48 protein-coding genes and 4 tRNA genes (1 of these 52 running past the window's edge) are annotated in these 57671 nt (G+C 31.9%); 24 read left to right on the top strand and 28 right to left on the bottom strand.

Annotated features, from left to right (window positions below; translation table 11 throughout):
* The 3 genes from C8N27_RS16025 to C8N27_RS15490 all read left to right on the top strand — a co-directional run.
* The coding region (locus C8N27_RS16025; RefSeq protein WP_208639328.1) for a beta strand repeat-containing protein at positions 1 to 1866 on the top strand (1866 nt) is incomplete at its 5' end.
* Positions 1867 to 1879: 13 nt separating this feature from the next.
* The gene (locus C8N27_RS15485) at positions 1880 to 3109 is read left to right on the top strand and encodes a T9SS type B sorting domain-containing protein (RefSeq protein WP_167444771.1); all 1230 of its coding nucleotides are present in this window, start codon (positions 1880 to 1882) and stop codon (positions 3107 to 3109) included.
* Positions 3110 to 3113: 4 nt separating this feature from the next.
* On the top strand, positions 3114 to 4037 hold the full coding sequence (locus C8N27_RS15490; RefSeq protein ID WP_208639329.1) for a PorP/SprF family type IX secretion system membrane protein: 924 nt from the start codon (positions 3114 to 3116) through the stop codon (positions 4035 to 4037).
* Positions 4038 to 4088: 51 nt separating this feature from the next.
* On the opposite strand, the gene C8N27_RS16030 is transcribed toward C8N27_RS15490, so the two are convergent.
* Entirely contained in the window at positions 4089 to 4256 is a 168-nt protein-coding gene (locus tag C8N27_RS16030) for a hypothetical protein (RefSeq protein WP_167444772.1), read from the bottom strand.
* Between the two features lie 326 nt (positions 4257 to 4582).
* Here C8N27_RS16030 and C8N27_RS15495 point away from each other — a divergent pair, with 326 nt between their 5' ends.
* From C8N27_RS15495 to C8N27_RS15515, 5 genes are all read left to right on the top strand, one after another.
* On the top strand, positions 4583 to 4942 hold the full coding sequence (locus C8N27_RS15495; RefSeq protein WP_099213891.1) for a hypothetical protein: 360 nt from the start codon (positions 4583 to 4585) through the stop codon (positions 4940 to 4942).
* On the top strand, positions 4899 to 5336 hold the full coding sequence (locus C8N27_RS15500) for a hypothetical protein (RefSeq protein ID WP_141554016.1): 438 nt from the start codon (positions 4899 to 4901) through the stop codon (positions 5334 to 5336). Before C8N27_RS15495 ends, C8N27_RS15500 begins: the two co-directional genes overlap by 44 nt.
* A 110-nt stretch (positions 5337 to 5446) precedes the next feature.
* Positions 5447 to 9130 carry a hypothetical protein gene (locus C8N27_RS15505; protein WP_121148689.1) on the top strand — a complete coding sequence of 1228 codons (3684 nt, stop codon included), beginning with the start codon at positions 5447 to 5449 and terminating at the stop codon, positions 9128 to 9130.
* 3 nt (positions 9131 to 9133) lie between these two features.
* Complete coding sequence (locus C8N27_RS15510; protein ID WP_099213888.1) at positions 9134 to 10477, top strand: exonuclease/endonuclease/phosphatase family protein; 1344 nt, start codon at positions 9134 to 9136, stop codon at positions 10475 to 10477.
* A gap of 19 nt (positions 10478 to 10496) precedes the next feature.
* Positions 10497 to 21278 (top strand): LysM peptidoglycan-binding domain-containing protein, encoded by a 10782-nt coding sequence (locus C8N27_RS15515; protein ID WP_121148691.1) that lies wholly within the window; start codon positions 10497 to 10499, stop codon positions 21276 to 21278.
* A 933-nt stretch (positions 21279 to 22211) separates the two neighbouring features.
* Here C8N27_RS15515 and C8N27_RS15520 read toward each other — a convergent pair.
* Together C8N27_RS15520 and C8N27_RS15525 are read right to left on the bottom strand one after the other, a co-directional pair.
* Entirely contained in the window at positions 22212 to 22487 is a 276-nt protein-coding gene (locus tag C8N27_RS15520) for a hypothetical protein (RefSeq protein WP_099213875.1), read from the bottom strand.
* A gap of 426 nt (positions 22488 to 22913) precedes the next feature.
* A complete protein-coding gene (locus C8N27_RS15525; RefSeq protein WP_099213874.1) occupies positions 22914 to 23270 on the bottom strand; it encodes a winged helix-turn-helix transcriptional regulator in 357 nt (118 codons plus the stop codon).
* A gap of 111 nt (positions 23271 to 23381) precedes the next feature.
* Between C8N27_RS15525 and C8N27_RS15530 the strand changes: the two genes are divergently transcribed.
* From C8N27_RS15530 to ygiD, 3 genes are all read left to right on the top strand, one after another.
* Complete coding sequence (locus C8N27_RS15530; protein ID WP_121148693.1) at positions 23382 to 23894, top strand: NAD(P)H-dependent oxidoreductase; 513 nt, start codon at positions 23382 to 23384, stop codon at positions 23892 to 23894.
* A 16-nt stretch (positions 23895 to 23910) separates the two neighbouring features.
* A complete protein-coding gene (locus tag C8N27_RS15535) occupies positions 23911 to 24486 on the top strand; it encodes a YceI family protein (RefSeq protein WP_121148695.1) in 576 nt (191 codons plus the stop codon).
* 135 nt (positions 24487 to 24621) lie between these two features.
* On the top strand, positions 24622 to 25452 hold the full coding sequence (gene ygiD / locus C8N27_RS15540; protein WP_121148756.1) for a 4,5-DOPA-extradiol-dioxygenase: 831 nt from the start codon (positions 24622 to 24624) through the stop codon (positions 25450 to 25452).
* A gap of 55 nt (positions 25453 to 25507) precedes the next feature.
* Here the strand turns inward: ygiD and C8N27_RS15545 are convergent, their stop codons facing one another.
* From C8N27_RS15545 to C8N27_RS15570, 6 genes are all read right to left on the bottom strand, one after another.
* The gene (locus C8N27_RS15545; protein WP_121148697.1) at positions 25508 to 27727 is read right to left on the bottom strand and encodes a nitric-oxide reductase large subunit; all 2220 of its coding nucleotides are present in this window, start codon (positions 27725 to 27727) and stop codon (positions 25508 to 25510) included.
* 2 nt (positions 27728 to 27729) lie between these two features.
* A complete protein-coding gene (ric, locus tag C8N27_RS15550; RefSeq protein ID WP_121148699.1) occupies positions 27730 to 28452 on the bottom strand; it encodes an iron-sulfur cluster repair di-iron protein in 723 nt (240 codons plus the stop codon).
* A 65-nt stretch (positions 28453 to 28517) separates the two neighbouring features.
* Entirely contained in the window at positions 28518 to 29006 is a 489-nt protein-coding gene (locus C8N27_RS15555; protein WP_317125082.1) for an RrF2 family transcriptional regulator, read from the bottom strand.
* Positions 29007 to 29074: 68 nt separating this feature from the next.
* Positions 29075 to 29500 (bottom strand): DUF2147 domain-containing protein, encoded by a 426-nt coding sequence (locus tag C8N27_RS15560; RefSeq protein ID WP_237270749.1) that lies wholly within the window; start codon positions 29498 to 29500, stop codon positions 29075 to 29077.
* A 45-nt stretch (positions 29501 to 29545) separates the two neighbouring features.
* Positions 29546 to 30073 (bottom strand): KdsC family phosphatase, encoded by a 528-nt coding sequence (locus tag C8N27_RS15565; protein WP_121148703.1) that lies wholly within the window; start codon positions 30071 to 30073, stop codon positions 29546 to 29548.
* Positions 30057 to 30815: a Rossmann-like and DUF2520 domain-containing protein gene (locus C8N27_RS15570; RefSeq protein WP_121148705.1), complete on the bottom strand. Its 759-nt coding sequence runs from the start codon at positions 30813 to 30815 to the stop codon at positions 30057 to 30059. The genes C8N27_RS15565 and C8N27_RS15570 overlap by 17 nt, the downstream gene beginning before the upstream one ends.
* A gap of 152 nt (positions 30816 to 30967) precedes the next feature.
* Here C8N27_RS15570 and C8N27_RS15575 point away from each other — a divergent pair, with 152 nt between their 5' ends.
* The 4 genes from C8N27_RS15575 (at position 30968) to C8N27_RS15590 (ending at position 34458) form a co-directional block, all read left to right on the top strand.
* The gene (locus tag C8N27_RS15575) at positions 30968 to 32377 is read left to right on the top strand and encodes an MATE family efflux transporter (protein WP_121148707.1); all 1410 of its coding nucleotides are present in this window, start codon (positions 30968 to 30970) and stop codon (positions 32375 to 32377) included.
* Between the two features lie 75 nt (positions 32378 to 32452).
* Complete coding sequence (locus tag C8N27_RS15580; RefSeq protein WP_121148709.1) at positions 32453 to 33610, top strand: trans-sulfuration enzyme family protein; 1158 nt, start codon at positions 32453 to 32455, stop codon at positions 33608 to 33610.
* Entirely contained in the window at positions 33611 to 34327 is a 717-nt protein-coding gene (gene bshB1 / locus C8N27_RS15585) for a bacillithiol biosynthesis deacetylase BshB1 (protein ID WP_099213864.1), read from the top strand.
* A gap of 55 nt (positions 34328 to 34382) precedes the next feature.
* Positions 34383 to 34458 (top strand) — tRNA-His (locus C8N27_RS15590).
* Positions 34459 to 34539: 81 nt separating this feature from the next.
* On the opposite strand, the gene C8N27_RS15595 is transcribed toward C8N27_RS15590, so the two are convergent.
* On the bottom strand, positions 34540 to 35451 hold the full coding sequence (locus C8N27_RS15595) for a lysophospholipid acyltransferase family protein (protein WP_121148711.1): 912 nt from the start codon (positions 35449 to 35451) through the stop codon (positions 34540 to 34542).
* 89 nt (positions 35452 to 35540) lie between these two features.
* Here C8N27_RS15595 and C8N27_RS15600 point away from each other — a divergent pair, with 89 nt between their 5' ends.
* Complete coding sequence (locus C8N27_RS15600) at positions 35541 to 36188, top strand: rhomboid family intramembrane serine protease (RefSeq protein ID WP_099213862.1); 648 nt, start codon at positions 35541 to 35543, stop codon at positions 36186 to 36188.
* Positions 36189 to 36219: 31 nt separating this feature from the next.
* Here C8N27_RS15600 and C8N27_RS15605 read toward each other — a convergent pair.
* Both C8N27_RS15605 and C8N27_RS15610 read right to left on the bottom strand, forming a co-directional pair.
* Positions 36220 to 36292 (bottom strand) — tRNA-Gly (locus C8N27_RS15605).
* Positions 36293 to 36333: 41 nt separating this feature from the next.
* A tRNA-Gly gene (locus tag C8N27_RS15610) sits at positions 36334 to 36406 on the bottom strand.
* Positions 36407 to 36918: 512 nt separating this feature from the next.
* Here C8N27_RS15610 and C8N27_RS15615 point away from each other — a divergent pair.
* Positions 36919 to 37113 carry a cold-shock protein gene (locus C8N27_RS15615; RefSeq protein WP_121148713.1) on the top strand — a complete coding sequence of 65 codons (195 nt, stop codon included), beginning with the start codon at positions 36919 to 36921 and terminating at the stop codon, positions 37111 to 37113.
* A gap of 226 nt (positions 37114 to 37339) precedes the next feature.
* Here the strand turns inward: C8N27_RS15615 and C8N27_RS15620 are convergent, their stop codons facing one another.
* From C8N27_RS15620 to C8N27_RS15630, 3 genes are all read right to left on the bottom strand, one after another.
* Positions 37340 to 37546 carry a hypothetical protein gene (locus C8N27_RS15620; RefSeq protein ID WP_121148715.1) on the bottom strand — a complete coding sequence of 69 codons (207 nt, stop codon included), beginning with the start codon at positions 37544 to 37546 and terminating at the stop codon, positions 37340 to 37342.
* A gap of 782 nt (positions 37547 to 38328) precedes the next feature.
* Complete coding sequence (locus C8N27_RS16035; RefSeq protein WP_167444774.1) at positions 38329 to 38484, bottom strand: hypothetical protein; 156 nt, start codon at positions 38482 to 38484, stop codon at positions 38329 to 38331.
* 112 nt (positions 38485 to 38596) lie between these two features.
* The gene (locus C8N27_RS15630) at positions 38597 to 39043 is read right to left on the bottom strand and encodes a GNAT family N-acetyltransferase (protein WP_099213859.1); all 447 of its coding nucleotides are present in this window, start codon (positions 39041 to 39043) and stop codon (positions 38597 to 38599) included.
* A gap of 29 nt (positions 39044 to 39072) precedes the next feature.
* Between C8N27_RS15630 and C8N27_RS15635 the strand changes: the two genes are divergently transcribed.
* Together C8N27_RS15635 and C8N27_RS15640 are read left to right on the top strand one after the other, a co-directional pair.
* The gene (locus C8N27_RS15635; protein WP_121148719.1) at positions 39073 to 39507 is read left to right on the top strand and encodes a GNAT family N-acetyltransferase; all 435 of its coding nucleotides are present in this window, start codon (positions 39073 to 39075) and stop codon (positions 39505 to 39507) included.
* Positions 39508 to 39551: 44 nt separating this feature from the next.
* A complete protein-coding gene (locus tag C8N27_RS15640) occupies positions 39552 to 40430 on the top strand; it encodes an MBL fold metallo-hydrolase (RefSeq protein WP_121148721.1) in 879 nt (292 codons plus the stop codon).
* 34 nt (positions 40431 to 40464) lie between these two features.
* On the opposite strand, the gene C8N27_RS15645 is transcribed toward C8N27_RS15640, so the two are convergent.
* Positions 40465 to 40538, bottom strand: a tRNA-Met gene (locus C8N27_RS15645).
* A 104-nt stretch (positions 40539 to 40642) separates the two neighbouring features.
* Between C8N27_RS15645 and C8N27_RS15650 the strand changes: the two genes are divergently transcribed.
* Together C8N27_RS15650 and C8N27_RS15655 are read left to right on the top strand one after the other, a co-directional pair.
* Complete coding sequence (locus C8N27_RS15650) at positions 40643 to 41026, top strand: START-like domain-containing protein (protein WP_099213856.1); 384 nt, start codon at positions 40643 to 40645, stop codon at positions 41024 to 41026.
* 105 nt (positions 41027 to 41131) lie between these two features.
* Positions 41132 to 41962 (top strand): aminotransferase class IV, encoded by an 831-nt coding sequence (locus tag C8N27_RS15655; protein WP_121148723.1) that lies wholly within the window; start codon positions 41132 to 41134, stop codon positions 41960 to 41962.
* A 2-nt stretch (positions 41963 to 41964) separates the two neighbouring features.
* On the opposite strand, the gene C8N27_RS15660 is transcribed toward C8N27_RS15655, so the two are convergent.
* The 6 genes from C8N27_RS15660 to uvrA form a co-directional block, all read right to left on the bottom strand.
* Positions 41965 to 42522 (bottom strand): YqgE/AlgH family protein, encoded by a 558-nt coding sequence (locus tag C8N27_RS15660; RefSeq protein ID WP_099213854.1) that lies wholly within the window; start codon positions 42520 to 42522, stop codon positions 41965 to 41967.
* Between the two features lie 95 nt (positions 42523 to 42617).
* Entirely contained in the window at positions 42618 to 43367 is a 750-nt protein-coding gene (locus tag C8N27_RS15665; RefSeq protein ID WP_121148725.1) for a LytR/AlgR family response regulator transcription factor, read from the bottom strand.
* Between the two features lie 3 nt (positions 43368 to 43370).
* Entirely contained in the window at positions 43371 to 45437 is a 2067-nt protein-coding gene (locus C8N27_RS15670) for a sensor histidine kinase (protein ID WP_167444775.1), read from the bottom strand.
* 110 nt (positions 45438 to 45547) lie between these two features.
* Positions 45548 to 46642, bottom strand: coding sequence for a hypothetical protein (locus C8N27_RS15675; protein WP_121148729.1), 1095 nt, complete (start codon positions 46640 to 46642; stop codon positions 45548 to 45550).
* 32 nt (positions 46643 to 46674) lie between these two features.
* Positions 46675 to 46890 carry a hypothetical protein gene (locus C8N27_RS15680; RefSeq protein WP_099213850.1) on the bottom strand — a complete coding sequence of 72 codons (216 nt, stop codon included), beginning with the start codon at positions 46888 to 46890 and terminating at the stop codon, positions 46675 to 46677.
* Positions 46891 to 47049: 159 nt separating this feature from the next.
* Positions 47050 to 49842, bottom strand: coding sequence for an excinuclease ABC subunit UvrA (gene uvrA, locus C8N27_RS15685; protein ID WP_121148760.1), 2793 nt, complete (start codon positions 49840 to 49842; stop codon positions 47050 to 47052).
* Positions 49843 to 50076: 234 nt separating this feature from the next.
* Here uvrA and C8N27_RS15690 point away from each other — a divergent pair, with 234 nt between their 5' ends.
* Positions 50077 to 50658: an RNA polymerase sigma factor gene (locus C8N27_RS15690; RefSeq protein ID WP_176550516.1), complete on the top strand. Its 582-nt coding sequence runs from the start codon at positions 50077 to 50079 to the stop codon at positions 50656 to 50658.
* Between the two features lie 241 nt (positions 50659 to 50899).
* Here C8N27_RS15690 and C8N27_RS15695 read toward each other — a convergent pair whose 3' ends face one another.
* Complete coding sequence (locus C8N27_RS15695; RefSeq protein ID WP_121148731.1) at positions 50900 to 51556, bottom strand: endonuclease III domain-containing protein; 657 nt, start codon at positions 51554 to 51556, stop codon at positions 50900 to 50902.
* Positions 51557 to 51665: 109 nt separating this feature from the next.
* Between C8N27_RS15695 and bcp the strand changes: the two genes are divergently transcribed.
* Positions 51666 to 52118, top strand: a complete 453-nt coding sequence (gene bcp, locus C8N27_RS15700) for a thioredoxin-dependent thiol peroxidase (RefSeq protein ID WP_121148762.1) — start codon at positions 51666 to 51668, stop codon at positions 52116 to 52118.
* A gap of 35 nt (positions 52119 to 52153) precedes the next feature.
* Here bcp and C8N27_RS15705 read toward each other — a convergent pair whose 3' ends face one another.
* From C8N27_RS15705 to C8N27_RS15725, 5 genes are read right to left on the bottom strand one after another with little or no spacing between them, the layout of a single operon-like run.
* On the bottom strand, positions 52154 to 53125 hold the full coding sequence (locus tag C8N27_RS15705) for a sterol desaturase family protein (protein WP_099213846.1): 972 nt from the start codon (positions 53123 to 53125) through the stop codon (positions 52154 to 52156).
* Between the two features lie 54 nt (positions 53126 to 53179).
* Entirely contained in the window at positions 53180 to 53818 is a 639-nt protein-coding gene (locus C8N27_RS15710; RefSeq protein WP_099213845.1) for an alpha/beta hydrolase, read from the bottom strand.
* A 3-nt stretch (positions 53819 to 53821) separates the two neighbouring features.
* Positions 53822 to 54148, bottom strand: coding sequence for a hypothetical protein (locus C8N27_RS15715; protein WP_099213844.1), 327 nt, complete (start codon positions 54146 to 54148; stop codon positions 53822 to 53824).
* Between the two features lie 4 nt (positions 54149 to 54152).
* The gene (locus C8N27_RS15720) at positions 54153 to 55412 is read right to left on the bottom strand and encodes a dihydroorotase (protein ID WP_121148734.1); all 1260 of its coding nucleotides are present in this window, start codon (positions 55410 to 55412) and stop codon (positions 54153 to 54155) included.
* Positions 55409 to 57343 carry a BatA domain-containing protein gene (locus tag C8N27_RS15725; RefSeq protein ID WP_121148736.1) on the bottom strand — a complete coding sequence of 645 codons (1935 nt, stop codon included), beginning with the start codon at positions 57341 to 57343 and terminating at the stop codon, positions 55409 to 55411. Before C8N27_RS15725 ends, C8N27_RS15720 begins: the two co-directional genes overlap by 4 nt.
* A 121-nt stretch (positions 57344 to 57464) precedes the next feature.
* On the opposite strand from C8N27_RS15725, the gene C8N27_RS15730 reads away from it, so the two are divergent.
* Positions 57465 to 57671: the beginning of a class I SAM-dependent methyltransferase gene (locus tag C8N27_RS15730; RefSeq protein ID WP_051435818.1), read on the top strand. 459 nt of this gene lie beyond the right edge of the window; 207 of the gene's 666 nt are visible here — the first part of the coding sequence; it begins with the start codon at positions 57465 to 57467; its stop codon lies off the right edge, out of view.

The raw sequence follows: 57671 nt of genomic DNA on the forward strand, positions 1-57671 counted from the left end.
GATGGAGTAGACGGAAAATCTGCGTATCAAACATGGTTAGATGCTGGAAACACCGGAACCGAAGCAGACTTTATTACTTCCTTAAAAGGAGACACTGGAGCGACAGGAGCTAACGGAGCTGATGGAGTAGACGGAAAATCTGCGTATCAAACATGGTTGGATGCTGGAAATACCGGAACCGAAGCAGACTTTATCACTTCTTTAAAAGGAGACACCGGAGCGACAGGAGCTAACGGGGCAGATGGAGTTGATGGAGTAGACGGAAAATCTGCGTATCAAACATGGTTAGATGCTGGAAACACCGGAACCGAAGCAGACTTTATTACTTCCTTAAAAGGAGACACTGGAGCGACAGGAGCTAACGGAGCTGATGGAGTAGACGGAAAATCTGCGTATCAAACATGGTTGGATGCTGGAAATACCGGAACCGAAGCAGACTTTATCACTTCTTTAAAAGGAGACACCGGAGCGACAGGAGCTAACGGGGCAGATGGAGTTGATGGAGTAGACGGAAAATCAGCATATCAAACATGGTTAGATGCTGGAAACACCGGAACCGAAGCAGACTTTATTACTTCCTTAAAAGGAGACACCGGAGCGACAGGAGCTAACGGAGCTGATGGAGTAGACGGAAAATCTGCGTATCAAACATGGTTGGATGCTGGAAACACCGGAACCGAAGCCGATTTTATCACTTCTTTAAAAGGAGATACCGGAGCAACAGGAGCTAACGGAGCTGATGGAGTAGATGGAAAATCAGCATATCAAACATGGTTAGATGCCGGAAATACTGGAACCGAAGCAGACTTTATCACTTCTTTAAAAGGAGACACTGGAGCAACAGGAGCTAACGGGGCAGATGGAGTAGACGGAAAATCAGCATATCAAACATGGTTGGATGCAGGAAATACTGGAACCGAAGCAGACTTTATCACTTCTTTAAAAGGAGATACAGGGGCAACAGGAGCAAACGGAGCAGATGGAGTAGACGGAAAATCAGCATATCAAACATGGTTGGATGCCGGAAATACAGGAACCGAAGCCGATTTTATCACTTCTTTAAAAGGAGACACCGGAGCAACAGGAGCTAACGGAGCTGATGGAGTAGACGGAAAATCTGCGTATCAAACATGGTTGGATGCTGGAAATACCGGAACCGAAGCAGACTTTATCACTTCTTTAAAAGGAGATACTGGAGCAGCGGGACAAGATACTACTTTGTCTGGAACAGGAGATCCTAATGGAGCTGTTACAGGCGTTGCAGGTCAAGTTTATACCGATACAGCTTCAGGAATATTATATAAAACTAGTGATGGAACAACATGGAGTGTAGTAGATTCAGATACACAAGATTTAAGTTTAAGCGGCAATACAATTAGTTTAGTAGATGGAGGGTCTGTTGATATAGGAGCTTCTACCTTAGCGGATAATGTTGCTGGGAATAATGTTTTAGCGACCACTAACGAAACAGACATTACAACAATTAATGCTACTTTAACTAGGTTGAATAATATAAGAATTGTTAAAAATCCAACTTCAGGCACAACCATAGACAATACAGATGGTACAGTAATAATTGAACAAACTGGATTGATAAGTTTAGGCTTAGGTGCTGATATAACAATACCGACCCCTAACAGTAGTAATTTAGGAAATAAGTTAGTAATTGTAAATAAAGCAGGTAACGGAACTTTACTTGGTCTTTCGGTAGCATTAAACTTAAATATTACAGGTGGAGGTACTATAAAAGGATCAGGGTTAATTACAGGATTGTCTACTTTAGGAACTAATTCTTCTATAACAATACAATGTGGTTTTGATGGAACAGACTATTTTTGGTATAAAATTGATGGTACCGCTTTATAATAAGTTGATAATTATGAAAGAAAAGATATTCTCATCAATAATAATGTGTTTGGTTATAGCTGTTAAAGCCCAAACAACAAGCATTGGTCCCCTTTATATTTCTGAAAATACATTAGTAAGCGTTCATGAAGATTTATTAATAAAAGAATATGGAGCAATAACAAACGATGGTGACTTGTATGTATTTAAAAACTTCACAAATAATGGAAAATTCAAGTTTTCTAATAATAAAGTAACAGGTTATACAAGTTTTGTAGGTAATAATGAACAGACTATAACAGGTGAAGGAACATCTAGTTTTATGTTTGTTGAGTTTGATAATGAGTCAACAAGTTTAGCTTTTAGTTTAGATAAGGAAATAGAGATTGTAGGAACTACATTTTTTGAAAATGGAATTTTAAAAGCAGAAGAAAAAGGTATAGTAACTTATTTAAATGGAGCTACAAGTACTGGTATTAGTAATAAAAGTTATGTGAATAATAAAGCTCAAAAAAAAGGAAATGAAAGTTTTACTTTTCCTGTTGGAGACTATAAATCGCAAACTTTTGTTCCTAGGGTTGTAACTATATCACCTCCTTCAGATCCAGACACAAATTTTTATGTCTGTTTTAATTGGGAAAAGGCAAATATTGATTTCGACAAAAAAGAAGAAGATGTTGGTTTAATAAATATGAATGAGTTCTGGGAAATTCAAAATAAATCTAATGAAGAATTTGTGGAGTTAACTTTAACATGGAGTAGTGTAACGACACCAGAAATTTTTTATTCAGACCCAAGTAAACTAATGATAGTACGATGGAATGGTGAAGAGTGGGTTAAAGAAAGAGAAAATGTATACATAGACACTCATAGTAAAAGTATAACAGCAAAAGTTTCAGGATATGGTATTTTTACATTAGCATGTGAAAGAAAAAGAGGAACTATTGATCCTGTTATAGACTTTTCTGCCTCAAATTCTTTTTCTCCAGATGGTGATGGTGTTAATGATGAATTTGTAATACCAGGTTTGTCAGAAGCATATCCTAAATTTAAAATAAAAATATATAATAGGTATGGTAATGTAGTCTATGACTATAGTAATAATAATGAGTTGAATCCAACTTGGTGGGATGGAAAGTCGCATGGTAGATTAACATTAACAGGAGACCAAAAAGCAATGCCAGCGGCCACTTATTGGTATGTAGTAGACTTTAACGACGGTATAACAAAACCATACCAAGGCTGGTTGTATTTAAATAAATAGCTATATGAAAAAGAAAATATATATACTACTACTAGTTTTACTAGTAAGTATAAGTAGTAAAATATTTGCTCAACAAGATCCTCAATACACTCAGTATATTTATAATATGACGGTTATGAACCCAGCTTATGCAGGTAGTAAAGAAGGTATAAGTTTAGGTTTATTAGCACGATCACAATGGGTAGGTGTTAGCGGAGCGCCAAAAACATTTAGTGGATTTATACATAGTCCAGTAAGTAGAAAAGTAGGGTTAGGTTTATCTTTAATTCACGATAAAATAGGTCCAGTAAGTGAAACACATGCCTATGCCGATTTTTCTTTTACAATTAATACTTCAGAAAAAGCTAAACTAGCTTTTGGGTTAAAGGCAGGAGCGACTTTTCAACAAATAGGTTTGTTAACATTAAATCAAGTAGAATCTAATGATTCAAAATTTAATCAGAATAGTAACAAAACATACCCAAATTTTGGTGTAGGAGCACTCTATTACAAAGAAAACTTTTATGTAGGAGTTTCAATACCAAACTTATTAGAAACATTACATTTTGAAAGATCGAACGGAAAAATAACCAAAGCATCAGAAAAAATGCATGGATTTCTGACAGCAGGGTATGTAATAGATTTAAAAAATAGATTTAAATTAAAACCCTCAACATTAGTTAAGTATGCCGATTCAGCACCATTGTCATTAGACTTATCGTTAAATTTATTATGGAATAATAAAGTGGAATTTGGAGTATCTCATCGTCTAGATGACTCGTGGAGTGGAATAGTTAATTTTAGAATTGGAAAAGACTTGCGATTAGGTTATGCGTATGATCATACAATATCTAATCTAGGAGAATTTAGTTCAGGGTCACATGAATTTTTACTACTGTTTGATTTTAAATCAGAGGAAGATAGTTATAAACAACCGAGATTTTTCTAAATCATAAAAACTATAAAAACTGTTGAAAAACAGCTTTTATAGTTTTTTGTTTTAATCCCATAAACCACAACATTCACCACTAATAGGCATAAGACAAGTAGCAACTTCTCTAGGGATAGGAATACATAAGTCTGTTACAGGATCATTACTACCTCCATTAATAAACTGTTGTTCATTTTTGTTTAAGATAGAACCTAAGTTCAAAATGTTTTTAATCATAACTTTAGTTTTTAGAGTTTAAAAATAAAAAGGTCATAATAGGAAACTGTTTAAATAACCGTAAAAAAAGTAAGGTATTCTCTTATTTTATATAATAAAATGAGCTTGAAGAAGATAAGATTAAAATTATTTTATGAGTTAAGAGTTGTAATGTATTTTATTTCAGGGTGTTATGTCTTTTTTATTGTTTGTGAATTAATAAGAAAACACTCGTGTCAGAATTAAAGTCATTAATACTTTCTATTATTACGTTTATAGTTTTTTTTATAAAAAGAGTCATATAAGAGTTTAACTTCGTTACCACTAACTAATTAAACTTTTAAATTATGTCAACGACGGCAACACAAAACCCAGTAATTAACCAACAAGGTTCAGCAGCTATAGATTCAGGTCAATTTGCAACTTGGAATACAGCTAATGGTTCACAGTCTACTCTTACTATTACAAATTCTAGTAGAGCTAACACACTAACTTTTACAATTGCAGGTGCGCCTGCAGGTGTTAATTGTTATGATAATGGAGCTACCAAACCTGCTAATGGATTATTTAATATTCCACCAAATTCACCTTCTTATAGTGTGGTGTGTAATGGGAATTTTGCAGGTGCGCAAGTAACCGTTTCTAATATTACTAACGCTCAGAATGATGCAACTGCAGAAATTCAGGCGCAAACTACACAAGGTTAATAAAAAAAAGGGATTGTATATTTTATATACAATCCTTGTTTTTTTTGTATTTGCGAGTAACACAGCATTTTCTCAAAGCATTACAAAATCCAAGCTGGATACAATTGTGCTTTTAAAAAATGAATATGCTGTATTAGATACCAATAATGGGTCTCAATGTATTTGTTATATTAATAATATAAGTAAGGCTCAGCAAGCAACTGTTGTTAACACAGGAGATACTAATAATGTAAAATTTAATGATAGTACTTCGTTTAATGGTATCCATATTTTAAAGATTAGAGAACAGCTTATAGCTGTCGCTGATTTTAAAGGGAGTCAACTGATTGTATCCAATTTATCACCTTACGATGTAATAGTAATTGTATCTATTTTATGTCCTAAGGATGATTAGTTTATAGTGTATCACGATGCTTTTTTGAGGGGTGTTTTCCATTCCTTAGTTTTGATACTCATACTTTATTGCACTACCAAGTTATTTTACACACATATTATTCTAATGCTATGGGTTCAACTCTACAAGATACTGAGGGTACTATATTTAGTAATGTGGATTCTGGAGATCCGTTATTGTATATTAACATAACTCCAGAGTTAAATGAGTGGTCGGCTGTAGTGCTACCAGAAGATTCGACTTATAAAGAATCTACACTTACTTTATCAAAAGCGAAAACACTTTCGGTTTATTTTCTTTTTGCTGAAAATGCTCCTGATAACAATAATATTATCAATTACATAGATGAAGTTAAGGAGTACTTACAAAAGTATAGAGAAAACTTTTCAAATAATATTACTACTGCTTGGTTGTTAGATGTAAATTCAAAACCAACTAATGAAAATGTTGTTGCAATTAACTATTATGTGAATTCTCAGAATGTAATTAAGGTTAGCCAAACTTTTAATTACACCATGGGAAATGGTTTTGCAACATTATCAATTAGAAATAATACAGAAGTATCTTTCATTCCAGAAGGTGCAGCTACACAAATACAATTAAGCTACGATTTAAATAGTCCTAATATATCTTTTAACAGTAAAGAATTTGGAAGTGATACATTGCTTAATAAAGATATATCCATATCATTTACCAAATACAATTGCGGAGCATTTAGTTTTCCGCTAGGTTTTAATTTAGAAAGCGATTTTAGAGCCTTTTACTTAGAAACATGTTACTATCATACAGAACCAGCTGATAGTAGCCTTGTAAAATATAGTTATCCTATTTTTAAACCTCAATCAGATGTAGAGTATGCAATGACTCAAGCATCGATAGACCCTTTAGATATAGGAAATAAAAAAGGATTAAATACTTATTTTGCGTTTACAGGAAGTATTTTTAATAGTAGTTCAGGAAAATCAACACCTTGCTATTTACCTAGTTTTTTTTCAATAAATACTGGTCATCCTATTACTTTATGGCCAAAAGTCAATTTAACTGAAAATACAAATCCTTCTAATAATTTAACTCCATTACCTAATAGTCCTTTATTACTTATTTCTCCCAGAGATATTGATGAAAATGAACGATTCTATTTACAACCTGAAGGAGACTTTTTTATGGATCCAAAATCAGATCAAGTAGATGAAAATGGCCAATTTGATTTTTTACCTGGATTATCAGGAACGGAAGTTATTTCCTTTACACCATACTCAGTTAAAGATAAAATTCCTACAGGAGATGTATTACGATTTAAAAGTAAACAACCGGCTTATGCGCCAAATTTTCCTGCCCAAGAATTATCACTGGTAAACCCAGGAACAAACAATCCAACTTTAGAAAATAAATACTTTACAGGATGGTATAATATTATATCAGAGATAGCAGAAAATGTTCAATATGTTTCTCAACCTGAAGGAGCTTCCTTATTTGCCAAAGATCATGGAGTAAGTGAGGGTAATGTAGGTAAATCTAATTTGTTAGGGTTTTATGAACCTAGTATAGATATGCCTCAACAAGATTTTTATATACCTATTGTTCCTTACCTAGCAGTAGAAGCAGATTCTCAAAAACCAGGAAACGATAACTTAACAACTTTCGAGTCCGAAGTACTTAGTAAAGAACGAAAAACTCTTATTACAAGACAATTAACAGCACAAAGAGTCTCAAAAAGTGCAACCAAAAGAGTAAAATTATTAAGTGATGGAGATAGTAATTATGTAAGTTCTACAACTCCACAAGGATTAATAGCTCATGTAAAGAACAATGGGGCTTGGAGCATGCTTAACTTAGGGCAAAATGATATTCATCAAAACGCTACACCTGAGTATTTATATCCAGAAAATCAAGAACCGTCTGATCCTGCTCAATATCAAATGAGTTTTATTAATTTATCTACTAAATTACAAAGTGCTTTTCTAACTAATCAACAATTTTTAGTAGTCACTCAAAATAACCATTTAGGAACATTATTTTCTAAAAGTGGAGAACAAGGAGGGCAAACTAGAGCAGAGGCTATATTTAATAACAAAATGTCAATTGAAGATTGGCCATTTGATATTAATGTAGGAACAACAAACACTTATGCAGATTATAATAATGTAGTCATTTTTAAATTTTGTAAAGGCAGGTTAATAGACAGAGTTAAAGACCCAAAGACTTGGACACAACCTAACACTTTTAATACTGAAGGAGTAGAGGACCCAGCGAATGCATATCAGCAGTTAATTGCAATATCTTCATGGGTACAGGATTATATAGCAGAAGCAGAAAAAGCTTATCAATATGGTTTAGAACACCCAGAAAGTAATCAGGCAATTCTCTATGAAAAGTTCCATAATATCATAAATAATAAAGATTGGAATGGAATTTTGGTGCTCAAAGCAGATATTGATTTACAAGAATTTCCTCAACAATTAAAAGGGTTAATATCTGGTATTAATCTAACTAGGTTTAATGCACATCATTTTGGAATAGAAGTTAATAAGGTAAATGCTGAAGGTCAGGTTCAAATGGAAAAAAATAGTTCTCTTTTTGGACTCATCAACTATTTAGATACAGCTTATCAACAACAACTATTACAAGGATTAAATATTAATAAACCTGTACCACCTTTAGCGGGAGCTACTTACGATTTTAAAGTACTTCAATTACAAGTTCTTTTTGAAAATACCGCTATTAAATTCTTTCAGAGTAAAGTACAATTAACAATGAACAATTTATTTTCTGATACTGTAATAGGTACAAATAATAAATTCGGTTCTAAAACTCTAAATACTGTAGTACTAGACGGTACATATCAAGACCATGACGGTACACCAGTATATGTATTTGAAAATACTGATGATAATTTATTCTACTTTGATAGTAATCTTCTTAAAAATGTAGAAATTACCAAAATTCAGTTTAATACATTAACAACTAATCCTAAAGCTACCCATATAGAATCTAGTTTTGCAATGTGGGGATATTTAAACTATGCAGTAATGCAAACAACCACTCCTGCAACAAATGAAACTGAAGAAAAAACAATTGTTATGGACGCTTTTTCTTTTGGAAATGGTGATGGTACAGATACAGATATCATAGATGGGTTGAGTTACAGTAATTTATTTATTGATATGGCATTTGATATCAGTACACCTACTGTGGTAGATTATGTTTTTGATGCTTCAAAAATAGTATTTAACTCAGGCCTTAGTACAATTAGGCAACTAAGTTTATACCCTAATTTTGCACTACAAATCAATAACCTTGTTAGTGGAGATAAGGATACTAAGCCTTCTAGTTTAGGGTATCTTAATTTAAGTTTACCTGGAATTAATACTACCGGGCTTTCAGAAAATTGGTATGGACTAGAAATGACCTTAAATATGGGTACTCCTGGTGAATTAGCAGCGTCGTTAGATTTTAATGCTAGTTTGCTAATAGCATGGAGCCCAGGAAATAAAGCTACCGATACTGCCTATAAGGCATTTGTGGGAATAAAACTCCCAGGAACCAGTAGTAATGCTAAACTTCTTAGTCTACAAGGAGTATTAAAATTATCTATCGATACTTTAAAATTAGAATATGTAGAAGCCCAACAATCGTATTTAATGACATTGAGTAAAATAGCACTAAAGTTTTTAGGAATTCTCAAACTTCCACCAGGAGGAAGCACCAATTTTTTACTTTTTGGAAACCCAAAACCAGGAGCTACTGCCAAAAGTTTAGGATGGTACGCTGCTTATAACAAAACTAAATCATAGGTCATGGCAAGAGTACTTTATTGGAATATACAGCAGTTTGGGATTAATAAGATTAATCAAATAGGTAGAAAAAGAGATCATAATGGCAATCGTCTGCAAACCCCAGAATCAGGGTATAGACGGGATGTAATTAGAACGACATTAACCCAAAATACTCCTGATATCTTTGTTGTAGTAGAAACGAGTACAGGAAGTGGAGCTCCTGGAACTTTAATAAGTGCAGGAGGGTCTACAGGATCTCGTTATCTTTTGGGGCTTATACGTAATTGGCTGGGAGCTAATTGGATGTTAGTACCTCCTGTTAGGTTAGGTTTGAATGGAGTTACTGAAGGGATATCTGTATATTATAACAGTGCAAATCTTGAATTTACTGGGCCTTGGGGTTGGCAAGGAGGTGGCAATGCTTCTGATTCTGTAGCCAATATAGGTGCTATGAACCTTGCGAACTATGCACATCCTTGGAATACTACTCTCCCTTTAGGAAACGTAAATGCAAATTCTAATATTAATGCTAATTGTGCTTTTAGACAACTCGCAGGACAATGGCAGTTTAGAGGTCCAGGAGTAGGAATGGCTCCAGGACCAGTATTAGGATTTCCTAATAATTTTAATAGAACTCCTTATCTCACAACCTTTTGGGATAATGCCAATAACAGAACTATTAAATTGATGTCTTTTCATGCTTCGCCCAAAAAGAATCAGGCAGCTAATGGTACAAATCAATTATCTAATATTCAAGAAATGACTGCAAATCTTGCTGCCAATGAAGTAGGTGTTATTGTAGGAGATTTTAATGTAGATGTGTTCAATACACATTTTGAACCTATAGCATATAATAATTTAACTGGAGCTGCTGGATATACTCGTGCCATAAACCCAACAGCTAATCAATGGCCTGATAAAGGTTATGTATGTACTATGTTAAAATCTCACAGAAATGCGAGACCATGGGATACCAATGGGTATTCTGGGTACAAATATGTGATTCAAGATTCTTTTTCTAGTGTAGATAACATACTAACTAGATATGGCGTAAACGCAGGAGGGCCTGCAGCTAATATTACCATTGCTAATAGGGTTACTGGAACCCCCTATAACCTAGATCCTAATCCGCCTGTGGGGGTACCAGCTGGTCATTATGCTTATACAACAGGAATGGCTCAAATACCTGTTGGTATGGCTAATGCAGGATCTCCAGTAGCGTTGCCGTTACCTCCCAATGGACCTAATGGTGTAGGAGGATATGCTCCAGGAAATATAGGAGCTTTAAGTAGATTCAAAGGATGGGCTAACTTCCGGAGAATACGAAGTACCAGTGATCATATGGCATTAATTATTGATATATAACAGCACACAATTTTGTATTATGAGTCTTTCTAACCTTACAACCACTTTTAGAGAACAAGCAGCTACCAATAATGGTAATATCACTATTAATGCAGTTACTTTTACGAATTCTCAATTAACACCTCCTGAAGGCCTGGATAAATTGTTAACTAAAGGATATCAGTTGGCTGAAGGGAAATTTTTATTAATTGATACATCTAGTACCACAATTCCAGAGCCAGTAGGAAATATTTTAACAATACAAAATGCTAAGGCTACAATACTTAATGTAGATAAAACAAATACCAAAGTTACTTTAATCATTACTGTTAATGAAAGTAACGATGCTCAATTTACAATATCGATTGATTTAAATAACTGGAAGTTTGAAACCAGTTGGAAATACATGACGGGCGGAGTATTTGATAATATTCCATATAGTTCTCCAGCTTTTATTTTTAGTACAGAAGATATTGCAAAATTTTCATGGCAAAATCAAACTGTACCTTTGGTAATGGGGCAAAACTTTGCATCTCTTATTACACTAACCAAATGGTTAAAACCTGTAGAGGATTTTTTTACATTTTGGTCGTCAAGTACACGATTAGCATTAGTAGGAAGTTTAGATCCTTCTGCTGTTAATAATGAAGATATTATTTACCCAGAAATGAATCTTTATGTAGCTATAGATGCTACTGTAATTTCTTTAGGTTTTTTAGAGGTAAGTAACCCCGGAGTAGGGTTTCAAATTAAAACAATAGAAGAGTTTGTAAGTCAAGATTCAGATATGGATACTATCTTAAGTATTACTGAAGAAGAAACCGAAAAAACACAGACTCCAGTTCTATATTTTCAACTCACATTACACCTAGGAGATGATATTTCTATGGATTTTAGCGCAGGGATAATTACAGAATCTTCTGCTTTTGATATTAATGTAACATCAGACCCTAATAAACCAGTAACACCTTTAAATTTATTTTCTTTAATGGCTGGGAACAATTGGTTTACAATTGTGCCTCCAACATTACAACAGTTTTTAAACAGTATAGCTTTTAAAGGATTTAGTACTTCACTCGATTTTACAGATGGCCTAAGTATTAATAGTGTATCAACATTAGTAGGGTCTAATGGAGCGTGGAATCTTTTTGATAATTTTACCATTCAAGAATTTGATGTAAATTGGTTAGTTACAGGGCCAGGAACAATTAATGATCAAAGTATTTTTTTCTCAGCTCGAGCAGATTTTTTTCCAACCATATTCAAAGGAGGTTTTGATGTAGAAATTACTTCTGATCTTACTTTATCAGCAGCTTTTGATGGAACCGTTTCAATCAATGATTTATTAGCAGCCATAACAGGCGGTTTTATAAAAATACCAGAAAGTTTGGTAAGTGTAGTATTTACAGGGTTTGGTATTGATATGGATATCAATAGTAAATACTATGCATTTTTTGCATCAGGAGATATTGAAATGAACCTTATTACCAATATATCATTAACTGATGCAGCATTACAACTTACCTCTACTTCTCCAGTAACAGGAACAGGTTCAAATGTATATACAGCTGCTATTAGTGGTCTTTTCTCTATAGGAGATTTAAGATTGCAATCAGCAGTAAATTATAATTCTTCAACAGAAGATGGTGGGTGGGATTTAAGTATAAACATGCCTGCAGGTGACAAGTTAAACTTAGGGCAACTGATGGACGGATTGTTTAAAAAAGTAGGCTTTGAGTTACCTACTAGTTTTTTACCAGCAGATTTGTCAATTACTAGTTTTGATTTAACCGCAGATATTCCAAATGGAGAGGAAAAAGGTTCTTATGAAGTTAAAACGAGCATAGAGTGGAAGTTCACTTTTCCTATAATTAATCAGAGAATTGATATTGCTGCAGCGTTAGCCTTAAAGTTTGATGCAACTAAAGCAGCAGGAAAGCAATACTCTGGTGGTGTAATGGGAAGTGTTTTACTTGAATACTTTAATGCAGAAGTTAAGATTGGTTATAATTTTGATGGTGATGACCAATTATTAATGATTGAATGGGAAGGATTCATTGCTAAATATAATGTTGCGGGAGAAAGTAGAACTATCATTTTTGAGATTAAAAACTGGAGTGTAGGGTCGTTACTTACCTCATTTATGAAGATGTTGTTCGATCCTAACTTTGAATTAGATGCTCCTTGGGATATACTCAATAAAATAAGTTTAGACGGATTTAAGGTTACTTATAATTTAGATACCAAAGAGGTAGTAGTAGATTATAAATTACCAAAAAGTCTTGATTTAGTATTCATTACAATCAACGGTATTAAGCTAACAAAAAATGCACAAGGTGTCCAAATAGCATTTGATGGTAGTTCAGTAGTACCAGCAATTAACGACAGTAATGTCTTTAACAAAGAAAAAGGACAAGATGTAAAAGATATGCCAGAAGTTCCTGGTCAAGGAACACAGTATTTTGAGTTACGCTTATTAGCAATGGGACAACATGTTGAGCTAAATAATGCAGCTCAATACCAATCTATTAAAGAAGTTACAGATGCTATGGAAAAAGCATTTGATACTCCAGAAAAAGGCAAAGTACCTATTGGTCCTGGTTCAGGAAACTCTTTACTTTCATTTAATGAAAATTCAAATTGGTTAATAGGAACCGATTTTGGAATCCTTAATGTTGGTACCAAAGAAAAACCGGTATGGACATTAGAAATGCAAGCCGTATTCAACGATCCTAATTTATACGGTTTACGAATTGCAATGGCAGGTGATAAAGCCAAAATTTTTGCAGGCTTGGATTTTGAGATTATGTATAAAAAAATCTCAGATGGAGTAGGAGTATATCAAATAGCGCTTACACTACCAGATGCATTAAGATACTTACAGTTTGGTGCAGTCAATATCACACTTCCTTCTATTGCCTTGGCCATTTATACCAATGGTGATTTTATGGTAGATATAGGATTTCCGTATAAACTTGATTTTTCAAGATCCTTCACTATACAAGCTATTGTACCACCAGGAATTCCAGCAATGGGGTCAGGAGGTTTTTACTTCGGAAAATTAAGTAGTGCTACAACCAAAAAAGTACCACAAACAAATTATGGTAATTTTAATCCAGTAATTGTTTTTGGAATAGGCTTACAGGTAGGTGTTGGATATAGTGTTAACTACGGGGTACTAAAAGCTGGATTTAGCATTACAATTTTTGGTATTTTAGAAGGAGTTATTGCTACATACCATCCATATCAAGGAGCACTTCAAGAAAACAATAAAACAGAAGTAGAAACTTCTTATTACTATTGGTTACAAGGTACACTTGGGTTAATTGGTAAATTGTATGGTTCTTTAGATTTTGGAATTATTTCGGCATCTGTAAATATTACAGTAAAAGTATATGCACAAGCAATTTTAGAAGCATACAACAAAATGCCTTTGGCTATTGTAGCCTCAGTAGATGTAAGAGTTTCAGCAAAAATAAATTTAGGAATATTCTCTATTAAAATTAACTTTAGTTTCAAAGCAGAAATACGAACAGATCTTACAATCGGTACAGATCAGACAAGTATGGCTCCATGGAACAGACAACTTTCAGAATCTGTTGATGGTAACTATTTAGTATACGCAGAAAAATCAAGTAGATTAATTGAGCTGCCTATAAAACCAATACATTACAACTCTAAATTAGTAGTAAGTGCAGAAGAGAAAGCGCCTACACTTAATATTTATTTAATTCCACACCTAACAGTAGCTGGATCGGAAAATGGCGATTTAAAAAACCAGAAAGCTCAGTATGTTACTACACTATGGATTGATGCCCCTGATGCTGAAAACCCTGATAGCACAGTTACTTCTTCGTTTGAGTATTTAAGTCAAGATTTTTTTAGATGGTTAATACAAAACTATGCAGAAGAAACAGCAACAGAAAGTACAAGAACTACAACTGACGGATTAGCAGTATCAGAAACCGATTTACAGGTCTTATTAGCACTATTATCAAACGAAAATACGCCATTACCAATTCCTACAGATAAATTATTATCATTCCTTGAAGATACTTTTGAGGCTGTAAACATTCAAAATGTAACAGAAAGCTCAAAACCTGAAACAGCAGCTGTATTTCCGATGTTTTTCGATTTAGAACTATCTGTTCCAGACGCCGGAGTTGATGTGAATTTCAGTACCTATAATATGGCAACGGATGAATATCTATCTGAAGTTAAAAAATGGTTTAATGAACTCGCAGTAAAAGTATCTGAAGAAAATGCTAATACAGCCTTGAGAAAAAGTGCAGCAGTAGAACATTCATTATCAACATTTGTTTTTGAAGACTACTTTGTACTTATAGGAAAACAACTTATAGGATATGCAGAAGACGCATTAAAAAACTATACTTATCCATTATCTAAAGGTAATAGCCTAAATGCCATGGCAAACTGGGCAAATAATATTAGTACTTCTAATGGAGTAACAAATACTGTTAAGATAAGTGATATTTCTAAAGCGAACCAATCTCACCCTTTAAATGGAGGAGTTGATGTTCATATTACAGGAGTAATGTATACTATTCTTGATGGTGATAATTTTGTTTCTATTGGAGCTAAATACGCCTTAGAAATAGCATTGCTGATTACACAAAATGCAACCATTCCGGGAGTATTACAAGTTCAAGAAATTACGTATGACTCTAAGACTTATACAGTAAAACCTACAGATACTATTAATGAGGTAGCTACAGGGTTACAAACTACAGTAGCAGATTTAGCCAATGATTTAAGCTTTCAAAAAAATACACTTCTAACTACTGAAGCAAACTTAACTATAGCAGCTACAAACTATACAGCAAAAAGTGAAGATACTTTTGCAGGAATAGCTAGTACCGTATTTAATAATATTTCAGTTTCAGATTTATTACTACAAAATCAATCTGTACCAGGACTGTTTATAGTAGGTAATTCATTTGTTTATAATAATGTTACTTATACTATTGTGCCTGGAGATACCCTAACAGGTATAACAAAAAAACTAAGTACTCCTACTAATAAGGTAACGGTAAATGACCTTGCTAATGATACACAAATTCAATCATTACAAGTACAGCCACTAGGAGTATTGTTAGTTCAACCTTTTGTACACACAACAATAACTTTTACCAATCCTGATGATGCAGAAACGCTAGGTAAAATAGCTCAAAAATATAGTACAACTCCAGAAGTTTTAGGAGCAAACTATCATAACCAACAATTAAATGATTTATTCTATAATTCAGATAATTACAGTACAGTAAATATTCCAGAATTAAGATGTTTAGACGTACAAAGTATATTAGATTATTTTAAAGCAAATCATTCATATACACAATTATCGGGTATGGTATCTCGATACCAACTTCATGGAATGAGGTTACCAACTACCTTACCAGGATTAACACTCAATGCAAACTCTCCATGTACAGGTGATGATTGTGCTTTATACCAATTAACAGGACAACAGTTTGAAGTTCCAAGCGATGTTAAAGAAGGATTTACGATCAACTTAATTAATACTACATTAAATTGGTTACAGTTTAATGGAGAAGTTCCTTCTGGAGACCCTAAAAAAGCAACATTACCAATAAAATTAACTGCAGAAGATATATCGCAAATCTCAACAGTAGTTAATTATGCTCAGCAAACAGGTATTGAGCCAGATATTTTAAAACTGGCAGCTATGACACCGTATAATTTAACTCCAGTGCAATATACATTCCAAACCGTAACACAATGGAGTACTTCAGGAGAGGTAAATCTACCTTATGGTAATTTAGGAAGCCAAACAGAAGTTTCTCCTTTAATATGGAATTTCCCATCAGGTTTATTACAGCAAATGGCGTTGCCAAAACGAGCTGGTACAGCAATGGATATTCAAATAGGAACGTATAATGCTGCAACAGGAGTTATGGACTATAAAAACTCTGAGTATTATGGTTGGTCTACACTATTAGAAATAGATATTAAAAAACAAGCAGATGATACTGCTCCGGGTACAAGTGCATTTACTTATGAGTTAATAGGAGCAAATGAGTCAGGAACACAGATTTTAGAAAGATTATTAAGAGTTTTAAACCCTAATTCTTCTAATAATAATCAAGGGATAATTGAAGATATACAGTGGTTATATGAAGGAAGTGATGGATTACTTTCTGTTGGAAACCTAAATATGAAAACGTTTATTGTTCAATCTAATTTATCAACAGAAACAAATCCCGTACAATTAAAATCATTACAGAAAGGTCTTGAAGTAGAAGAATCTGAAAAACCTAACGGAGTTTTAAATTCATTATATGATTTTGTAAAACTATTATGGGAGTGTAGTATTACAAGATCTGGAGGATATTATTTATTATACAATGAAATTGAAGGAAATACAGGTTTCCCTGATACTATTTTTGACAGTTCAGGAAACGGAACAATTTCATTACTGGTTACTTATAGTAATTCATACAATAATATTCTTAAAGATTTTATGAACTGTGCTATAACAGGAGATAAAATAGATACTTCATCTTCTATCGTTTATGCAGAGTCTAAAGCTCAAAGAGATTTAAGTTACACAACAACTTTAGCAAATGAAACGCTACAAAGCATTTCCTCTCAATATAATATATTAATTAGCGAGTTAGCTAAACTTAATGAAACAGATGTAAAACTTAATACATCAGCAAAACCAATTATTTTAAACGGGTTGCAATATGAAGTTGGTCTTCCGTCAGATACACCATCTAATAATTTAACAGCCATAGCAGAGTATTTTAAGGTTGATTCAAATGATGTAAAAAATCTTAATCCAGATATTGATAATTGGGATGATTTAGCTGTATGGGAATTAATAGAAATCCCTACAGTTACTTACCAGATAACAACAGGCGAGGGTACTCCAGGTAATACATTACAAAGCATTGCTAGTTATTACTTTATAGATGTTGATACACTATCTTTTATAATTAAAGATGCTGCTGTTTTTGCGGTAAGCACAACCTTTACAATAGTTGATCAGGTAGTACATAAAGTATCATCAATTCAACAAGGTACAGCAGGGTTTGAGTTAAGTCGTACAAACCCAGGTACTCCACCAGATAACCCAAGTAGTGCTGGCTATGCAGAAACCTATTTAAATAATCTATATAATTTATTAAACTATCAAATAGTAGCTAACAGATATTTTAACAAAAGTATTGTAGGTTTACCTTCTGGTCCTGCAAATACCGATGAAGAAAATGCGAACTCTGTTTGGAACTATAATCAAGTAATTCCTATAGCACAGTATGCAATAGATAACCCTAATAATTCTTACCCAGAAGGATTCCCTCAAAAAGAAGATAACCCTTATAGAGGTATAGGAAACACATTACAAATACATTTTGATTGGGTAGATTATTATGGTAATGAAACCGTAACACCATTTAACAATCCAGCGCTAAACACAAAATCACCACTTAATAATCCACCAGTGCAAGTAGGATACCTTGATGAATTAAAAGGTTTCTCACAGTGGCCAAGTTTGTTTATTACCTATGATGTAAAATTAGAAAATGATACAGACAGAGAGTTGTTATTAAATTTCTCTTTTGATATTACAAGATATCAAAATACAGATGGTAAACCTTGTGTGTCTGATCCTAATAATCCAGATGCACCAGATTATCAAAAAAATGCATTACATGACTTAGCTGTATATACCAATATATATTATCAAATAAATCAATTTAATCCCTATAAAAAAGATCAGAATACAGTAACCCTAACCTTAAGTACTTCACTACTTCCAGGGGTTGAAACTGATGTAAGTTTAGAACCAATTAATAATTTTGTAAAAGAAATTTACGCTTATTTATATGCAGTAGCGTACTGTAAAACAGTTCCTACGGCTCCAACAATGAGTTCAATAAAACAACCAGTAGCTATTGAAAATTTAGAAACAGCTTCTATTTTTGAGTTAACAGTAGCATTACGTATGGAAAGAGATCTTTCTTTTGTTAACAACGATTTTAAAGATAGCCCATCGGTTACTTCAACTAGTACCTTGGTTCAACCTAATACGTATGTTCCAACTCTTGGAGAGGAAAATAGTGCTGGAGAAAAAACACAAAATCATTCACTAACAGAATTTGCCGTTAATTTTGAAAAGACTTTCTATCAAGAAAATGAATACGTACTTAAAGTAACTACAGGTATAGATAAAGAGTTGGTTGGAAGCCAGAAGAATGAATCTATTTACATTGTAAGAATGGGGCTAAAACCTGGTAACGGTATTTATTGGAATGTTGAGCCAGCAGGATCTTATGAGCTTACAAACAATTCAATTTCGAAACTACCAAAATCAGGAGTTCCTAATTCTGTAGTAGATAAACTTACTCCATTAGTAGGAACCATATATATGAGTAAGGCTAGTTTTGATGAAGCATTGCAAGGAGTTTTGACCAATGAGGAATTCAGCTCATATAAAATAAAAATCTATACATATAGTTTATTAAATGCATCTTTCTATGCACCGTTACCAATTTCTACCAGTTTAGTATCTAAAAAAGATGTTCCAATATGCTCTTATGTTACAGGTAAAGGACTAGATTGTGAAAAAGGTACAGTAAAGAATTTTACAGATGTTGATATGGATATCTGGGGAAAACAATGTTTGGATGCAATTGACCTTTTCTTAAGCTCAGAATATGCAGTACCAGCATTTTTGGTAGACCAATTAAAACAGAAAGAAGAAGAAGAAGTTTTAAAAGGTTTAGATACAGATGCTACATCTTTCCTTGAAGCTATAACCAAAGCTAAATCATTATTAGCAGAAACCATTTCAACTAAGGTAGAGCCAATTCTTACAGCACCAGAAGTAAATGAAGCAAGAAAATTAAATGCTCAAGAAAAGTTCAAACAACAATTACTCATTCAGTTAGGAAACACCTATTCTGTTAATGCAGTAGTACAAATGCAGGTTACAGCAGAGTCTGGAATAGCAAGAGAAGAAGCAAATCAAATAGCTCCTCGTTTGTATGGTACTCCAAGTATTGTTAATAATGCAGAAGGAGATAGTAAACTATATTCAATTTCAAATGCTAAAATACAGTTAGATTACGAAGACGGAGAAAAAACATCAGATATATCTTTTATCTTTTCTACTAAAAATTCCAAAGAATTTACCTCAGTAGCTTTAGGTATGGATTATCAAATTACCCATGTTGAATTTGATATTACAGATGTGCCAGATGTAAAAGGCTATCAAGCTTCAAAATGGTTAACGTTTATAGTACCTGTTAATTTAGCTGAAACAGTAGAGCCTAATTTTGATAATTCTCCGTTACAACAATCTTTAGGTATAGTAGATATTCCTATAGTTCTTCGTAATTACCCAAAACCACCAACGCTAACAACTCAAGAAGGTAAAGCAGTGTCAGTAGTAGGTAATACAACGAAAGAAACTCTTGAAAAAGCATCAGAATGGAATTTTACCTATACCTATTCCGAAGATCAGGCAGCTCAAGATCAAATTTATTCAGATATTAGGTTTAATACTTTTGATAGTAAAAACAATAAAAGCCTACGCAAAGCTAGTTCTCGAAACCTATTTAACGATATGGCACAAATGGTGAGTGTATGGTCGTCGGTGTTAAATGATATGACTAAGTATTTAACTCTTATATCTCCTACATCAGATGAAACTGATTCAAACCTTAACAAAGCATTTTCTGCAATGAAAGCAATGGTGCAGATAACTAATAATTTGGCAGTAGCTTGGAGTGAACATAATAATAACAATAATAATATAGCAGCTTCTAATAACTCTTCTCTAGTAAAAACTCAAGAGTCTCAAGAGCCTACAAGTGTATATAATTTTATTATACAGCAAAATGAAGATTCGTATTTTACTACTACCTGCGATTGCCAAGGAGGAAAAGAGTGTAAGCGTTTAGTAGTAAGTATAGTACTGCCTGAAAATATGTCTGAAATAGACAGACAGTTATTTTTGAATAAATTTAGTTTGGCTGAGATACCTAATGCACCATTAATCAACATAAAAAATTATACAAGAGTACAAGCAACGGATGAATCTGGAACGCCTATTGAAAACTCGTATTGGTACGTAAAAGACCCTAAAGCTAAAACAAAGGAATACTTAGGGTACCCTTGTTCTTTTGAAATACCAAATAGAACGGTTGAGGTAAACGGATTAAATGTATTACAATTCCAAAATACTTGGGCAGGAATAGCGGTAATTAGAAATGAAGGATTAGTAGAAGATAACCCTACAAACCCTGAGTTTATTTATAGAACTCCTTTAATTAGATTTTCTAATAAATTAATACCGCTGCTTAGTAATAATACAGAAATTAATATTGCTAAAATAATAGATGAAAAAGGAAGCACCATATCCTTATCAGAGCATTTGGCAACATTCTTTAAAACGTTCTTTACGTATGATGAGTTACAACAACAAACAATTAAAATAACAGGATATTGGAATTATTATTTACAAGAAAAAGAAGGAAGTGATTTACCTCCGGTTCAATTACCAATATTATTATATACACCTTTCTCTTTTGATATTCCTAAAGATTATACAATACCAAATGAAGGATGTTCTGGAGAAATTACTTCTACTACACCTTTTGTATGTCAGTTAGCAAAAGCATTAGAAAAATGGTACGAAAACAAAAAACCAGCAACAACAGATGCTTATTTTTCATTTGATTTGTCTGTATTTTCTGAGGTAGAAGGCGCTAACTTACCACTAATACAATTATCAAACTTAGTACTACCATATAAGAACATAAATAACTTATAAGATAGTTTTTAAAAGAGAACAGATAAAAAAAGCGGACGAAAGTCCGCTTTTGAGTTTAACAAAGGTCTTGTTTACAATCATAAAAACAAGCACTAAACTCTTCTTTAGTCTGAAAATTTTGCGATCTACAAAAGTCAAAGCATACAGTACAAGTAGGTAAAGCACCACCTTTAACAAGTTTCTGTTCTTTTTTTGTTAATGTTAATCCTAAGTTTAAAATGTTTTGTAACATAATTAGTTGTTTTAAATTCTTTAAAAATAGCTTGTTAGCGTTTTTTAACCTTTTGAAAAACCATAAAAAAAGTAAGGTGTTCTCATACTTTATTAAAAGAGTAGGAGAGAGCAACCTAATTCTTTACTACCATCATTTCGAGCGCTAGCGAGAAACCGTAAGGTTCAGCTAAGCTAAATCTTAATGTTATGAGTAATTCTGAATAATGAGATTTCTCACACTTCGCTAGCGCTCGGTTTGAAATGACGTTATTATTTGTTGGTTTTCCTCTTTGCGAGGAGATTGAGATGAGTATGGATAAACGTCGACCTATTTTTATTTTGCTAGAATTCGAGGTTATGGAGTAGAAGAGAATCCAAAGAGTTTACGTTCTGGATTCGAATACGGAATACAACGTAGAATTCAAAAGAAGAAAAATAAGTCTTGATTTTTTGTTTCGTTTTGTATCAAGACAAAATGAAAGTATGCGTTTATGAATAACTTCTGTTCATGAGATTACATCACTCCACTAGGTTCCATTCATAATAACGTTTTAAATGTCAGTTCGAGTGATTTTGTGCAACGTAGTGGAACAAAATAGTATCGAGAAGCTTGTTATTACCGAGTACTTCTCGATACAAAATTTCCTTCACTACATTTTGTAAATTTCACTCGGAGTGATAGTTTGATATTGTCTTTATTTTAAAGAGTAAGAAATCTTATTAAGAGTATTCGTAAGTACGTCGTTTTTCTAACCAAGAGCTCACACTACCTAATTCGCGTGCTTGATAAAAATTATTTTCTCGTAGAATACAATCGTTAGAAGCATTAGTGTCTATTTTAATAAATCGATATAAAACTAATTTTATAATAGATTCTCTAACTGCTTCATAGGTGGCACCATTATTTTTATTATTGTTAATTACTTCTTGAATAAAATTATCAATTCTATTAAACTTGGTGTTAGTTAACAAGGCTTTAAAAACTACTTCTTCCATAATTCATGATTTTATGTATACAAAACTATCTATTTGAATAAAGATTTAAAAGGTGATATATGCAGGAAAAAATGCGGATTTCCGAAGTGTTTTTTTGTAGTTGTGAAGAGTGGGGAGGGAGTAACCTGTTTATAGACTACCGTTACCTCGAATGGATATGAGAGGTCTCAAAGTTATGAGTATTCCTGAATAATTAGATTTTTCACTCTTAGCTAGCGCTCGGTTCGAAATGACATTTTATTATCGTCATTGCGAGAAGGTTGAGAAGAGTATAGATAAACGCCGACCTATTTTTTATTTCGTTTTGTATCAAGACAAAATGAAAGTAGGTGTTTATGAGTAACTTCCATTCATAAGATTACGTCACTTCACCGCGTTTCGTTCGTAATGACGTTATGTAATGTTAGGTAGAAGAATATAGAAGTACTATTTTAAGGTTAGTTCTCTATGCTCAATTCCCCACTTAACCATAACATCTAGGGTAGTATGTAATCGCATTCCAGATTCTGTTAATTCATATTCAACAGTAACAGGATTAGTATCGTAAATGGTACGTTTAATTATTCCGTTAGCTTCCAAATCTTTTAATTCTTTAGATAGCATTCTCGGAGAAATTTTACCGATGTTTCGTTGTAGTTCTTTAAAGCGCATTTTTCCGTATAGCAAACTACCAATAATAGATAGTTTCCATTTTCCGCTTATTACATTTAAAGTATCTCTTAATGCTAATACATATTGAACAGAGCACCTTTTTAGCTCTTCCATTTGAACAACTGTTTCCATGTTTATTGGGTTGGTATACTTTTGTATACTGGTATACTAAAGTATAGTAGTTACTTTTGTATAGCAAATATACATACTTTTGTGATATAAAAAACAAGTAAAAATAAAAGAATGAAACACTTAGTAATTGTAACACACCCAAATATTGAGGAATCAAACGTAAATAAGTCTTGGATAAATGAGTTGCAACAGCACGATGATAAAGTAACAATTCATCAATTATATAATGAGTATCCAGATTTAAACATTGATGTAGCAAAAGAACAAGAGCTACTATTGAGCCATGATAGTATTATTATTCAATTTCCGTTACACTGGTTCAATACACCTTTTTTATTAAAAAAATGGATGGATGAAGTGTTAACCTATGGTTGGGCTTTTGGTCCAGGAGGAGATAAGTTAAAAGGAAAGAAATTCCGTTTATCTGTATCAACAGGAGGTACTGAGGAAACCTATAATAGTTTTGTATCTTTAGAAGACTTATTAAAATCGGTAACCGTTTCGTTTCAGTTTTGCGGATCAGAAGTTTTGCCATCGCATGTGTTTTACGGAGCAAATGACAACCCAAAGCTTGAAGATATTAAAGTAAACTCAAAACAATACGCAGATCTAATCTTAAATTAATTAAAACCTATAAACAATGAAAAATTTTAAAAATCCTTTAGTGTTAGTATTAATAGCATTTGCAACACTATCGTTTACTACCATTACAAAAGAAATAAAGAAAGTAAATACTAAAGAGAGTAAAGTGGTATGGAAAGGTTATAAAGTAACTGGCTCTCATGAAGGAACAGTTAGTTTAGAATCAGGAGCCTTACACTTTGATGAAGACAAATTAGTAGGAGGGGAGTTTGTAATAGATATGACGTCTATTGCGGTAACAGATTTATCAGGAGATTACCAAAAGAAATTAGAAGGACATTTAAAATCAGATGATTTTTTTGGTATAAATAATCATCCAACAGCAAAATTGGCTTTTACCAAGGTGAAAGCTAAAGGAAAAAATTCATACAAAGTAACAGCAGATTTGACTATTAAGAATAAAACGAATCCTGTAACTTTTGAAATTTCTGTGTATGGAGGAAAAGCAACAGCTTCATTAAAAATTGATAGAACAAAGTATAATGTAAAATATGGTTCTACTAGCTTTTTTGATGGTTTAAAAGATAAAGCAATTTACGACGAGTTTGATTTGGTAGTTGATTTGGTTTTTTAAAACCCAACTAAGATTGTATGCATACCTCAAACGTTGGTTTGGGGTATGTTTTTAATTATATAAGTAATCAATAATCCCTCTATGAAACGAACAACGTTTTTACAGTTATTAGGGTTAGCATCAGTAAATTTGAGTATGGGAATACTTAATGGTTTAAAAAAGTTATCAGATAGTTTGCCGGCTTCTCAAACAATGCCAGTATTGTTCTTGGGACATGGGAGCCCTATGAATGCTATTGAAGAAAACGAGTTTACGAGAGGCTTTAAAAATATTTCAAAAACACTACCCAAGCCCAAGGCGATTATTTGTGTTTCGGCACACTGGTTTACAAAAGGGACAAAAGTAACTGCGATGGAAATGCCTAAAACAATTCACGATTTTGGCGGTTTTCCTCAAGAATTATTTGAACAACAATATCCTGCTAGTGGAAATCCTGAGTTAGCTAAAGAAACAAAACAATTATTGCATCCTAATTTTGTAGAATTAGACGAGCATTGGGGATTAGATCATGGTGCTTGGATTGTATTAAAACATTTATATCCGAAGGCTGATGTACCTGTAATTCAATTGAGTATTGATTATACCAAAGATGCCAATTATCATTTTGAATTAGCTAAACAGCTAGCTTCATTAAGGCAAAAAGGTGTGTTAATTATTGGCAGCGGAAACATTGTTCATAATCTAAGATTAGTTGATTGGAAGAATTTTGATAAGGATGATTATGGATATGATTGGGCTATTGAAACAAGAGATACTGTTAATAAACATCTGCTAGAGGGGAATTTTAAACCATTGATTAACTATACAAAACAGTCAAAAGCATTTCAGTTAGCAATTCCAACACCAGACCATTATTTACCTTTAATTTACAGTTTAGGATTACAGCAAAAAAATGAAGAGGTTCAGCTTTTTAATGACAAGTTATTGGCTGGTTCTTTAAGTATGACCTCGCTGAAAATAGGGTAATAAAAAAAGTCTGTATAGATGAGGCCTACACAGACTTTTTATAAAGTAAAGAGGGTTAAGATTTTTGTTTTATAGCGTTAATCGTTGTCTTAGCTACAAACCAACAGAAACACACAATACCAAGAGAGAATACAATATCTCCTATCATTCGCATCCATTTTAAGGTTTGCACTGTAGGGTTGTATAATAATTCAGGATCCCTAGCAAAAGAATATCCTTTGGTAATTGAAGTATATGCCTGAATGATACCTACTGGAAGTAAGCTTAAGATGACCATTAAAATCAATCCGCCATTTAAAAACCAAAAGGCATTTTTTACCAGTTTTTCGTTCCAAGAAATATTTGAATACAAGCGTAAACAGATTAAAATAAAGCCCATACCTAACATACCATACACTCCAAATAAAGCAGTATGAGCATGTACAGCTGTAGTGTTTAACCCTTGGATGTAGTAAAGAGCAATAGGAGGGTTAATCAAAAATCCGAAGACACCAGCACCTACCATATTCCAAAAGGCAACCGCAATAAAGAAGAAAATAGGCCATTTATATCGCTGAATCCAAGCATTCTTTTTTAATAAATTCCAGTTTTCTCTAATTTCAAACCCCATTAAGGTTAATGGTACTACTTCTAAAGCACTAAATGTAGCTCCTAAAGCAATGGCTTGTACAGGTGTTCCTGAATAATATAGATGATGTAAGGTACCAATAATACCTCCTGCTAAGAAAATAGTAGCAGAAGCTATAGCTGTTTTGCCTGCTGTATGTGTTGAAATAATTTTCATTCGAGAGAAAATATAGGCAATAATTACTGTAGCAAATACCTCAAAGAATCCTTCTACCCATAGGTGTACGAGCCACCATCTCCAATAATTAATTACAGGTAATGAACTGTTTTCTCCATACATTAATCCAGAGAAAAAGAACATACCGATAGCAACTACAGCTATTAATAGGATAGAAAGCAAGTGTTTTGAGTCGTCTTTTTTACGGATACCATACAGCACATGTCTACCAACCATAACTACCCATAATATTAAACCGATACCTAAGAAAATTTGCCAGAATCTACCTAAATCCATGTATTCGTATCCTTGATGACCAAAGAAGAAATTAGTCGTTAAATCTAAAAACTGGTGTACACCTAACCATTCTCCTAGCATAGAGCCTAGTACAATTATTAATAAGGCAATAAATAAGAAATTGATACCAAAAACTTGGTACTTCATTTCTTTACCGCTAATAATTGGAGCTAAGAATAATCCTGTTGCTAACCAGGTAGCGGCAATCCAAAATACAGCAAGTTGTGTATGCCATGTTCTAGAGATTGAATACGGAAGGTATTCAGATAAGTTAAAACCAAAGAAAGCTTGTCCTTCTACTGTGTAATGTACAGTAACAATACCCAAAACAACTTGTAATACGATCAAGAGTGAAATGACTAAAAAGTATTTTAATACGGCTTTTTGAGATCTAAATAGTTTTAGGTCTAGTAAAGGGTTGTTGCTTGGGTTTGTTACTGCTTCTCCTTTTTCATGATTTCGGATGTAATAATAGGTTAGTACACCTATAAAAAGTAGTAATAAAATTATTGAGAACCCAGACCAAATTTGAGAATCTGGAGTAATTGTATTGTTAATTAATGGTTCGTGAGGCCAGTTTGAAGTATAGGTATATTCCTGATCTGGTCTTTCTGTACTGGCTGCCCATGAAGTCCAGAATAAAAAGGCATTAAGCTTAGCTAGTTTTTCAGTATCGGTTAAAGCACCTTCAGGAATAGCGTATTTTTCATGACCTTTTGAAAAGATATTCGCATAGTGTGCAGCGTTTGCTTCAATAGCTTCTTTTCGCTCTTTTGAAATTGTTATTGATTGGTCTTTTTCATTAAACGTATTAGTTCTAATGTTTTTTACCAAGCGTGCTTTTAAAGCAGCTTTATTTTCTTCATCTAAAGCATCATAATTTTTGTTGAAGTCTTTTTTAGCCCAATAGTCTAATAAATAAACAGCTTCTTTATGAATCCAATCTGCTGTCCAGTCTGGAGCTACATAACTTCCGTGTCCCCAAATAGAACCCACTTCCATTCCTCCAATAGACTCCCATATATTTTGTCCATCTTGAATATCTTTTTTTGTATATATAGTTTCATTACTTCCGTTAACTTTTACTGTTTCAGGTATAGGGGGTTGGGTTTGGTAAATTTCTGTACCTACCCATATTAATGCAATAAATGATAATACCACTACTGCAATAAATCCAGTCCAAATTTTTCTCATTATTAATTATTTAATTTATTTTCTAATTTGATTGCTTTTTTAAATAGAATATTGTTTTCTAAATGAATGTGTTTGTGTAAGTCTTCCTCAAATTCTTGAAGCATAGCTAAAGCAACTTTGTAAGTGTTACAGGCATCTTCTGGAGGAGTATAATTATTAGTTAGTTCTGCAATTGTTCTAAATCTATTTCCTTCATTATCATGTTCAGTATGCATCATGTTTATAGGGTTTTCTACCGTACCAAATGGAGGAGGAGTAAAGGTTGTATTGCTGTTACTAGCTGTAACTAATTTTTTTATAAAAGGAAATAAAATAAGTTCCTCTTTTTTCATATGTGTGGTAAGTTCTCCGGCACTTTCTTTAAAGAGTAGCAAAACCTCGTGTAGCTCAGGATGGTTGTTACCATGTACCTTAGCTATTTTAGTTAAGTACTCTAAAATTTCAGGAATTTGTTTTTCTACATAGGTATGATGATTTTGGTAGACGTAGTCGCACAAGAAATCTAATGACCAGTTTTGATAATCGTTAGTAGATTTTGAACCTTTATCAATTCGGATGAGTTTATTGATTAATGTATCTGGAACAATATTTTTCTTTGTTGAAACTTCTTGAATAGTCCTGTTACCATTGCAACAAAAATCGATGCCATATAGTTTGAAAATTGTAGCTGTTTTATAGTTGTTTGCAACTATATCTGCCACTGTTGTGTTGTTATTTATTTCCATTTTGTTTCAGTTTATATTTATAAATAATAAAAAGACCTTTTTATCTTTTATTATTGTAAATTTTTTTATTCCCGTTTTAACCAGAAAGTATTCTTCTTATCTTGGGTGTATAATACATTGTGGAGTGTGTTTTCTTCTAACATTTTTCTCAAATTATCTCTAATCTCTACAAACTTAAAGTGGAGAGGGCAGGGAGAGCTATCGTCGCATTGCTTTAAACCCAATCCGCAACCTGTATAAATACTATCTCCATCTAATACACGAACCACATCACTTAAACGGATTTTTTTAAGGTCGGCTTTGTTAATTACAAACCCACCATAAGGGCCTTTAATAGAGTCGATAATATTATTTTTCGTTAAAATTTGTAATATTTTTCCTGTAAAAGCTTCTGGAGAGTCAATAGCAGCAGCGATGGCTTTAACACCAACTTTGTTATCTAAGCTAGATTGTTCTGCAACAAAAATAGTTGCTCTTAAACCGTATTCACAAGATTTTGAAAACATATAAAAATAATATGCTACAAAGATATTAGTTTTCTTTAAAAAAGACACTAGAGTCTTTTATTTTTTTATAAAAAAAGCACCATTAAAAAATGATGCTTTTGAATCTTATTTTGTGTTTAGTTTTTTCGGTGCCAATAAGCTGTTCTACCAAAGGCAGCAAAACCTATATAACCTCTAATTTTTAACTTGTTGTTATTTTCAAGTTTAATATAACACTTGTATTCTTTTCCGTTTTTAGGATCTAAAATTTTTCCGCCACTCCATTCGTCACCATCTTTTTTTAATCCTGTTAAAATGTTCATTCCTAAAATAGGGTTGTTTTTACGCTTTCCGCTACATTTATCACAAACAGCTTCTTGACGGTTCTTGTCAGTAATTTCTACAATTTTAGCGTATGCCTTTCCGTCTTTTTTATATACTTCAATTACAGAATCAACCTTATTGGTTTCTTCATTTCGGTTTTCCCATTTTCCGAAAATAGTTTGTGCGCTCATAGATAAGCTAACGGTTGTAAATAATAAAGCAAAAAGTATTTTTCTCATAATTTAAAAGTTTTAATAGTATATCGTTTTCAAAAAGTATTCCAATTAATCGTATTGTGCGTCAAAGTTGCTATCCCACTTTCCTTGCACACGTAATACTTGTTCTATAATATCACGAGCACAACCGTTACCACCTGTTTTATCAGAAATGTATTTTGAAATTTGTTGTATTTCACGAGCCGCATCGTTAGGGCAAGATGGCATACCAACAAGTTTCATTACAGGATAATCAGGAATATCATCTCCCATATACACTACATTTTCAGGATTCAATTTGTATTTTTCAACCAATTCATTAAACTGTTGAATTTTATTATGAGCTCCTAAATAAATATCGGTAATACCTAAACCTTCTAAACGTGTGCGTACACCTTCGTTTTTTCCACCAGAGATAATACAAACCCTGTAACCAGCTTTTACAGCAGATTTTAAGGCATATCCATCTTTAATATTCATTTGACGTACCAATTGTCCGTCAGGAAAAACGGTTACAATTCCGTTAGTTAATACTCCGTCTACATCAAAAATAAAAGTGTCTATTTGAGGTAAGTATTCTTTATAACTCTTTTCCATTTTGTTGGATTGATTTTGTAATAAGTTTATAAATTTCTTGTTGTTCGGCATTTAACAATGCTAAATGATCTTGAATAGTTTTTTGATCGTTTCTTTTAGCAGGGCCTGTTTGTGCTGCATCAGGACTCAACTCGGTTATTTTTTGAGCTGTTTCTTGAATTAATGGTAGTAATACTTCAAAAGGAACTTGGTGTTTATTACAAATATCAGCACCAATTTTATACATGTGATTGGTAAAATTGTTTACAAAAACGGCAGCCACGTGTAATCGTTTACGTTGTTCTGAGTTGATACGGTATATCTTTTTTCCAATAGTTTTAGCAAGCGTTTCCAACAACTGTAAATCTTCTTCATTTTCAGCTTCTAAACAAAATGGAATTTCATTGAAGTTAACCTCTTTGTCTTTAGAAAAGCTTTGTAATAAGTAAAAAATACCTTTACGTCCAGTGTTTTGTAACGACTGCATAGCGACACTACCAGAAGTGTGTACCACCAAACCATTTTTTTGTTCAATTTTACGAGAAACATCACCAATGGCATCATCAGAAACAGCAATGATATATACATCAGCTTTTGTTAAAAGCTCTATGCTATTTGTAATAGAAGTAACTTCTTTTAAATGCTCCACTTGCTCTATATTTCGAGCATATACTTGCACCAACGATACTTCGTCTGTTTTACTAAAAGCATTGGCTAAATGTGTAGCTACATTACCGCCTCCTATAATGGCAACTTTAATCATAGCACGAAGATATTGAAATTAATTAAAAATATTTTCGCATATTTGTTCCATTATGATTGTATAAGTCGCCTAAAATAGAAGTGTTGCCTGAGCAGCAAATAGTTATGTCTTACTCTTTTTAAGACAATTTTATGTATTTATAAAACTTTATAATGACTGATAACAATCAAATATCAAAACAAACCATATTCTCACTTTTTAAAGATGCTGTTTTAGGAAGACAGCAAGATTTTACGACAGGAAGTATTCGTAAAGCTATTTTTTTATTAGCAATTCCGATGATTTTAGAAATGCTAATGGAATCTATTTTTGCTCTGGTAGATATTATTTATGTATCGAGAGTAAGTGTAAATGCAGTAGCTACTGTAGGGTTAACTGAGTCAGTACTAACTTTAGTATATGCAGTAGCGATAGGGTTAAGTATGGCGGCAACTGCTTTAGTGGCTAGAAGAACAGGAGAAAAAGATTCTGAAGGAGCAAATCAAACAGCAGTACAAGTTATTTTTTTAGGAGTATTTATTTCAATTCTTATTAGTGTTGTTGGAATTTTATATCCAAAAGAAATACTAGCATTAATGGGAGGGAAACCAGACTTAATAGCCGAAGGCTTTGGGTATACCCAAGTATTGTTAGGAGGAAACATTACTGTGATGCTACTCTTTTTAATCAATGCAATTTTTAGAGGAGCAGGAAATGCTTCTATCGCGATGTGGACGTTGATTTTATCAAACGGATTAAATATTATTCTCGATCCTATTTTTATCTTCGGTTTAGGTCCTGTACCGGCATACGGAGTAGAAGGGGCAGCTATAGCAACGACAATTGGTAGAGGTACGGCAGTAGTCGCTCAATTAGCAGTTTTATTTTTTGGAGCAGGTAAAGTTAAGTTAGCTATTAAAGATTTAGTAGTGAGAGTTTCAGTAATGATAAACTTAATCAAGGTGTCATTAGGTGGAATAGGACAATTTATTATCGGAACTTCAAGCTGGGTATTTTTAATGCGAATTATGTCTGAATTTGGAAGTGAAGTACTTGCTGGATATACAATTGCTATTCGAATAATGATGTTTACTTTAATGCCTGCTTGGGGAATGAGTAATGCAGCAGCAACTTTGGTAGGGCAAAATTTAGGAGCACAACAACCAGAGAGGGCTGAGAAATCTGTTTGGATAACTAGTAAGTACTGTGCAATTTTTATGGGAGCAGTTTCATTAATTTATATAGTTTTTGCTCCAACCTTTTTAGGGTGGTTTTCAGAGAATATTAAAGTTGTTGAAAACGGAGCATTGTGCTTGCAAATAATGGCAGCAGGATATATAGCTTATGCTTACGGAATGGTGGTAATTCAATCTTTTAATGGTTCAGGAGATACTAAAACACCAACCTATATCAATTTTGTATGTTTTTGGCTATTTCAATTACCATTTGCATATGTAATGGCAATTACATTAGATTTTGGCCCTATTGGAGTTTTTTTAGCAATAACATTAGCAGAAATTTTAATAGCTGTTGTAGGTATTTGGTTGTTTAAAAAAGGAAAATGGAAATCAGTTAAGGTATAAGGTAGTTTTTGTAACTTAGCTACTAAAGTTCTGTAAAGAAATCTAAAGTCTAAGATTTTAAAACCTCTTATTACCATGAATACTAAACCTAAATTAGGCATTAATACTATTTGTACGCATGTTGGCGAAATAAAAGATGAACAGTTTAAAGGAGCTATTTCACCAATTTATATGTCAACCTCTTATCAATTTGATAATGTTGACGTAAAAAGATACCCACGTTATTTCAATACGCCTAATCAGGAAGCTTTGTCTAAAAAGATAGCGGCTTTAGAAAAAACAGAAGCAGGTTTGCTATTTGGTTCAGGTATGGCAGCGATTAGTACTTCATTATTAGCGTTTTTACAAAAAGGAGACCATGTGGTATTACAAGAAACGTTGTATGGAGGAACTTATAATTTTGTAGTAGAAGAGTTTGATAAATTCGGAATAGAATATTCGTTTACGAATAGTTTAGCTATTGAAGACTTTGAAAAAGAAATTCAGCATAATACGCGTGTGATTTTTATTGAAACTCCATCCAACCCTTTATTAAAAGTGGTAGATATACAGGCTGTTGCTAATTTGGCAAAGGAACATGGTATTGTAACAATGATAGATAATACATTTGCCTCTCCAATTAATCAAACTCCAGTTGATTTTGGAATTGATATTATGATACATTCTGCGACTAAATATATGGGAGGTCATTCAGATATTTTGGCAGGAGCAGTAGCTGCTTCAGAAGAACATATACAACGAATATGGAATTTAGCAAAGAACCTAGGAGGGAGTTTAAGTGATTTTACAGTGTGGTTGTTAGAACGTAGTTTAAAAACGATGAATTTGCGCGTAAAGCGCCAAAGTAAAAATGCTCTAAAAATGGCAAAATATTTAGAGAAGCATGAACACATAGCTAAGGTGTACTACCCAGGGTTAAAATCGCATACAGATTATGAGTTAGCTAAATCTCAAATGAAGTATTTTGGAGGCATGTTGTCTTTTGAGTTACAAGAAGAAATTAATGCGATGGATTTTCAACGTAATTTAGCATTGATAAAACCGTCTATGAGTTTAGCAGGAGTTGAAAGTACTATGCTGAGTCCTACACAAACGTCACATGCATTACTTTCGCCTGAAGAAAGAGCAAAGCAAGGAATAAAAGATGGACTTATTCGTTTTTCGATAGGAATAGAAGAAACAAAAGATTTAATTAAAGATATAGAACAAGCAATACAAAAAACAATAGAATAAATGAAACTAGATATATTAGCTTTTGGAGCACATCCAGATGATGTAGAATTAGGATGTGCTGCTACCATAGCCAAAGAAATTTCACAAGGAAAAAGAGTAGGGATAGTTGATTTAACTCGTGGAGAACTAGGAACAAGAGGGTCAGCTGAATTGCGTGATGAAGAAGCTGCAATAGCAGGCGAAATTTTAGGAGTTTCAATACGTGAAAATTTAGGTTTTGCAGATGGCTTTTTTAAGAATGATAAAGAACATCAACTAGAAATTATAAAAATGATACGTAAGTATCAGCCAGAAATAGTACTGTGTAACGCTATAGACGATCGTCATATTGATCACCCTAAAGGAAGTCAGTTAGTGTCAGATGCTTGCTTTTTAAGCGGTTTACTTAAAATAGTAACTGAACTAGATGGAGTTCAGCAAGAAAAGTGGAGGCCAAAACAAGTATACCATTACATACAATGGAAAAACATTGAACCTGATTTTGTAGTAGATGTTACTGGCTTCATGGATAAAAAGATAAGCTCAGTTATGGCATATTCATCACAGTTTTTTGATCCAAAAAGTAATGAACCAGAAACGCCTATAACCAGCAAAAATTTTACTGATAGTATAGAGTATAGAGCTAAAGACTTAGGAAGATTAATAGGAGTTGATTTTGCAGAAGGCTTTACATCAGAACGTTACGTGGCAGTAGAAAATTTAAGTAAATTAATTTAAAAAAAAGTTTTGTCAAAATACTAAAAGCTTGTATATTTGCACCCGCAAGTTACATGGTGATTGTAGCTCAGCTGGTTAGAGCGCCGGATTGTGGTTCCGGAGGTCGCCGGTTCGAACCCGGTCTTTCACCCGAAAAGCAAAAGCCTTTCTTTATAGAAAGGCTTTTTTTGTGAAATAAATTTGTGTAAATAAAGAATAAAAAAGCTTCTCAGTTATTTTTGAGAAGCTTTTCTGTTTTCTAGCCATTGTTCATATTTGTCTTTGTGCTTAAAACGTTTATGTGTCCATAAATAACACTCTGGTTGTTCTTTTATGTTTCTTTCGGTTATTTCTAAGTATTTATCGGTAATCTGATAGTTTTCAAAATTTTTAGGAGACTCGGTTATGATTTCAAATTCTGTTTCATAGTAACCTCTTTTAATTTTTTTAGCACAATAGTTAATAACGGTAAGGTTGTATTTTTTTGAAAGCATTTCTGCACCCGTGTGTATAGGAACTCTAACGCTTAAAAAATCAGTCCAGTAATGAGTTTTATGTACTTGAGGAGATTGGTCGCTCAATAATATGTAAAGGCCTTGTATGTTGTTTTGGTAATTTTTGTGAATACCTTTTACTGTTTCTGAAGTTTTAAATCCAGTAATACCAAATTTGGATCTAGAGTTTTTTACGGCTTTTTCAAAATATTTGTTAGCAAGTTTAGTATAAGCTCCAAAAACTTGAATATCTAGTACTAGGGGTAAGCTAAAAGACCATTCCCAATTTGCTTGATGAGCTCCAACTAAAGCGATGCTTTTTCCTTCTTTAGCAAGTTTGTTTATAATTTCAGGGTTTTTGTACTTGTAACGCCTGAGTATTTCTTTTTCACTAATTGTGAAAGATTTAACGCTTTCAAAGATTAAGTCAAAGAAATGTTTGTAGAATTTTTTTGTTATGTTTTTTATTTCTTTATCGTCTTTTTCTGGAAAAGCTGTTTTTAGGTTTTGAATCACTACTTTTTTACGATATCCTACTAAGTTGAAAATAACAAGACGAAAAAAATCAGAAATTATATACAATAATCTCATGGGTAAAATTGATAATATCCATATTAGCGGATAGACAATTATAAATATGAGTAGTTTCATTGAGTTTTAATTTTAGGCAAATATCGTATTAATTAATGAATGATTTACTTTATTAACTTTTGTTTATGTTTGTGGATATATACAAAATTATGAGTCAAATTATTATTATACTGATTGTAGCTAATGTATTAGTATCTCTTAAAGGGTTTAGTGATGCTGCTTTTTTTGATCGCTATAAATTTCAGGTTCAAAAAATATTAGGAGGAGAGAAGGTAAGAATGTTAACTTCTGGTTTTTTACATGTTGATTGGTTACATCTAGGATTTAATATGTATGCTTTGTATTTATTTGGAAAAGTGGTTGACTCAAGTTTTGGAACATTAAACTTCGTATTAATTTATTTTGTGAGTTTGATAGCTGGAAGTATGTATTCGTTGTATCAACACAAAAGAGTACCTTATTATAGTGCAGTTGGAGCATCGGGAGCAGTGTCTGGTGTAATATTTTCTTCTATAATGTTGTACCCAGGTATGGAGTTGATTATGCTGCCGATTCCAATACCAATTCCTGGTTATGTATTTGGTGTTGGGTATTTGTTGTATTCTATTTACGGAATGAAAAATCAGGTTGGAAATGTAGGTCATTCAGCACATTTAGGTGGAGCGATAGGAGGGTATTTAATAACGTTATTGTTGAGACCAAGTGTAATAACGAATCACACGATAATGATTGGTGTAATGGCATTAATTATTGCTGGGTTGTTTTTCTTTGGAGATAAACTAAAGTTTAATAAATAAAAAAAACCGAAACTAATGTTTCGGTTTTTTGAGCGAGAGACCAGGTTCGAACTGGCGACATTCAGCTTGGAAGGCTGACGCTCTACCAACTGAGCTACTCTCGCATTGGTAAAGTTTTCGCAATTACTTGCTATGTTTTAATTAGAGCGGGAGACCAGGTTCGAACTGGCGACATTCAGCTTGGAAGGCTGACGCTCTACCAACTGAGCTACTCCCGCAGTAAAGCGGTTGCAAATATAAGACTGTTTCTAATATCTGCAAAGACTTTTTTGAAAAAAAATAGAAAAAAATTTACTGTTTGTGTATAACTTTCAGAAAGTGAATGTTATAGGTTTCTAAAAAAAATAGAAAAAGCAAGAGTGTTTTATAGATATGAGCGTTAAGTTTAATTTTTTACTGTAAAAACGTAGTGAAACTAGTTCTATTCTTGTTGTATAGAGTCATGAATTATGGTTTTAAAAATTAAAAAGAAGCTAATTTCCAAATAATCAATTAAAAAAGACTATCTTTGCCATGTTCAAGTAGAACACCTTAATTATTTCAAGGTAGTATATAGTAATTAGTTTTTTGAGTTTATTCTCTTCTTGCCTTTTTTATTTCATTATTCCTTTATTTTTTTTAAGTGTTTATAAGCATAAAAGCTTTTTATGACTGTGTAATAACATTATAAAAGTTTATATAAAGGTTCTTCTTTTACAAAATATATATAATAATTTAAAATTTAAGTAAGATGCAAGAAGGCACAGTAAAATTTTTTAACAGCTCAAAAGGATTTGGGTTTATTACATCATCAGAATCAGGAGAAGATATTTTTGTACACAATTCAGGATTGATTGACGATGTTAGAGAGAATGACAAAGTACGTTACGATACCGAGCAAGGTAGAAAAGGCTTAAACGCTTTTAATGTAGAGATTGTAAATTAAAGTTGTGGTTATTTTATAACCTAAATCTAACTATACAAAAGAGGCTGTCTGAAAAGATAGTCTTTTTTTTATGCTTAAATTTTAGGAGAATCGTTTGAAAGACAATCAAATTTAGAGCTTAAGAGCAATAAATGAAGTATCAATTGGGTGTTGTATTTTTAAGCTGTAATAATTTGAACATGGAATTATTTATAAAAATAAAAAGCCCTTATATAAGGGCTTTCAATTAACAGTTTGTTGATGTTAATTCTCCTCCATAACATAGATTTAAACCACATCCTTGATGAGTAACTACATAATCTCCATATGTACAAGTAGTGTAATAAGTGTCATCCCATGGTTCACATTTTCTACCAAAAGCACATCCACCAGTTACTTTTTTTTGTTGTTGTTTATTTAGAACTGATCCTAAATCTGAAATGTTTTTTAACATAATTTGAGTTTTTTAATTTCTTAAATCTAAAAAGTGAAAAATAACTCAATGAAAGAAAAACCGTAAAATGAATAAGGATAAACCTTACTTAATTAAAATTAACAAATAAGTTTAATATGTTTACAACATACATGGTTGCACATGTTTTCCGTATCTGTATAGCATAAAGATTCTATACATGGTTCAATAGGTGGGTCACCTGGGTCAACATCTAGGTATGGACTACCACCTAAAATTATTTTTTGCTCAGATTTATTTAAGGTTGTGCCTAAGCTTAAAATATTCTTTAACATAATTTAAAATTTAAAGTTTCTCAAATATAAAAAGTGAAAAATAACTCAATGAAAGAAAAACCGTAAAATAAATAAGGGTAAACCTTACTTAACTAAAATTAACGTATAAAAAACTGCAGAAATAATAATACCCACTAGCGTGGGCATTATTAAGGGGATGTTAAACTAATTAATTATCATTCTTAATTTATCACCCCGTTAAAAAAGTTTAGATATTAAAGATACAAAACCTATTCGTAATTAAAAAAAGAACCCACTCAAAAATATTGAGTGGGAAAATTGCTATGAAAAAGAACTTAAGACGTCTCTTAAGTACTGCAAAGGTACTTAGAATTTAATGAATAAAAGAGTGAAAAAAACGTAAAAAAAGTAAGGCTAAACCATAAAAAAACTTTTGAATTGTAATTTTTATCATTCTAATAAAAAGTACAGATTTTACGGTTAAAGTATTAATGAAGATAAAAAAAGCGGGAAAACCCGCTTAGTATTTTAAAATGGTTGAGGTTGGCATTGCGGTTCAGCACAACCAAACCAAATTCGAGAACAGGTATTGTCAGGTAATAAACATTGTGCTTTACCACCGTTAATAGATCGTTGTTCCTTTTTGTTTAAACTAGTTCCTAAGTTTGAGATGTTCTTTGCCATAATAAAAGTTTTAAGTTTCTCAAAATTAGGGTATTTAAAATATAATACTAGAAAAAAAACCGTAACATAAGTAAGGTTTTATATTATTTATTTTAAACTTTCTTTAAGTCTCTTAGAAGAAAGATTTTTCATTCCTTATAATTTTAAGAAAATGAAAACCATAGATTTCAAAACCTTCATTGTAGTAAAACTTATGAGATTTTCTATTGGCAGTATAGGTGTTTAATTCAACAGCTTCACAACCTTTAGTCTTCGTATAGTCGTACACCCATTTAAAAAGTTGTTTACCTATATTGTTACCTCTGTATGTTTCATCAATAATAACATGATCAGGTTCTACACTTTTACCAATATAGTGTCTCATACTGTACCAAAGCCCACAAATACCTACAAGTTTATTATCATCAAAAACACCTATACATTCATAGTTTGGGTATTGAGCCATTTCTAAAACTCTAGTTTCTAAAATATCCTGAGGTGTGGTAGTATTGGCTTTACGTAAAAGAGGAAGGATTGTAAGAATATCTTCTTTATTAATTAGGTTAAAACTTATATTCATTCTGTATTTTTGGATTAAAGAAATTTAAGATGATAAAAATAAAAAATATATCAGCTCAAGAAACCTATAAAATTCGATTAGCTGTTTTACGTAATAATATTGATTTGCCTTATAAGTTTAAGGAAGATGAATTTGAAAACACTTTTCACTTAGGAGCTTTTTACAACAATAAATTGGTAGGTATAGCATCTTTTATGCGAAATAGAATTGATGTTGTTAAAGGAGAGCAATATCAATTAAGAGGAATGGCAACGTTACCAGAAGTTAGAGGGATGGGAGCAGGAAGATTATTAATAGAAGAAGCCAAAAGAACTTTAAAAGCTAAAGATATTAATGTTTTATGGTGTAATGCAAGAAAAGAAGCAGTTGGGTTTTATGAAAGTTTAAATTTCGTAACAATAGGTGAGGAGTTCGAAGTGCAAAAAGTAGGTCCTCATTTTAAAATGTATTATATTGTAAACTAGAGGTTTGTTTAGCGACCATTACTCAAAAATTAAAACACTTTAGTATGAAAACATTATTACAGTTAACTTTATGTTCGTTACTATCATTTAATATTTTTTCACAACAAAAAGAAGTAAAAATTATTCCTGAAAAATTAACAGAGAATATATATGTTTTGAAAGGGCAAGGAGGAAATATTGGAATTTTTGTGGGAGAAAAAGGTGTATTTATGATTGATGATCAATTTGCTCCTTTAAGCAAAAAAATATTAGCAGCTATTAAAACAATTACGGATAACCCAATAACTTATTTAATTAATACACACTGGCATGGTGACCATACAGGTGGAAATGCTAACTTTCAAAAAGAAGGAGCAGTGATTGTATCTCATGAAAATGTACGTAAACGGATGAGTATTGATCAAGTAGTTAGAGGTAAGAAAAGGTTAGCATCACCAAAAGAAGCATTACCAGTGATTACTTTTTCAGAAGATATACAGTTTTATATTAATGAAGAACCAATTTTGATTACCCATGTTCATAATGCACATACTGATGGAGATGCATTAGTGTATTTTGGAAATAGTAATGTATTGCATGTAGGAGATGCTTATTTTCAAGGAAAGTTTCCATACATAGATATAGACTCAGGAGGTACAATAGATGGATATATAGGAGGTATTGAAAAAATGATAATGATAGCAGATGATGATACTAAAATAATCCCAGGACATGGAAATGTATCATCAGAAAAAGAATTGAGAGCATATTTAAGTATGTTGAAAGACTTAAAAAGTGCTATTGCATCAGAAATAAAAAAAGGAGCGAGTTTGGATGAGATAAAAAGTAATTCTTCAATAACGGAGAAATATAAAAGTTATAATGGTTGGATTACAGAAGAAAAAATAAAAGAAGCGATTTATAAAAGTTTGAAAATGAAGTAAAAATAAAAACCCAAATCGAATGATTTGGGTTTTGTAGCGAGGAGCAGATTTGAACTGCCGACCTCAGGGTTATGAATCCTGCGCTCTAACCAACTGAGCTACCTCGCCTGATTGCGGGTGCAAATATAATTACTTTTTGGTTTTAGGCAACAAACATTTAAATTTTTTTTTAAAAAATAATTATCTATATTGGCGCTTAAACAAAAAAATAAATGAGCAAAGTTAAATTTGAGTTAGAGTTTCCTATTCATGCATCTCCAAGCATGTTATATCAATATTTTGCAACGCCAGCAGGTTTAGAAGAATGGTTTGCTGATAGAGTAAATTCACGAGGAAAGCTTATTACTTTTATGTGGGATGACTCTGAAGAAGAGGCTAAGATAATTACTAAAAAAGCAGATGAGCGTATTAAGTTTAAATGGACTGAAAGTGAAGGTGATGATAGTTATTTTGAATTCAGAATACAAGTAGACCCATTAACCAAAGACGTTGCTGTAATTGTTACAGATTTTGCTGATGATGAAGATGATGCAGAAGAAGCAAAAATGCTTTGGCAAAATCAAATAGAAGAATTAAAGCATACAATAGGAGCTTAACACACAAGGAGAAAAGAACTAAAAGATAAACTCGGCAATTTTGTCGAGTTTTTTTGTGGCTAATATTCACCTAAATTGTAAGTTTGCAATTAAAATTTTTAAGAAATGGTAAACTTTAATGGAACTTTAATTTCTGATAGCGAAGTACAAATTTCAACAAAGAATAGAGCTTTTAAGTATGGCGATGCTATTTTTGAAACAATTAAAGTATTAAATGGTAAAGTTGTTTTTGTAGAAGACCATTATTTTAGGTTAATGGCATCAATGCGAATGCTCCGTATGAAAATACCAATGAAGTTTACTCTTGAATTTTTGCAAGATGAAATTCTTAAAATAACCAAAGAATTACCTGAATCTTCTACTTATAGAGTACGATTAACTGTTTTTAGAAAAGACGGAGGTTTGTATGCACCTGTTACAAATGAAATAGATTATATTATTGAAGGAACTCCATTAGAAAGTATAGAAAAAGAGGTCTATAGAATGGATGTTTTTAAAGATTTTTATAATTATTCAGGTTTGCTTTCAACAATAAAAACAACCAACAGAATGCTGAATACTTTAGCAGCTGTTTTTGCTGAAGAAAACGATTTAGATAACTGCATTTTATTAAATGAACGCAAAGGAGTTGTTGAGGCTATTAACGGAAATATTTTTATAGTAAAAGGAAATACAATAAAAACTCCAGCTTTAACAGAAGGATGTATTAAGGGAATTATCAGAAAAAAGGTAATTGAAATTATAGAAAAACACCCAGAGTATACAGTAGAAGAAACAACTATTTCCCCTTTTGAAATCCAAAAAGCAGACGAAGTTTTTATAACGAATGCTATTATAGGAATTCAACCAGTTACTAATTATCGTAAAAAAGAATTTTCAACAGATATAACTAATAAAATAAAAAGTAGTCTAAAATTAGCAATAGTTACTAGCTAGAACTAATTCATTTGGATATCGCTAGGAGCGTTAGCCCAAATTTTATACTTACCACCTCGTTCCAATAACTTGTTTTTCCAAAAACTTTGGTCATTGGTGGTTAAAATATTTTCGTAGTCATTCTCTGCTACAAACCAAGAGCTCATTAACAGTTCTTCTTCTAGTTGGTTTGTCCCCCAGCCAGAATAGCCTAAAAAGAAACGAATGTCGCTAGCTTTTAACTGTTTTTTGTTTAATAACTCTTTTAAAAGATCAAAATTTCCACCCCAGTAAATACCGTTTGCAACTTCAATACTGTTAGGAAGTAAATGTGGAACTTTATGGATAAAGTATAAATTATCCTGTTCTACGGGTCCGCCCTGATATACTGTAAAATCACAGTCTATCTCAGGAACTAAATCGCTGAGTACATGGTTTAAAGGTCTGTTTAAAATAAAACCTACCGAACTTTTTTCATTATGCTCAGTAAGTAAAACGATGGTTCTTTTAAAAGAACTATCATTTAAAATTGCTGGTTCAGCAATTAACAACCTACCTTTTTCCGGTTTAAATGCAACCATAATTTTTTAGTTTATAAACACTAAGATAAATAAAATATTAATAAAACTTTAACAAAAGTGTTAAAAAACCAGAGGAAATAGGGAAAAAACTGTAGTTACATTTTTTCTAAAACGCTAATAACTTCATTTTTTTTACGAACTGAAACAGGAACAGTTGTTTTGTTTTTTAAAACTAAATATCCTCCATCAGATTTTATAAATTCTTTAATGAATTGAATATTAATAAGATGGCTTTGGTGTACTCGTAAGAAATCATATTCCTTTAACATGTCGGCAAAGTGTTTTAAAGTTTTTCCAACCAATATTTTTTGACCGTCATTCATAAAAAACTCTGTGTAATTGTTATCAGATTGACAACGAATAATATCATCTAAATTTACCACCATTATCTTGTCAGAAGTGTTTAATGATATCTTTTTGGGACGTTGATTTGGTTTTTTAATAGATTGTTGTAGTACTGTTAATTGCTCTTTATCGGGTTTAATTTGATCTTTAGCCTTATTAATAGCGTTTGCTAAATCTTCATTAGAATATGGTTTTAGCACATAATCAATAGCAGCAAACTTAAAAGCTTTAATAGCATACTCGTCGCTTGCTGTAACAAAAATAATTTTTGAAGATAGATTTGGGTGAATTTCTAAAACATCGAAACCTGTACCATCTCCTAACATAATATCTAAAAATAAAATATCTGGTTGTTGTTTTCTTAAAGCTTTTGATGCTTCAACCACACTTTTAGCAGTGCCAATGATTTCAATTTCAGGATGAAATTGAGTAAGATCGTTTTGTAGCATTTCCAATGCTGTAGGCATATCATCTACTAAAATTGCAGAAAGTTTTTTCATTTTTTAAAAATCAGTTTTTAAAGGAATTTTAAATAGTACTTTAGTTCCTATTACTTTGCCTTCTTCGCGTATTTCACTAATAGAAAAAGTACTTTTGTTTGATAAATTTTGAATTCGCTCTTGTGTAACTTTTAATGCTACTGATTTATGTGAGCTTGTTTTTTTGAGTTCTTTTGATTGATGAATTCCTATACCGTTGTCTACCACCTCACAATGTAAAAGGTTATTCTTTACAGAAAAATTAATCATAATTTTTCCATTTTCAACAGAAGAAATTCCATGTTTTATACTGTTTTCAACAAAAGGCTGTATAAGCATTGGTGGAATTAAAATTTCTTCAGAATCTATAGTAAGATTTGTAGTTATAGAATATTCAAAAGTATTTGAGTTTATCTGTTGCTCTAATTCAATATAGTTTTTAAGCGTAGTAATTTCTTCAGCTATACTAATTTCTTCTTGTCTAGAATTATGCAAAACACCACGTAAAAGTGTAGCAAACTTACTAATGGTAGCATTTAATTCAGCAGACTTCCCTGAGTTTCCTAAAGCTTTAATTCCGTTTAAAACATTAAAAATAAAATGTGGATTCATTTGTAGCTGCAAGGCTTTTTGTTCTAAAGAAATCAAATGGTTCTCTAACTCTAGTTTTGTAACTTTTGCTTTGTTTTTGGTCTGAATTCTTCGAATGTAAGACCAAATAATAAGTGCTAAAATTAAACAGACTAATCCAAAAACAGACCAAATGAACCAATTTTTCTTATAGATAGGTGTATCGATAAAAAAATTAAACTCAATAGGGGTGCTTTCTATTTTTCCTACTCTTGATTGAGCTGAAAAGGTATAGTTTCCTGGTGATAAATAAGCCAAATCAATAGTGCTTTTAGTACTCCAAGGGCTTTTTTGGTCATTAAGAGTGTAGCGATACTCTAGATTGTTTGAGTTATTAATATCAATTGTTTTATAATAAAAAGAAATATGGTTTTTATCAGCAGGTAATTGTAAAGTTTTGTTGTAGTTATTTATGTTGATACTATCTAATGGAGTAAAGACAACTTCAATACTTTCAAAAGAAATGGTTGGCTTTTTTTGTATGATTTTATCACTCTTAATAAAGTAAATCCCTTTATCTTTTGTAGAAATCCATGTGTTATTTTTATCGTCTTGAAAAACACTGGTAATTTTATTAGTTGTTAAGGTATTGTATTTATTAATGTTTTTAACAAAATTAAAATTAGCATCGAGTACTTCAATACCTTCACTTTCTGAAACAATCCAAAATTGATTATTAATTTTTTTTATCTCGGTTACATTTTGTGCGGAGATGGTCTGTGTTTCTATTTTATTACCCTTAATGAATTTAATGCCATTATTATAGGTGGTTGCAATGATTGTTTTTCCATTAATTAAAATAGAAGTGTAGTTGTTTACATCAATTCTTTTTAAAATTTCAGGATTGATAAGCTTGTCTAGTTTCCATAAAGATTTATTTGTGGCTATCCAGTAAAACTTTCCATCAAATAACATATCGTTTATCTGATTTAGGTCAATTTGAAAGTTGGTACGAAGAGGAGAGAGGTAATCTTCACGAACTCTAAAAATTCCTTTGTTAGTACCTAAAAAAGTATGGTTTTTAGCGGTTAAAATGCAGTTAACATTGTTACGTTCAAAATTAGTAAATCCACGATGGCTTTTTATACTTAAACCTTTATCAGTACCAATAAAAACAGTATTTCCTTTTGTAGCAATGGTATTAATGTTGTTTGATAGAAGCCCATTTTTAGTAGTAAAAGTCGTAAACTTATTTCCGTCGAACCGAATTAATCCGTTATTAGAAGCGAGCCATATATAGCCAGTTTCGTCTTGAGAACCATTATTTATATGTAGACTAGGTAATCCGTTATTTTTAGTATAAGTTTTTAAAGGTTGATTTTGAGCAGAAACATTTATGAATCCATAAAAAAAACAGCAGAGTAATAAAAAAACAAAGTTTTGTATTGAGTATTTTTTAATACTCAATACAAAACTGTTTCTCATAGCTGTTTTTGTAATATAGTGTTGCATTTTCATCATAACAAAAATACTTAAATTAAACGTCATTAAGAAGAGGAGGCGGTTGAAGTAGTTATTTTTATTAAGAGGTTCTCCTAAGTTCGTAATGACGTTTGTTCAACAATTATTAGTTATTTCATAGCGTATAAGCGTTTATTATTGGTATCTGGTTTTACGTGTTCTAACTCTCCGTAAGGTTTAGTTAAAGGTTTTAAAACACATAGAGCAGAAGCTTTACCTTTTATAATTAACTGACTGTTTTTTACAGTGTAGGTCCATCTAAATTTCTCCACAGGAATATTTGTTTTTTCAACCTCTTTCATTAAAGCTTCTTCGCTAGCAATAAAATCCATAATTTCTTCTTGCATTACAAAGTGAGGAATTTCATTATCAGAGTTATGGTAATCCAATTCTAGATTTACAGGAATAGTATACTGAATTGTATACGGTTCTCCCACGTAACGTTCTTTTTCATTATTTAATGCATCGTACCAAGAAATTTCTTTTTCTTCTGGATATTTTTTAGCAATTTCTTTTGATAAATCTACTTTACCAGGCGAGTTTGCTGTTGGATAAAACACATAGTATGGTTGTGCTAAATAATGATTAGAAAACTCACCTCCAAAAACATTGTAATATGGTGAAGCAACTACTTGTGGAATTTTGTTTTCGGTTATAAAGGCACTTTTTAAAGTGTTTACTAAATCAGTGTTTTCAGCCAATTGATTTGTATGAAAAATAATTTTAGTATCATCTGTGATTGCTTCACTTTTTACTGAAGGTAATGAGCCTTTAGTAATTGTTTTTTGTAAAGTTTCAGCAGTTACTTTATCTCCTTTAATTACTGTTTCTAAGTTCATTGCTTTGAACGGATTATTGTTGTTTACAATATGAACTTCTCCATAAGGGTTTTCAGTAGCATTGTTGTTCATCCAAGAAATAATTTCTTCTACTGAATATTTACCATTGATTATTTCGTAGTTTTTTTCTTTGAAATATACCCTAGCACTATCGTAAAAATGACTCTTTCCTTTGTCGTTTCCTGTAATAAACACTACAGGTTTTCTGTATTCCACAGCTGGTTTTTCAATAGTTTTCTCTGTAGTAGCAATGTTTCCCTGTTCTTGGCTTTTGTTGTCACTCTTTGTGTTATCACAATTTGAAAATACCCCGATTAGTAGTAGTAATCCCATTACTGTACCTACTTTTAAAATGTTTTGTTTCATAGTTTTTTGTTTTAAGGTTATTATAGTTACTGTTATTGTTGTAAAATGATGGTTACATCCTTTCCTAAATTCATACTAGATGATAGTTTATTTAAAATGTTAGGAAGGTTTCGGTCGTTAATCCACTGACCGTTTTCTTGTTTTTCAACAGAAGCGATTAATCCGCTTGTGTTTATTTGTAATTTTAAACTTGTGTATTTTTCCAAATACATTTTTAATACTGATGAATAATTGTTGTTTGACCACATAATTGCTGTTTTTATATGATCAAAATTACCACAGATGTATAGGTGAATTTGGAGTAAATTAGAATTCGTAGTAGATAAATTAGAATTCGTTATAGATTAAAAAAATAACTCCTTGTTTTTTGCAAACAAGGAGTTATTCATAGGAAAAAGAGAAGTTTCTTAATAGTTTAATTTCTCTTTTAAATACTTAGAGGTATATGATTTTTTGTTTTTTGCTAATTCTTCTGGAGTGCCTGCAAAGATTAAGTTTCCACCTTTTTTCCCACCTTCTAAACCAAGGTCAATAATATAATCAGCACACTTAATCAATTCAATATTGTGTTCAATAACAATGATTGAGTGTCCTCTTTCAATTAAAGCATTAAAAGAAGCTAATAACTTTTTAATATCGTGAAAATGTAATCCAGTAGTAGGTTCATCAAAAATGAACAAAGCTTTATCTTTAGTGTTTCCTTTTACTAAAAAAGAAGCCAGTTTTATACGTTGTGCCTCACCACCAGAAAGGGTAGAAGACGATTGTCCTAACTGTACATAACCTAATCCAACATCTTGTAAAGGTTTTAATTTTCGAGCTATTTTGGTTTGTTCATGTTCTGTAAAAAAAGCAACGGCATCATCAATGGTCATATTCAAAATATCATCGATTGATTTTCCTTCAAAAGTTACTTCCAGTACTTCTTTTTTAAAGCGTTTACCTCCGCAGGTTTCACATTCTAAATGCACATCTGCCATAAATTGCATTTCTATAGTAACTTCTCCTTCACCTTTACAAACCTCACAACGACCACCATCTACATTAAAAGAAAAATGTTTTGGTTGGTAGTTTCTAATTTTAGATAGTTTTTGAGTTGAAAGTAATTTACGAATATCATCATACGCTTTTATATACGTTACAGGGTTAGAGCGTGAAGAACGACCAATAGGATTTTGATCGATAAACTCTACATGTTTTAACAAGTCAAAGCTTCCTGTAACATCTGTATGTTGCCCTAATTTTTCGCCATATCCAACTAGCTTTTTTTGCATCGCAGGATACAAGATTTTTTTAACCAAGGTGCTTTTACCACTACCTGAAACTCCAGTAATAACTGTTAAATTATTAAGAGGGAAAGAAACATCAATGTTCTTCAGGTTATTTTCACGAGCACCAATAATATCAATAGAATTTTTTGATGTTCTTCTACTAGTAGGGATTTCAATTTTTAATTCTTCTGATAGATATTTAGCTGTTAGCGATTCAGATTGTAGGATATCTTCAAAAGTTCCTTCTGCAACCACATTTCCACCATACGTTCCTGCTTCAGGACCAATATCAATAATGTAATCAGCCTCTTTCATGATGTCTTCATCATGTTCAACTACAATTACGGTATTACCTAAATCGCGTAGGTTTTTTAAGACTCCAATTAATCTTTCTGTATCTTTTGGGTGTAAACCAATACTAGGCTCATCCAAAATATACATAGAACCTACTAACGAACTACCTAATGAAGTGGCTAAATTAATTCGTTGACTTTCACCACCTGATAGCGTGTTAGATGTTCTATTTAAAGTTAGATAGCTTAAGCCAACATCTGTTAAAAACTGTAAGCGATTATTTATTTCGGTAAGTAAACGTTTACCAATTTTTTCTTCGTATTTATTTAATTGAATATTATTAAAAAATACTGCCAACTCATCTAGAGGTAAGGTTACTAATTCATCAATAGTTTTACCATATACCTGAACGTAGTTAGCTTCTTTACGTAGACGTTTTCCGTTACATTCGGTACATTTTGTTTTTCCACGATAGCGAGACAGCATTACACGGTTTTGAATTTTGTAACTTTTCTCTTCTAGTTTTTTGAATAGATGATTAATTCCTTTGAATTTTTTAGTTCCATTCCAAACTAAATCTTTTTGTTCATCAGTAAGTTCGAACCATGGTTTATGTATAGAAATTCCGAATTCTTCAGCATTTAGAATTAAATCGTTTTTATATTTCTTGTAACTATCTGTTTTAAAAGGGAAAATAGCATTTTCATAGATAGATAAGCCTGTGTTTGGAATTACTAAATCTTCATCAATACCAATCACATTTCCATATCCTTCACAAGTAGGGCAAGCTCCATAAGGATTGTTAAAGCTGAATAAATGAGTGTTTGGTTCTAAGAATGAAATTCCATCTAGTTCAAATTTGTTACTAAATTCAGTAGTATTTCCATCTGATAAATTTTCAATATAACAGATTCCTTTTCCTTCAAAAAAAGCTGTTTGTACGGCATCTCCCAAACGGTTGTAAAAATCTTCTTCGTCTTTTACAACAATTCTATCTACGACTAGCTGTAATTCATTTCCTTTAAAATCTTTTATAGGAAATTCATCAATTCTGTATACGGTGTCTTGATATTTTAAACGAGCATATCCTTGCTGTGTTAGTACTTGTAAAACAGTTTTTATATCTCTGTCTTTATTAATATGTATAGGAGCGAGCAATAACAACTTTGTACGTTCTTCAAATGTTTTTACATGATTGATAACATCAGAAACGGTATGTTTTTTTACTTCATTCCCAGAAATAGGAGAGAAGGTTTTACCAATACGAGCAAAGAGTAACTTGATATAATCGTAAATTTCAGTAGAAGTACCTACAGTTGAACGAGGATTGGTAGAGTTTACTTTTTGTTCAATAGCAATGGCAGGTGCAATTCCCTTGATATAATCTACCTTAGGTTTGTGCAGTTTTCCTAAAAACTGACGTGCATACGAACTTAAACTTTCTACATAACGGCGTTGCCCTTCAGCGTAAAGAGTATCAAAAGCTAAAGAAGACTTTCCTGAACCTGAAAGTCCAGTAATAACTACTAATTTATTACGAGGAATAACCACATCAATGTTTTTTAAATTGTGCAGTTTGGCCCCTTTAATTATAATATTTTCCTTTGGATTAACAGTTGAAATATCAGTCTTCATATACTCAAAAAAATAAGCGATAAAAATACCAATTTCAAGTGGTTTTAATAAATAAACTATAGTATTTTTCTCTTTTTTTATAGTTTTTTTTGTATTTATTAATAAAAAATCTAATATTTGTAACTCGTTATTAATCAATAAATAATAGCCTATAGCAAGATAATTACTTTTATAACTTAATATCCCCTAACCAAAAGAGAACTAGTAAGTTGCTCTTTTAAAAAAGTAATTATTATGCAAAACATAGTAGATGACAGTGTTTTAGTAAAAAACTACATTAATGGTAATGAATACGCCATAGAATTATTGATTAAACGGCACCAACAACGTCTTTATAGCTTTATTTATAGTAAAGTACAAAATAGAGATACTACAGAAGATATTTTTCAAGATACCTTTATAAAGGTAATAAGAACGCTAAAAAAAGGAAATTATAACGAAGAAGGTAAATTTTTGCCTTGGGTTATGCGTATTGCTCATAATTTAATTATTGACTTTTTTAGAAAGAACAATCGTATGCCTACATTTAATAATACAGAAGAATTTGATATTTTTTCAGTATTGAGTGATGGAGCCTTAAATGCAGAAGGAAAAATAATAAAAGAACAAATTTTAAATGATGTTAAAGAGTTAGTTGAAGAGCTACCAGATGAACAAAAAGAAGTTCTAAAAATGCGTATTTATAATGATATGAGTTTTAATGAAATATCTGAAAATACAGGTGTTAGTATTAACACAGCATTGGGTAGAATGCGCTATGCTTTAATTAATTTGAGAAAAATAATAGAAAAAAATAAAATTATTTTAGTCAGTTAAACAATATTTGGAAAAATGCATCGTTAAATCATTGATTATAAGTAATAATAAGGGAATTATATATGATGCAAATTTACACAAAGAAGTCTCCTGACTTTAAAATGGAACCAAAACAAGAAACAGTTCAATATTTGATTAATTTTTCTAAATCGCTAACAGTAGTTAAAACAAAATCAAACTATCTCATTGAATTGAATTTGAATTAAGAGTGGAAAAAGCTTCAACAAGGTTGGGGCTTTTTTTATGCTTTCTTTTTATTATAATCTTCTATTACCGATTTTCTTCCAACCGTTTTTGTAATAATATCATTTTCTAACTTCCAACCACGAGCAGGAGAGTATTCTCTTCCGTAATAAATAATTTGTAAGTGAAGTTTATTCCATAATTCTTTTGGAAATAGACGTTTTGCATCTTTTTCTGTTTGAGCAACACTTTTACCATTAGATAAATTCCAACGAAACATCAATCTATGAATATGCGTATCTACAGGGAAAGCAGGAATGTTAAAAGCTTGTGACATTACCACACTAGCAGTTTTATGACCCACTGCAGGTAATTCTTCTAAAGCTTCCATATCAATAGGAACTTCACCATTATGCTTTTCAATTAAGATTTTAGATAAACCGTGAATTCCTTTCGATTTCATTGGTGATAAACCAACAGGTTTGATAATCTCTCTAATTTCATCAACAGTAAGCTTTACCATATCGTACGGATTATCAGCTTTTTCAAATAATAAAGGTGTAATAGTGTTTACACGCGCATCTGTGCTTTGAGCAGACATTAATACAGCAATTAATAATGTGTAAGGATCTTTATGGTCTAAAGGAATTGGAGTTTCAGGATATAACTCTTCTAAAGTATCTATAACAAATTGAACTTTTTCTGCTTTCGTCATTGCTTTATAAAATTTGAAAAAATCAAAGGTACAAAGAAGCTTCGTATGTTTTATGGATAATCAAAATCAACTTTGTAACTTTGACTTTATAACTTTGAAGCAAAATAATATGACAACACTAAAAATAGGAGATAAGGCACCAAATTTTGAATCGGTAGACGAAAAAGGAAATGCAGTAAAACTTTCTGATTATGCAGGAAAAAAACTAGTATTATTCTTTTATCCAAAAGCAAGTACGCCTGGTTGTACAGCAGAAGCTTGTGATTTACGTGATAATTACAAAACTTTTTTAGCAAATGGATATGATGTTTTAGGAGTGAGTGCAGATTCAGCAAAACGTCAACAAAACTTTATTAATAAAAATGAATTACCTTTTCCTTTGTTAGCAGATGAAAGTAAAGATGTAATTAATGCTTTTGGTGTTTGGGGACCTAAAAAGTTTATGGGAAGAGAGTATGATGGAATTCACCGCACCACTTTTGTGATTGATGAGAATGGAGTAATTGAAGATGTAATTACGAAAGTAAAAACAAAAGAACACGCAAATCAGATATTAAAGTAATAGTATATCTAGCTAATAAAATAAAAGTCGAGTATTTACTCGACTTTTATTTTTTGCGGACTTACTCTTAATTCTTTAGGAGTTGTTATCACTTCTGTAGTGGAAGCAAGTTCTTCTTGTAACTCTTTACTTGTTTTAGTACTACCATCATGACTCCATCCAGGAGGCATAAACACATATTTTAAACGTGTTGTTAATGGTAAATCCTTTTTTCGGTTAAAAAAGTCTTTAAATATTTCTTTCCACTCATGAAAAATGATGTTAACCGGTCCTTTATCTTCTAAAGGTTTCGTTAAACCATAACGTAATTTTTCGTATTCAGTTTCATCTTCTTCAGCCTGAAAAGTTCCAAAAATACGATCCCAAATTATCAATACCATTCCCATATTTTTATCTAAATACTTAGTATTAGAAGCATGGTGAACTCTATGGTGAGATGGAGTAACAAAAATATAACCCCACCATCCTAATTTACTTTTAATAAAGTTAGTATGGCACAAAGTTCCGTAGTTTTGATTCATGGCGTATGCAAACATAATGTGCAATGGCATAACACCTAGAAAAGCCAAGGGTAAAAAGAACATATACCTAAATAAAGGCTGCAAAACTGGAGATCTAAAACCAGTTGAAATATTATAAAATTCAGAGTTGTGATGTGTTACGTGTACTGCCCAGAAAAATCGCGAATGATGATCTACATAGTGGTGTATGTAGTATAAAAAGTCTTGTCCTATAAAAGCTAACAACCAATATGCCCACGACATGTTACCTTCCCAATCAATAATTCTGTATTGATAACAAAATCCCATAATAGCAAATGAAGTAACCTTCATTAACAAGTCTAGGCTAAAATTTACTAGGGCAAAGTAAACATTAGTAGCTGTATCTTTAAAATCGTAGTTTTTAGCTTTAGCTCGATAGCTAAAGAACATTTCGAGTAAGATTACTGAAATGAAAAATGGAGCACTCCAGTAGTATAATATATCTTGATTAAATATGTTGCTCATGCTATTTTTTTAATTGCAAAACTATTTAATTTTACTCAATTTTACTGTTAAAGTTTATAGTCTTTCCTCAATCCAACTTTTAAAGCTATAAAAGTTTTGAGGAGCTACACCATGTCCTACAGGGTATTCAGAATATACATTAGCCAATTTAAAGTCTTTCAATAAAACAGGTGCTTTACGCGCCCAGTCTATAGGAAGAACTTGATCTACAGTTCCGTGAGAGATATAATAATCTGTAGCAATTGAGTTGTCTATTTCTGCTGGTAACAATTCTTCATTAATATAACCGCTTAAAGCTACTACGTGTTTTACCTTGTTAGGGTATTTAAAACTTAACGCATAACTTAAAATTGCTCCTTGACTAAATCCTAATAAAAATGTTTTATCAGGGTTTGTATTGTACTTTTCTTTAATTTCATCTATAAAAGACGCAATCTTATCAACCGATTCAGCTGCTTGTTTTAAATCAGAAAACTTACCGTTAACTGAATCAAAATTTATAGCATACCAAGCATAGCCACCATACCCCATATCATGAGGAGCTCTGGCACTTACAATTAATAAATCGTCTGGTAATTCTTCAGCAAATGAAAATAAATCTTGTTCGTTGCTACCATATCCGTGTAATAAAATTAATAAAGGAGGGTTAGCATTTGAGGTTTTAGGTTCTCTTACAATATATTGTAAACTCATGTATTAAATTCCTTTAAATAGGTTTTGAAATTGCTCACCAACAACCGGTACAAGCTTTTTTTCTCCTTTTAAAACAGCTAAAAGGCTAATTAGCCAAAGTACAAATAGTAGTACCCCAACAATCCATCCAGCATTACTACCTAAATACTTATAAACTACCCATCCGTTTAAAAGCTGAAGAACATTTAAACCAAGCATTTGCCTAATATAAAAGCTAGCAAAAGCGTTTTTTTTGTTCATGTTTAAAACAAAAGCTATAATAAGTCCTATAACTGTAAAATGACTAATGATTGCTTCGGTTTTTCCTTCGTTTACTGTTAAATTTTCCATGATTTTATGAGTTTAGAATTAGTTGACTATTATTGTAAATACCGTATACTTTTCCTTCTAATTTTTTCTCTAGAAAGATACTGTTTTTTGAGGTGGAAATAATATTTTCCTTTGAGAAAGTATAGGCTCCATCAGGATTAAAAATAGATAAACTAGCTTTTTCATCTTCTTTTATTGAAGCCAATTCAACGTTAAAACGCTTTCTTGGATTGCTTGTTAAGCAGTTAACAATAGTTTCTAAATCTAATACTGTATTTAAAGCACCAAAAGCACTTTCTAAACCAATAGTTCCGTCTTTTGCGGTAGAAAATTCTACTTTTTTATGTTCAATATCAATAGGATTATGATCAGATGTAATCATATCAATAATACCCTCTTTTAACCCTTGTATTAAAGCTTTTCTATCTTCTTCTGTGCGTAGAGGAGGATTTACTTTTTTATTAGCTTCAAAGCCATGTAGCTCGTCATCTGTTAATATTAAATTGTGTACAGCGACACTACACGTTACATCTAAGCCTTTTTCTTTCGCCTCTTTAATAAGTTGAACAGATTTAGCTGTTGAGATAGTAGGAATGTGTAATTTTCCTCCTGTATATTCTAATAAAAATAAATCGCGAGAAATTTGAATTTCTTCTGCAAGTGCAGGAATCCCTTTCAACCCTAAAAGAGTACTATTTTTACCTTCATTAGCAACACCTTCACCAGCAATTAAGTTGTTTTTAGGGAAGCTTAGCACTAATCCGTCAAAGTTTTGAGCATACAACAAAGCTATCTTTAACAAATTATCATTGCTAACAGGTTTGTTATAATCACCAAAAGCAATAGCACCCGATTGTTGCATGTCAAACATTTCAGACATTTCAACTCCTTTACTTTGCTGTGTTAAAGCTCCAATAGGATGAATGCTAGTTGCAGCTCCGTTTACTTTATTAATTAAAAACTCAATAGCCGATTTATTATCAACTATAGGGTGTGTGTTTGGATTAATAGCTACATGTGTAAAACCACTTTTAGCCGCTACTTGTACACCATGTTGCAAGGTTTCTCGCTCTTCATAACCAGGTTCACCAAAAGAAACACTAGTATCAAACCAACCCGGAGATACGTGAAGATTATCAAGCGCTACAACAGTATAGTTTTCTTCACTAGTAATGTTGTTGTCAATTTTGGTAATAATACCGTCAGTAATTAAAATATCTTTAGTTTGTTGGTGGTAAGGACTAGAAGCATCTATTATTGTTGCCGATTTAAGCAGCGTTGTCATGGTTTAAAGAATTTTAAAATCAAAATTTCTAAAAGCAAAGATACAATAGCTAAGCCCAAAAACCATTTCCAAAGCCATTGAATTTTGTTTTCATTATTAATATTTTCTAAGGTGTTTTTAACTGAAGTAGATATGGTCATACCATTAGCTTCAGAAAGCACTAAAAAGTCTAAGACACTTTCATTTTTATTGTAATTAAAAGCAATATTTCTAAGCACATTATTTTGTTGTTGTACTTGATAAAACCCAGCAGTTAAAGGCTGGTCTTTGGTTGTGATACGTGTTTTGTTTTGAAAAGTTTGCTGTAAAGGAATAAAAGAACCTTTACTATTAACAATGCTTAAAACTTCATCTTTACCTAGTTGCTTATCAATATCAATAGTATTTTGTTTGTTTATTGTATAATACAATTCAGAAAGTTGTAAACTCTGTTTTCCTATGTTATAAAAAACAGGAACAATTAAAGGAGAGTTTGTAAAATTACTATTGTCTTTATTTAGAGGGGCAGCTACCCAATACATAGAAGCATTTGTTAAACTAATCTGTTTAATAAAACCTTGTTTGTTCTCAAAAGAAACAATATTGCTAGCATTTTTAAACTCAGTATTAAATGAGGTTTTTACAAATGGATATTGAAAGTTGGCTACCTTCTTTTCAAAAACATTTTTTAAAAGAGGATGATTATAATTAATCGAAGTAACCTTTAAGCTATCACTTTTTAGTGAAAATAACTTTCCTGTATTTAGTTTATTAAAAAAGTTGTTATAAGAAGAAAGAGTTACTTTATTACTTGGAATTACAACTATATTTCCACCCTTTGTTGTATAGCTTGCTAAGCTATTTATAAGTGTTTCAGGAATATTTTCTAACTCATTTAAGACAATAAGATGTTGCTTATCTATTAAGTTATAATTTACATTTTGTAGAGAAGAAGAATTAAAGTTAAACTCCTCTTTAGTATAAATTCGTTGTAAGAAGTTGTTTGATTCTCCAATAGCTAGTAGATTAATTTTTTCATTAGCATTAATGGTGAAATAAAATGAATTATCAAACCCGTAGGTATCGTTAAAATTAATAGCTACTTTACCTAAAAACACAGGTGCTTTTACAACAGAAAAAGTAACCTCTGTAGTCTTGTTTTCCTCAATACTAAAGGTTTGTTTATTCAACAATTTGTCATTATTGTATATAGCAATAGGAATATCATTTTTGGCATTTCCTTGATTTTTAACAACAATATGGACGTTAAAATTAGACCCACCATTATCGTCAACAAAAATACTATCAATAGAAACATTACTTTTTTGTTCAGGCACTAACTTTACAAAAGAAGTATTTTTAGGGGCGTTGTCAATTCCTTCTTTTTTAATGTTTTGAAAATCAGAAATTACAATGTTTTTGGTAGGAGAAGTTATAGACTTATGTTCGCTAGTCATTTTTAAAAAAACATCAGCAAGGTCTCTACTTTTTGCGGTATTTGTTGTTTTTAACAACTCTTCTTTTAGTTCAGAAGCTGTTTTATTTGCATAAAAATGATCGTTTGTAAGTAAAGAATAACTTGTTTTCTCAGTAGAATTTTCAATAATTTCTTGTGTAGCGATTTGCAGTAAATTACCTTTTTCTCCAATAGCATTAGTACTTAAAGAGTTATCTAAATATATAAAGAAATGCTGCCCTTCATCTAATTTATGATTACTAAAGTAAGGTTGAGCAAAGGCAAAAATTAGAGCAGTAAGTAACAGTAAGCGAGTGGCTAAAATCAGCCATTTTTTTATACGAGAACTTTTACGTGTTTGTAACACTAACTTTTGTAAAAAAGCTACATTGGTAAACGGAACTTTTACAAATCGCTGTAGTTGGAACAGGTGTACCAAAATAGGAATGAGTAAAAAAGCTAAGAAATATAAAATCTCAGGATGTTTAAACTGCATAATTGTAATTTACTAACTGTAAAAATACCTAAATAGATGGTTAAAAAAAGAATGTAGTTAAAAATCTGTTAGAAGTCTGGTAAGTTTTCGACAAAGGATTAAATTTTCCTATTTTTGGACTATGACTACAAAAGAGAGTGAGTGTAACATTCCGGAAGAAATTAATTATAAAAAACACTGGAATGCTGCCTATGTAAAAAATCCAACAGAAAAACTAGGCTGGTTCGAAGAAAGTTCGAAAGAAACTATTCAATTATTAAAAGAATCCAAAGTATCTAAAGACGCTAAAATCTTAAATGTAGGCGTTGGTTCATCCATGTTAATTGAC

This window comes from Tenacibaculum discolor (assembly GCF_003664185.1).
Classification (GTDB): domain Bacteria; phylum Bacteroidota; class Bacteroidia; order Flavobacteriales; family Flavobacteriaceae; genus Polaribacter; species Polaribacter discolor.

Excerpts from the sequence above, each read along its gene's own strand:
- C8N27_RS15640 (WP_121148721.1), top strand. The coding sequence starts at position 39,552 with ATGAAAACATTATTACAGTTAACTTTATGTTCGTTACTATCATTTAAT.
- C8N27_RS15710 (WP_099213845.1), bottom strand. The coding sequence starts at position 53,818 with ATGAGTTTACAATATATTGTAAGAGAACCTAAAACCTCAAATGCTAAC.
- C8N27_RS15535 (WP_121148695.1), top strand. The coding sequence starts at position 23,911 with ATGAAAAATTTTAAAAATCCTTTAGTGTTAGTATTAATAGCATTTGCA.
- C8N27_RS15695 (WP_121148731.1), bottom strand. The coding sequence starts at position 51,556 with ATGACGAAAGCAGAAAAAGTTCAATTTGTTATAGATACTTTAGAAGAG.
- C8N27_RS15595 (WP_121148711.1), bottom strand. The coding sequence starts at position 35,451 with ATGAAACTACTCATATTTATAATTGTCTATCCGCTAATATGGATATTA.
- C8N27_RS15545 (WP_121148697.1), bottom strand. The coding sequence starts at position 27,727 with ATGAGAAAAATTTGGACTGGATTTATTGCAGTAGTGGTATTATCATTT.
- C8N27_RS15570 (WP_121148705.1), bottom strand. The coding sequence starts at position 30,815 with ATGATTAAAGTTGCCATTATAGGAGGCGGTAATGTAGCTACACATTTA.
- C8N27_RS15560 (WP_237270749.1), bottom strand. The coding sequence starts at position 29,500 with ATGAGAAAAATACTTTTTGCTTTATTATTTACAACCGTTAGCTTATCT.
- C8N27_RS15715 (WP_099213844.1), bottom strand. The coding sequence starts at position 54,148 with ATGGAAAATTTAACAGTAAACGAAGGAAAAACCGAAGCAATCATTAGT.
- C8N27_RS16030 (WP_167444772.1), bottom strand. The coding sequence starts at position 4,256 with ATGATTAAAAACATTTTGAACTTAGGTTCTATCTTAAACAAAAATGAA.
- uvrA (WP_121148760.1), bottom strand. The coding sequence starts at position 49,842 with ATGAAGACTGATATTTCAACTGTTAATCCAAAGGAAAATATTATAATT.
- C8N27_RS15505 (WP_121148689.1), top strand. The coding sequence starts at position 5,447 with ATGGGTTCAACTCTACAAGATACTGAGGGTACTATATTTAGTAATGTG.
- C8N27_RS15510 (WP_099213888.1), top strand. The coding sequence starts at position 9,134 with ATGGCAAGAGTACTTTATTGGAATATACAGCAGTTTGGGATTAATAAG.
- C8N27_RS15690 (WP_176550516.1), top strand. The coding sequence starts at position 50,077 with ATGCAAAACATAGTAGATGACAGTGTTTTAGTAAAAAACTACATTAAT.
- C8N27_RS15650 (WP_099213856.1), top strand. The coding sequence starts at position 40,643 with ATGAGCAAAGTTAAATTTGAGTTAGAGTTTCCTATTCATGCATCTCCA.
- C8N27_RS15680 (WP_099213850.1), bottom strand. The coding sequence starts at position 46,890 with ATGTGGTCAAACAACAATTATTCATCAGTATTAAAAATGTATTTGGAA.
- C8N27_RS15490 (WP_208639329.1), top strand. The coding sequence starts at position 3,114 with ATGAAAAAGAAAATATATATACTACTACTAGTTTTACTAGTAAGTATA.
- C8N27_RS15725 (WP_121148736.1), bottom strand. The coding sequence starts at position 57,343 with ATGCAGTTTAAACATCCTGAGATTTTATATTTCTTAGCTTTTTTACTC.
- C8N27_RS15675 (WP_121148729.1), bottom strand. The coding sequence starts at position 46,642 with ATGAAACAAAACATTTTAAAAGTAGGTACAGTAATGGGATTACTACTA.
- C8N27_RS15495 (WP_099213891.1), top strand. The coding sequence starts at position 4,583 with ATGTCAACGACGGCAACACAAAACCCAGTAATTAACCAACAAGGTTCA.
- C8N27_RS15515 (WP_121148691.1), top strand. The coding sequence starts at position 10,497 with ATGAGTCTTTCTAACCTTACAACCACTTTTAGAGAACAAGCAGCTACC.
- C8N27_RS15660 (WP_099213854.1), bottom strand. The coding sequence starts at position 42,522 with ATGGTTGCATTTAAACCGGAAAAAGGTAGGTTGTTAATTGCTGAACCA.
- C8N27_RS15720 (WP_121148734.1), bottom strand. The coding sequence starts at position 55,412 with ATGACAACGCTGCTTAAATCGGCAACAATAATAGATGCTTCTAGTCCT.
- C8N27_RS15520 (WP_099213875.1), bottom strand. The coding sequence starts at position 22,487 with ATGGAAGAAGTAGTTTTTAAAGCCTTGTTAACTAACACCAAGTTTAAT.
- bcp (WP_121148762.1), top strand. The coding sequence starts at position 51,666 with ATGACAACACTAAAAATAGGAGATAAGGCACCAAATTTTGAATCGGTA.
- C8N27_RS15615 (WP_121148713.1), top strand. The coding sequence starts at position 36,919 with ATGCAAGAAGGCACAGTAAAATTTTTTAACAGCTCAAAAGGATTTGGG.
- C8N27_RS15600 (WP_099213862.1), top strand. The coding sequence starts at position 35,541 with ATGAGTCAAATTATTATTATACTGATTGTAGCTAATGTATTAGTATCT.
- C8N27_RS15485 (WP_167444771.1), top strand. The coding sequence starts at position 1,880 with ATGAAAGAAAAGATATTCTCATCAATAATAATGTGTTTGGTTATAGCT.
- C8N27_RS15670 (WP_167444775.1), bottom strand. The coding sequence starts at position 45,437 with ATGATGAAAATGCAACACTATATTACAAAAACAGCTATGAGAAACAGT.
- C8N27_RS15525 (WP_099213874.1), bottom strand. The coding sequence starts at position 23,270 with ATGGAAACAGTTGTTCAAATGGAAGAGCTAAAAAGGTGCTCTGTTCAA.
- C8N27_RS15635 (WP_121148719.1), top strand. The coding sequence starts at position 39,073 with ATGATAAAAATAAAAAATATATCAGCTCAAGAAACCTATAAAATTCGA.
- C8N27_RS15665 (WP_121148725.1), bottom strand. The coding sequence starts at position 43,367 with ATGAAAAAACTTTCTGCAATTTTAGTAGATGATATGCCTACAGCATTG.
- C8N27_RS15620 (WP_121148715.1), bottom strand. The coding sequence starts at position 37,546 with ATGTTAAAAAACATTTCAGATTTAGGATCAGTTCTAAATAAACAACAA.
- ygiD (WP_121148756.1), top strand. The coding sequence starts at position 24,622 with ATGGGAATACTTAATGGTTTAAAAAAGTTATCAGATAGTTTGCCGGCT.
- C8N27_RS15575 (WP_121148707.1), top strand. The coding sequence starts at position 30,968 with ATGACTGATAACAATCAAATATCAAAACAAACCATATTCTCACTTTTT.
- C8N27_RS16035 (WP_167444774.1), bottom strand. The coding sequence starts at position 38,484 with ATGGCAAAGAACATCTCAAACTTAGGAACTAGTTTAAACAAAAAGGAA.
- C8N27_RS15500 (WP_141554016.1), top strand. The coding sequence starts at position 4,899 with ATGATGCAACTGCAGAAATTCAGGCGCAAACTACACAAGGTTAATAAA.
- C8N27_RS15530 (WP_121148693.1), top strand. The coding sequence starts at position 23,382 with ATGAAACACTTAGTAATTGTAACACACCCAAATATTGAGGAATCAAAC.
- bshB1 (WP_099213864.1), top strand. The coding sequence starts at position 33,611 with ATGAAACTAGATATATTAGCTTTTGGAGCACATCCAGATGATGTAGAA.
- C8N27_RS15705 (WP_099213846.1), bottom strand. The coding sequence starts at position 53,125 with ATGAGCAACATATTTAATCAAGATATATTATACTACTGGAGTGCTCCA.
- ric (WP_121148699.1), bottom strand. The coding sequence starts at position 28,452 with ATGGAAATAAATAACAACACAACAGTGGCAGATATAGTTGCAAACAAC.
- C8N27_RS15580 (WP_121148709.1), top strand. The coding sequence starts at position 32,453 with ATGAATACTAAACCTAAATTAGGCATTAATACTATTTGTACGCATGTT.
- C8N27_RS15655 (WP_121148723.1), top strand. The coding sequence starts at position 41,132 with ATGGTAAACTTTAATGGAACTTTAATTTCTGATAGCGAAGTACAAATT.
- C8N27_RS15630 (WP_099213859.1), bottom strand. The coding sequence starts at position 39,043 with ATGAATATAAGTTTTAACCTAATTAATAAAGAAGATATTCTTACAATC.
- C8N27_RS15565 (WP_121148703.1), bottom strand. The coding sequence starts at position 30,073 with ATGGAAAAGAGTTATAAAGAATACTTACCTCAAATAGACACTTTTATT.